This window comes from Priestia sp. ABM2_011 (genome assembly GCF_056158845.1).
This window is the reverse complement of sequence record NZ_JBSWUB010000001.1, coordinates 4,902,501-4,958,961: the sequence shown is the minus strand read 5'-3', so window position 1 is coordinate 4,958,961 and position 56,461 is coordinate 4,902,501. Positions and strand designations below refer to the sequence as shown.

Genomic DNA, 56,461 nt, shown 5'->3' with positions numbered 1-56,461 from the left:
AGCTTCTAAATCAAATAGGTATTGAAAAGCACTTTTTAGTACATCACGAATAGAAAGACCGCGCTCTAATGCTGTGTGCTGATCTAAATAGCCGACGCGCACTTTTTTAGACCATTCTACTTTTCCCGCATCCGGTTCTAGTTTGCCTGTAATGATGTTCATAAATGTTGATTTACCTTCGCCGTTTGCTCCAATTAAGCCGACGTGTTCACCTTTTAACAATCGAAATGATACATCGTTAAAAATCGCACGGTCACCAAAACCGTGGCTTAGATTTTTTACGTTTAATACACTCATGCTGACACACCTTTTCTTTTAAAATATCTATCGTACGTTTCGTTATAAACAAATTGATTCATAACGATTATAGCGAACTTATATACATAAATCCATATGAGTTTTCCAGCCTGGAAAGTCATATAAAATTCACTCGCGTCTTCCTTTCACTTCATTCATACTATATATATCAATATAGAAAATCCTTCATGACGAAGGGCCGGTCATATCGGATCATTCAAATAGAGTATATAGAAGAACAAAAAGCCAGGGGGAAAAGAAATGAAGATTCATACGATACTAGTGGCAGGAAGAATGCATAAAGAGCTGCAGGAGATAATCAATCAAAAGAAGCTCACACAGACGTTTCGGTTTATGGAAGAGCAAGACGTTACAATGGAAGATTTAAACTGGGCTGATGCGCTTTTATCCTTCGGTCCAACGAATTGCTTTGAAGATCATAGCTTTAAATGGATTCATTCTCTCGGCGCAGGAGTCGATCGGTTCTTAGAAAGTGGGAATTGGAAAAAGAGCGTGATGTTAACACGTACGGTTTGTTCATTCGGTCAGCGAATCAGTGAATATTGTCTTAGCTATATGCTAGCTGAACTTCAGCACCACGCACAGTTTCAGCATCAGCAAAAACAAAAGCAGTGGAAAGTGATAGAGCCTCAGCAGCTTTCTACTCAAACGGTCATAATTTATGGAACAGGTGAAATCGGCGGACGTCTTGCCGCTGTTTTAAAATCTTTTGGTGTACGAGTGATAGGCGTATCTAAAAATGGAAATGAAAAGCCCTCATTTGATCAAGTCTTCTCCATTTCAAAAGAAAAAGAATTGTTAAAAGAAGCGGATTGGATTATTAGCGCCATGCCATTAACGAGTGAAACAAAAAGCTACTTTGATCAAAAATGGATGAATTTAGTTGAAAATGCATACTTTATAAACGTTGGACGAGGAGCAACTGTAGATGAAAATGCGTTAGTAGAGGCTATTGAGCAAAAACATATTCGAAAAGCATACATAGACGTGTTTGAACAGGAGCCGTTAACGAAAGAATCCTTTTGGTGGAATCATTCACATATCATCATAACACCTCATATTTCAGCGGTGACTACGCCTGAAGAAGCCGTCGAATGCTTTGTTGAAACGCTGCAAAAAGTTGAGCAGGGCGAATTGACTTCTAACTTGGTTAATATTGAAAGAGGCTATTAAAGCATTATGATGCGCGTTTCCGCTATGAGAATGGTATACTGAAACTTGCTTTTCTTGAACGAAAAGAATGAAATCTGTTCTTCTAGGGGGGAACAAACGTTGAAGCAAGAAGAATTATTTGAACAAGCACGTGTATTTATAGAGACGTGTTACGCTGAACTTGAAAAAAGCGAAGCGGATAAAAATAAGCGGTTAAAAGAAATTCATCAGCAAATTATGTCACTCGGACATTATGATCATACATTTGAAGAGCTAGAGCACGGAGCTCGTATGGCTTGGAGAAACAGCAATAAATGTATCGGACGACTATTTTGGCAATCGCTTAATGTATTTGATAAGCGAGAGGCGATCACAGTTGAAGAGGTAAGAGACGCCCTTTTTCATCATATTGAATATGCAACAAATGACGGGAAAATCCGTCCTACTATTACGGTGTTTAAACCAAAAATGAAGGCAAAAGAACCGGTTAGGATATGGAATCATCAGCTAATCCGCTATGCTGGGTATGAGACGGAATATGGTATGATAGGAGACCCTGATTCTGTTGCGTTCACGGAAGTTTGTCAAAAATTAGGATGGGAAGGTGAGAGAACTCACTTTGATGTTCTTCCTCTTGTCCTGCAAGTGAATGAAGAGTCGCCTCGATATTTTGAGATTCCAAAACATTTAGTGAAGGAAGTAGCTATTACGCATCCAGAACTTCCTGAATTTGAAGACTTACAGTTAAAATGGTACGCTGTCCCAATGATTTCAGATATGAAGCTAGAAATTGGAGGGATTGAGTACGTCGCAGCACCGTTTAATGGATGGTACATGGGGACTGAAATTGGTGCCCGAAATTTAGCGGACACGCATCGCTATAATCAACTTCCAAAAGTAGCTTCTATAATGGGATTGAACATGAATTATAATGCTACGCTTTGGAAGGACAAAGCTCTTGTGGAATTAAACGTTGCAGTGCTTTCTTCTTTTAAACGAGAAGGCGTTAGCATTGTAGACCATCACACGGCTGCTCAGCAATTTCACTTGTTTGAAGAAAGAGAACAAAAAAATGGCCGGGAAGTGACTGGGAACTGGACATGGTTAATCCCACCGGTTTCACCAGCTACCACACATATTTTTCATAAGCCTTATAAAAATAAAGTATTATCACCAAATTATTTTTATCAAGACGCTGCTTATTAAATGAACAAAAAAGAGAGTACAAATTTGTACTCTCTTATTACACGTTAATTAATTTTTGTGTTTATCAAGCAAGTTAGCAAGTACATATGTTTTGTACTTTTCCACTTTGCGGCCTTCATGGTTGCGAACTCCTCGTTTTTTAAGTTCCTCAACATACCAACCTTTGCTTCCTACGTGCATACTCAAACACCCTTTCGTCATTTTTTAGGATGAACAGAATGAGGTTCATTGTCTGCTCGAATGGAGACATCTTGTCTTTCCAATACGTGCCTCATTGTAACATCTTTTATTTTATGATGAAAGGGAAAAAGGTCAAAAAAACGAGAATGATTTCAGGTGAATTTTAGTTTGTTCATTCCTCGTTTTTTTGAGATAGGAGGAGGAGGTTTAATTCGTCTTTATTTTGGATTAGATCTTCTAATGTATACTGATCTAACACTTTAATGAAGGCTTGCATGGCTTCATGCAAAACACTTTTTAACTTGCAGACGGGGCTAATAATGCAGAAGTTTCCTTCACGGTCAAAACATTCAACAATATGAAAATCTTCTTCAGTTTGACGTACCACTTTGCCAATATTAATGTCTTTTGGAAGCTGAGCTAAACGAATACCGCCGTTTCGTCCTCGGATCGTTTCAATTAAGCCAAGTTTTCCAAGTTCGTGAATGATTTTCATAAGATGGTTTTTTGAAATATTATACGCTTCAGCAATTTCTTTTATATTGCTTAGTTTATTATTATCGCGAACGCCTAAATATAATAAAACTCGCAGTGAGTAATCTGTATATTGTGTGAGCCTCATCTTTTTACCTCTTCTCTTATCAGCAGCTGATATATCTATAATAGCATGTCTATATCTAAGAAATACAGAAAGAATGCTCACATTTTTGACAGGGTGAATTTGTGAACATTTCTTTAAATGTGTATATAAAATATATCTTTTTAAGTAGGATATGAGTATTATAAAGATGTATTAAAAATATATCTTTTAAAAATGAATCTTTCGGAGGCGAAAGTTATGAAACAAACAACTATTTCTATTGTAAAAAGTACAGTTCCTGTTTTAGAAAAGCATGGTCAAGCAATCACAACTCGTTTTTATGAAATGCTTTTTGAACAGTATCCTTCTTTAAAAAATGTATTCAACCAAACAAATCAAAAAACAGGACGTCAGCAAATGGCGTTAGCTAATACAGTTTATGCCGCTGCGCAGTACATCGATCGGCTTGAAACGCTGCTTCCAGTTGTGAAGCAAATCGCCCATAAACATCGCAGTATCGGCGTGAAAGCAGAGCACTATCCAATTGTCGGCGAGTTCTTATTAAAGGCAATTAAAGATGTTTTAAAAGAAGCTGCGACCGATGAGATTATGGAAGCTTGGAAAGAAGCTTACGGTGCCATTGCAGACGTATTCATAAGTGTGGAGCAAGAGTTATATAAAGAAGCTGAAGAAAAAGGATGGAAAGATTATAAAAAACTAATGGTTCATAAAAAAGTAAAAGAAGCAGAAGGCGTGTACTCGTTTTATTTAGTATCACCTGATCAAAAAGCACTGCCTGCTTTTCTGCCAGGTCAGTACGTGAGTGTACGAATTCTTGGTCAAGAATATTTATCCATTCGCCAGTACAGCTTATCTGGCTATCCAAACCAACCATACTATAAAATTACGGTGAAAAAAGAAAAACAAATGGAAGACGGGGTCGTGTCAACGTATTTACATGATCAATTGAAAGAAGGAGACTTGCTTGAAGTCAGCGTTCCAGCAGGAGATTTTGTCTTAAAAGAAAATAATAAATCAGTATTTATCAGCGGAGGTGTAGGAATTACTCCAATGATGTCAATGCTTCATCAAGCATTGGAAAACAATCAAGAAGTAACATTTATTCACAGTGCTAAAAATGAGCAGTTTCATGCAATGAAACGAGAGCTTCAATCGTTGTCAGAGACATATACGTTTGAACAGCACGTTTTCTATAGTCAAGCGCAAACAGATCAGCATGATGAAAACATAACGTATGGTCGCTTAACTAAAAAAGAGCTAGCTAAATATGCCGGCGATAAACATGCATATTATTATGTTTGTGGATCTTCTTCATTTACACAAATGGTGTTAGAAGGCCTAGATGAAATGGGCATTTCCCAAGAAAATATCATGTATGAATCGTTTGGCCCGAAAATGAGTATGACTCCTTCCGCATAAATGTATGGAAAAAGGGTAAAAAGCTAACAGTAGACAATACTGTTAGCTTTTTTATGAAAGGGAGTTTAAAGATGACAAATAAGCAGTATGACATGGTGGGAATAGGAATAGGCCCTTTTAATTTAGGCTTAGCGGCCCTTGCTGAGCCTCTTGATGAAATTGATGCAGTCTTCTTTGATAAAGAAGAGAAATTTGAATGGCATCCGGGCATGTTAATTGACGGTACGGACTTGCAGATTCCGTTTCTAGCAGACTTAGTTACATTTGCAGATCCAACAAGCCCCTATTCTTTTCTAAATTATATTCACAAGCAAAAGCGCTTGTATCCGTTCTTTTTCTTTAATCGTTTTGACATTCCGCGTCAAGAATACAACGAGTACGCAAAATGGGTAGCGGAGCAGCTATCTTCCTGCCACTTTTCTTCAAAAGTTGTGGACGTGATACCAAAAAATGAAGAAGAGTATTATGAAGTAAAGGTAGAAACACCTGAGGGAATTCAAACGGTAAATGCTAAACACGTTGTAATGGGAACAGGAAGCATTCCACTTGTGCCTCCGGCTTTTGAAGAAAAGCTAAATGAGCATATTTTACACAGCAGCGGCTATTTACATAAAAAAGAAGAGATTCAAAAAGGAAAGCATGTAACGATCGTTGGTTCAGGGCAAAGTGCTGCCGAGATTTTTCTGGATTTACTAGAAGAACAGACTGAACATCATTACCACCTTACATGGTTTACAAGATCCTCTAATTTTTTTCAGCTTGATCAATCCAAGCTTGCTCAAGAGTTATTTTCGCCAGACTATGTAGATTACTTTCATTCGCTGGCTTTTGAGGAACGTACAAGCACGGTAGAAGATTTAAACCCCCTACGTCACGGAATTGAATCTTCTACCTTAACGAAAATCTATGATTTACTCTATCATCGTTCACTTAAAGGAAGAGTACCCGTTACGATTCAAGCTTCGACTGAAGTAAGTGACATTCATAAAAAAGCAAATGGATATGAGCTGGAGTGTAAACAATTAAAGGCTGATCGCTCTTTTCAATACGAAGCGGATCGTTTGATATTATCCACGGGCTATAAGCCAAAGATTTCGCCGTTCATCGAACGAATAAAAGATGATATCGAATGGGAAGATGACAAGCGTTTCAACGTCACAAAAGATTACCGGCTTGTCTTTAAACAACCCCGTAACCACCACTTTTTTACGTTAACTAACATTGAACATTCACACGGATCTGGCGCAACAAATCTTGGTTTATCCGTTCAGCGTAATCAGCGTATTCTGAACGTAATTGCAGGTAGAGATGTGTATCCAGTTCCAGAAGAGACGACGTTTCAGACATTTAATTTGTTTTGAATGTCTGATTTATAAAAACCTGCACTGTGTTTTTAGATTATTGTAGAAAAGTTTTTTACTCATAAACCATGTTTAAAAGAATAGTGTACGGGTATTTTATTTATAGAACATTAGTACACAAATCAATTAAGGAGTTGCTTAGAATGAGTAAGAAAATTGCAGTATTAGTAACAGATTTATTTGAAGATGTGGAATATACAGATCCAGCCAAAGCCTTTGAAGAAGAAGGCCATACGCTAACAAAAATCGATGTGAAAACAGGCGAAGTAACAGGTAAACAAGGCGAAACAACATTAACAATTGATAAAGCAATTGCCGATGTAAAACCAGAAGATTTTGACGCATTGTTTTTACCCGGAGGCTTCTCACCAGATATCTTGCGTGCGGACGATCAAGTCGTAGCTTTTACAAAATCATTTATGGATGAAGGCAAACCGGTTATGGCTATTTGTCACGGGCCACAGCTGCTAATCAATGCTGAAACATTAAAAGGACGTGACGTAACTGGTTTCAAATCAATTGCTATTGATTTGAAAAATGCAGGCGCAAACTTCCATGATAAAGAAGTTGTGGTATGCGGTAATCAACTAGTTACAAGCCGTACACCAGATGATATGGAAGCATTCGTACGTGAATCAGTAAACGTCTTAAAATAAGTAAATAATATTAGTAAAACTTTCTGTAAAAGGCGATAACAGGGTGGTTTACCACTCTGTTGTCGCCTTTTTTGTATGTAACGTTTTTGACGAGGAATTTACAGTTATATTACCGCATTGGATGAAGCTGTTTTTCAAAGTATATGAAAACCTTTTACTATCAATAGCTGGAAGTCGCGTAATATAATCGAAATATTTTTTACATAAGTGTGAGTATAATTTTGGTAGCTTAAAAGACGTTGCGAGTTTCATAGTTTTCGTGCAACAATGAGGATGCATCACGAGGTTGGCTTGCTACAAGCTTAGATGCGTTGCGGTTTTACAAAAAACTTTATTATCACATAGGAGGATTTCAAACATGAAGAAAAGGTTTCGTATTGCCACTGTCGCAGGTGCCGTATCATTAGGATTACTAACAGCAGGACAAGCAAATGCAGCAGCTCCTGATTGCAACACTCCAAAACAAATTACCATTAAAGATGCTCAAGCAGCACAAAATATAAATGTAGACGAGCTATTAAAGAAATTTAACGCTCAAGGACAATCTGCTCAAGCAGCAGCTCCACAGCAAGAAACACAAGCACCAGATCAAGCTGAAGCAGCTCCACAGGAACAAGCAAAAGCACCAGAGCAAAGTGAAGAGGCAAAAGCTCCTGAGCAAACACAGCAAAACACAAAAGCTCAACAATCAGAAAATACTGATAAAGCAGAACAAACAAAAGATGCTAGTCAATTTGAACAAAAAGTAGTAGATTTAGTAAACCAAGAACGTCAAAAACAAGGTTTAAAGCCTTTAACACTTAACAAAAAATTAAGTGACGTTGCGCGCACTAAATCAAAAGATATGATGGACAAAGGGTACTTTGACCACAATTCACCAACATATGGTTCACCATTTGATATGATGAAACAATTCGGCATTGAATATACAACTGCAGGTGAAAACATTGCAAAAGGTCAGCAATCTCCTGAAGATGTAATGAATGCTTGGATGAATAGTGACGGTCACCGCAAAAATATTCTAAACCCTGATTTCACTGAAATTGGTGTTGGATACGTAAAAGGTGATACTACGTACTGGACTCAACAATTTATCGGTAAGTAATACAAAAAGAGCAGGATATACCTGCTCTTTTTTGCGTTTTTAGCTGTCCAATTTGGGTATAGTAAAGTAAGAACACGTAAAGGAGTGCCTTAAATTGGGACGTATAGTAAAAAAAATTCTAGTCGCTGTTTTTCCTATCCTGTTAAAAGAAGGATATCGTCATTATAAAAATCGTAAAACTCGAACTACCCCCTCTAAAGGGTATAAATAAAAAGGACTCGAAAGAGTCCTTTTTATTTTATGCTTGAACAGGGATATGCTTAAATTCTTTTACGTTAAATAATCCTTTGTCGGTTAATTTTAGACATGGAATAACAGGTAAGCTCAAGAAAGATAAAGTCAGCAACGGATTGAATTTCTGTGAGATATCGAGATCATGAAGAGCCCCGTGAAGCTGCTTAAGTAAGCTATTTACTTCATTGTAAGGGTGAGGTGACATTAACCCTCCGATGGAAAGAGGGAGGGAACCAATCACTTCATTATCTTTTACAATAACAATACCTCCGCCGATTTCTTCAATTGCCGCAATTGCTTTTGCTAAATCCTCATCATTTGTTCCTACGGCTACGATATTATGTGAATCGTGAGCAATCGTAGTAGCGATCGCTCCATCTTTTAACTGAAATCCTTTTACGATCCCAAGACCAATATTTCCTGTTAGATGATGGCGCTCAACAACAGCCATTTTCAGCTGATCGTTTTCTACAGAAGGCTGAAATTCGTTTTGCTTTACTTGAACTTCTTCTACAATATGATTTGTAAGCAGGCTGTTTGGATTAATTTCAATAATATTAGCCCGATTGTGCTGAAGTGGTATCGTAAGTTTGTTAATAGAAAACTCTTTCAAATGAACAGAATTCATTAGTTCTGTCGGAAGATCAATTTGTTCTTCTTGCACAGACAGCATCTCTCCATTTTCAGCAATAAGCTCTCCGTTTTGATAAACATGTGCTGCAGATATATCAGTTAAGTCGTCCAACAGAATAAAATCAGCTTTGTAACCAGGAGCAACCGCCCCTCTATCTTTTAACCCGTAGCATTCAGCGGCATTTAATGAAGCCATTTGAATCGCAATTAACGGATCCAGCCCGAGTTCAATAGCAAAACGAACATTGTAATCAATAGAGCCTTCCGTTAATAAATCATCTAGATGTTTGTCATCGGTACAGAATAAAAATCTGCGCGCGTTGCGTTCATTTACAGCAGGTAACAATTGTTTCAAATCTTTAGCAACAGAACCTTGGCGGATTAGAACATACATCCCGCGCTGAATACGTTCAATTGCTTCTTCTGCTGTTACGCATTCATGATCTGTTGAAATATTAGCGGTACGATAAATGTTAACGCCCGTGGCATCTAGCCCTGAGCCGTGCCCATCAATTACGCCGTTTGCATCGTTAGCTGCTTGTAATTTATCGAGCATATCGTCATCTCCATCTCGAACAGCAGGGAAATCCATCACTTCTGCTAATCCAAGCACGCGAGAGTGAGAGAAAAATGGCGCTAAGTCAGCTGCTTTTAAGACGGCTCCAGAGCTTTCAAAAGGAGTTGCTGGCACGCTTGAAGGTAAGTTCACAAATACGTCTAAAGGAATGGAATCCGAGTTTTGAAGCATAAACTCAATGCCAGATTTCCCTGAAACATTCGCAACTTCATGAGGATCCGTTACGACAGTTGTAACACCTCTAGGTACAAGAAGTTTTGAGAACTCTTTAGGTGTAACCATTGATGATTCAATGTGAACGTGTCCATCAATGAACGTAGGCGAAATGTATTTTCCTTTTGCATCAACGACGTTATTCCCGTCGTATTGACCTATTCCAACAATCACTCCATCAGCAATCGCAATATCGGCTTCAATGATGGAAAGCGTAAAGACATCGATAATTTTCCCGTTTTTCACTACAAGATCTGCAGGTGTTTTTTTATTGGCAACAGCAAGCTGTTTTTTTAAGGTTGTTTTTGTATTTGACATGAATGTGACTCCTCTCATTGTATAACTGAATAACAATGAAGGACTATGTAAGGGAGAACATAAAGAAGAATAAACATGTAGTATGAATGATGTTCAACCCTCGTAGTCCAACTATTTACGGTAGTTCGGTAGAAACTCTTGGACCCTATTTCCAAGACTATACGAGCTTTAGGTATTTCGATACATTCTATAGACAAATAATAAAAACGTCAATTCCTAATAAAAAAGAAAGATTTTTGGGAATATTTCATCTATGTGTATGTAAACGATTTAACTCTTATTTGCTCGCTAAAAGGTGCAGCATTCATGTATAGAAAAAAATGTAGAAAAAACCGTCAATGGCTATTAGTCATTGACGGAGGTGTCATTAAGCTTGTTTACGCAGTGTACCTAATTCTTCCGCGATCGCTTGCATTTCACTTGGGCTAAAAGAATCTTTTCTCATTACCATATCGTATAAGTACTTTAAGTCTTCATACATTTCTTCGTCAAAAGCTTCAGCTTTAATTGCTCCGATATTTAGCATGCGCAATTTTTCACTAATGCTATCGACCATATGTTTAATATTCTCTGGAGATTTTACTGATAAATCCACTTTGTTCATCCTTCCAGTTGCGTTTTTTTTATTGTAACATGTTTTTATCGTGTGAACACTTTTATGTCAGGTTCTTATCCACAGAAGAGTGGAAACGATATAAATAAAAGAAAACTATTTTTTAGTTTAAAAATGATTGTATATAATGTTTGTAATAAGGGAAAGGAGTCGAGACTATGATTAACGTATTATTCGTTTGTTTGGGAAATATTTGTCGTTCACCGATGGCAGAAGCGGTTTTTAAAGATATGGTGAAGAAAAAAGGGCTAGAAGGACAAATTCACGTAGATTCTGCAGGCACAGGAGGCTGGCACAAAGGCAATCCTCCTCATGAAGGGACGCAGTCTATTTTAACGAAAAACAACATTGATTTTAAAGGGCAAACAGCAAGACAAGTGATTCAAGAGGATGTAGCTAAATTCCATTATATTATTGGAATGGATGTCGAAAATGTAGGAAATCTGAGAAGGATGGCTGGACATACTAAAACAGGTTATATTGCAAGGCTTTTGGATTTTGTGCCTGGTTTACATATTGAAGATGTGCCTGACCCTTATTTCACGGGGAATTTTGACGAAGTATATGACTTAGTTCAAGAAGGATGCAAGGCTCTGTTAGACGAAATTATAGAGAAGCATTTCTCGGAATAAGTGATACTTAAAAAATAAAAAACGGAGGAGAAACGACAAATGGGTAAACGAAATAAGCTAGTAGAAGGTATGGTCATTGGAGCAATTATAGGAGGAGCTGTTTCTTTATTTGATAAAGAAACCAGAAGTTCCGTTATTCAAGGAAGTAAAAAACTGAAAGACAAAACAAAAACTCTTATTCAGCATCCTGAACTTGTGACGGATACTGTGAAAGAGAAATATGAAACGATCCGTACGACCATTGAGCAAGTTTCTGAAGATGTATCATTTGTAGCGGGAAAAGTAGAAAAGTTAAAAGAAACAACCCCTCAGGTGATGGAAATTGTAAACGATACAAAAGAAGCATTTGTAGAGAAGTATGGTGATGAACAAAAATAAATAAGGAGGCACATATGGCTGGAATATACATAAATAACATCGTAAAGTTTGGCAAAGAACTCATGGGCCGCATTCATCGAGATGAGCTGCCCAGCTTATCAGCTGAATTGGCTTATTATTTGCTGCTCTCGCTATTTCCTTTTTTAATTTTCTTAATTACGCTGATTGGATTTTTGCCATTGGAATCAACAGATCTGCTTGACTTGGTCGAAAATGTAGCGCCACAGCAAACGCTGCACATGATTGAAAGCAACGTTTCTCATATCATTGGTTCTCATAATGAAAAACTATTGTCCTTTGGTATCATTGCCACGATGTGGTCTGCTTCAAATGGAATTAATGCGATCGTAAGGGCATTTAACCGAGCGTATCACGTACAAGAAAATCGGCCGTTTTTAGTGGCGAGAGGCATGGCAGTTCTCCTTACTTTTGCGATGATATTTGTTATTATTGTAGCGCTTTTACTTCCTGTTTTTGGTCATATGATTGGTCTTTATTTATCGTCTACGTTTGGATTTTCAGAAACTTTTCTCGCTTTATGGTCTGCTTCCCGCTGGATTATCAGCGGTCTCATTTTGTTTACTGTTTTTACGGGGTTGTATTACTTTGCTCCTAATAAAAAGCTGCTGATTCGAAATGTTGTAAAAGGAGCGGCTTTTGCTACGGTCGGATGGACAGTGGTATCGATGCTATTTGCGTACTATGTAAATCATTTCAATAACTATACGGCTACATATGGAAGCTTGGGCGGAATTATTATCTTGCTTATTTGGCTGTACCTATCGGGTATGATTATCGTTATTGGAGGAGAAATTAACGCTATTTTCTACGACCGCCGAGTCAAATCTTCATAGTCACAAATTGGGATGAAATCATTCGCAAGATATGAGCATACTAACAAAGTGAAAGGGAGGTTTTACATCATGACAAAGCATACAAAAAAAGATGGAAGCAATACAAAACAAAATAAAAAGAGCCAGCCAAAGCATAAAACAAGCAACAGCCAAAATGGACAAAACGGTTACCATTAAGGCATTGATTTCCATAATAAAAAGCCTAACAAATACGTTAGGCTTTTTTTCGTTAAGATTTTAGCAAGCGAAGGCCGTTTAAGATAACTAAAATGGTGCTGCCTTCGTGACCAATAACACCAAATGGCATATCAAGCACTTGGAAAAAATTCGAACAAATTAATAAAAAGATGACGGCAATAGAAAAAATAACATTTTGCTTCACAATTGAGTTCATTCGTCTGGAAAGAGCTACTGCATCCGAAATTTTTGATAAATCATTTTTCATTAAAACAATATCTGCCGTTTCCAGTGCCACATCGGTTCCTTCTCCCATGGCTACTCCAACGTTAGCAGTAGCGAGAGCAGGTGCATCGTTAATGCCATCTCCCACCATTGAAACGGTAGGGAATTTTTCTTTTAACGCTTTAATTTTATCTACTTTCGCTTCAGGCAAACATTCTGCAATGTATTCATCGACGGCACATTCTTTTGAAATGGCCTCGGCTGTTTTTTCGCTGTCTCCTGTAATCATGACGGTATGAATACCCTGCTCTTTCAGAGATTTAACAGCTTCTACAGCTTCTGTTCGTACAACGTCTTTTAGCGCAAGCAATCCCACAATACCATGCTGGTCTTTTGCGTACACAATCGTTTTTCCTTCACTGGCAAGCGTAGATGAAATCCCATTTTCAAATTCAGCTGCTTCTTCTTTACCTACAAAATCTGCTTTTCCTATCTTCCACGTATCTTCTTGAAGAGACCCAATCACACCGTATCCGGGAACGTCTTCAAGTGAATCTGGCTGAACGAGCGTCAATTCCTGCTTGTTTTTCACAAAGTCAACAATGGATTGAGCAAGCGGATGATTAGACTGACGTTCAATGGATGCTATTTTAATAAGAAATTCCTGTTCGTTTATATCAGAACGTACAATAACATTTGTCACTTCTGGCTTTCCTTTTGTTAACGTGCCTGTTTTGTCAAAAGCAATTGCGCTTAAATGGCTTAACCTTTCCAAATGCACGCCGCCTTTGAACAAAATTCCTTTTTTTGCTCCGTTTGAAATAGCAGACAGCGAAGCAGGGGTGATAGATGCAACTAGGGCGCAAGGAGACGCTACAACTAAGAGAATCATTGCTCGGTAAAATGTCTCGGTCCAGCTCCATCCAAGCACATAGTGGGGGAGAAACAGCATAACTGCCACAACCGATAGAACAATTTTTACGTATGTGCCTTCAAATCGTTCGATAAACAATTGAGAAGGAGACTTTTCACTTTGAGCCGTTTGAACAAGTTGAATGATCTTTTGAAACAGCGTCTCAGCACTTGGCTTTGTCATTTTAATGGTAATGGCGCCTTTCACATTCACCGTGCCCGCGAATACTTCATCGTCGAGCTGTTTTAGTACAGGGACAGATTCACCCGTAATAGCCGCCTGATCAATCGTTGTTTGACCTGAGACAACAATACCATCGGATGGCACTCGTTCACCCGGCTTAACTAACAGCAAGTCTCCGATTTGTAAATCTGAAATGGAGACAATTTCTTCTTGGTCTCCAATCAGCCGCGTTGCTTCTTGCGGCTGCAAATTCATTAAGGCGCTAATTTCTCGGTTGCTTTTATTCATGGTGTACGTTTCTAATGCACCGCTTAGTGCAAAAATGAAAATAAGCATAGCACCTTCTGTCCAGTAGCCAATTACAGCCGCTCCAATGGCCGCAATAATCATTAGCATTTCGACGTTTAATTCTTTATTTTCAATCGTTTCTTCAATGCCTTCTTTTGCTTTAGCAAATCCACCTATCACATAAGCTAATACAAAGAGCGTAATAGATACAGCTGTATCCTGCTGTTTTGAAATCAGCCAGCCGGCTAAAATAAGCACTCCGCTCAACAGTGCAGCAATGAGTTCACCATGTGTTTTTAATACGTTGACAGCAGAAGATGTTTGCGGCGTTTGTTCTTGTTTTTTAGGTAACGCATTTTCCATACAAATCCTCCTTGAACGATAATTGAGAAAAATAATCACAATCATTACCCCTAAAAAAGCACGAAAGCTGCCATCTCAGCGATAGCAGCACACTTTTTCCATTTATTATCTTTTGAATTGGGATATTTAGTATAGTATAGCACGGAACAAGCAAGGAGGTAACAACTAATGCTTAAAAAATAAAAACAGAATGCAGCTGGACGTCTGCATTCTGTAAAAAACGTACTACATATCTAAATGCTCTTCATAATATTTATAAGCGGAAGTGTAAATGTGCTCGATATCGGCATCCGTCATGTACATTAAGGTTTCACGGTCGATCCCCTTCATTGTTTCAATAAATGTAATCATGTTTTTACGTTCTTGTCTGCTCATTTATTATTCTCCTCTCCATCTGTTTTAATACAGTTTATTATATTTAATTGTATTATATAACAGAAAAAGTATTTTGTGTGGATTTTTTTTTAAAATAGGCAAAAAAATTTTGAAAGACGTAAATAATTGACTATAGAGAAAAAGGTATTTTATAATTTATATATGAACATATGCTCATATACTTGCATATAATGAACGGAGAGATGTTATGAAAAAAGATGAACATTCGTTTTTATCACCTCAAACAGTAGAAGAAGCATCAAGAATACTAAAAGCTATTTCAGATCCTACGAGAATGAAGATTCTCTATTTGCTATTTCAAGAAGAGTGTTCAGTCGGTCATATGGTTGAAGTGCTTGGTGTTTCACAATCAGCTATTTCACATCAGTTAACTCACTTGCGTCATTTACGTTTAGTAAAATATCGCCGTGAAGGGAATACGTATTTCTATACGTACGATGATGAACACGTGGTTGGAATATTGCATCAAGTGATTCAGCACGTAGAATGCGCACATAACAATTAGAAGGAGGGGCTTTGCATGAGTCATGATCATCACCACCATCATCATGGTCATCATCACCATTTTGATACACAGCGTGAAGGCAACAAAAAAGGTCTGTTAATTGCACTAATTATCACCGCGGGTATTATGGTTCTTGAGTTTGTTGGAGGGCTTTTTACAAATAGTTTAGCGCTATTATCCGATAGCGGACACATGCTGTCTGATACAAGCTCACTTGCTCTTAGCCTCGTAGCCATATGGTTTGCTAACCGAGATGCGTCGGCTAAAAAAACGTACGGTTATTATCGTTTTGAAATATTAGCGGCTCTTTTTAACGGAGTGGCACTGTTTGTAATAGCAGGGTTTATCATTTATGAAGCCTATCAGCGCGTACTGGAGCCGCAGTCTGTAGCAAGCGGCAGCATGATGCTGATTGCTGCTGTTGGTTTACTCGCTAATTTAATCAGCGCATGGTCACTTATGAGACAAGGCGATGTAAAAGGAAATGTAAATTTGCGCAGCGCTTACTTACACGTATTGGGAGATGCTTTAGGGTCTATTGGAGCTATTGTAGCGGGACTTCTTATGATGCTGTTTGGATGGTATATTGCTGATCCGATTATTTCTGTAGTTGTGTCTGTATTAATTTTAAAAAGCGCTTGGGGCGTGCTTGCTCATAGCGTTCATATTTTGATGGAAGGCTCTCCTGAAGGAGTGGATCACAGTGAAATAAAAAACCTTCTTGAAAACATTGAAGGAGTCAAAGATGTGCATGATTTACACATCTGGACGATTACTTCAGGACTGGACTCATTGAGCTGTCATATGCGCGTAGAAGATGAAAAAGATTGTCAGCAGATTTTGCAAAAAGCCATTGATTTAGTACACGATCACTGTGGTATTGAGCATACGACGATACAAATTGAAAAATCAGCTCTTCAGCACCGGACGCTAAAAGTTTAAAAACAAGCGAGAACTTATAAGTTCTCGCTTGTTTTTTGCTGCATAGGCATTTTTTGTCCGAATACAAAAAGAAGGATAAAAATAAAGCCAAGCATCCCGCTAATAATATTAAAAAAGCTGACATGATGAAAGAACTGAATAAAAGTACCGCCTATGTAAGGACCGGCAAGGCTTCCGATACTAAAAGCAATGCCGCATAGTAAATTACCTGTAGGAAGCAGACGAGTAGGAATCAAATCCGTCATATAGCTGATTCCTAAACTAAACGTAGAACCTACAACCATGCCTGCTATAAATAAACACGCTACTAATGGAATAGCGGTGTCTTCCAAGAGACTTGCTGTAAAAAAAGTCACGGCTCCAATTGATAAAATCCATCCTAATACCAATTTCCGTCCGAATTTATCGCTCAGTATGCCAAGAGGAAGCTGAAACACAATAGCTCCAACTGCAAAGGAAGTCAGCAGCAGTGAAATAAACTCTACTTGCAATCCAATTCGTAAACCGTATACAGGAAAGCTGCCGTTCAGTGATGACTCTAAAAAACCATATCCAAAAGGCGGTAAAAAAGCAATCCAAGCATATTTAGCCGCTTTAGAAAATCGCTTAGCCGTTTCTTTTAATGAATTAACCTCAACTCCCTGAAGGGGAAATTCATTTTTTATCAAAAATAAAAATACCCACGTTAGAAGACATAGAGCAGAAGAAATCATAAAAGGCAGCGCTTGATTAATTTCAATTAACGGCGTCATTAAAGGACCAACAGCAAAACCAATACCAAAAAAGAGCCCATACAGTGAAATGTTTCTACCTCTTTTATCAGCAGGGGAAGACGATGTAATCCACGTTTGAGTTCCAAAGTGCAGCGCGTGATCTCCTATTCCAATAAATAAACGGAGCACAAACCAAAATACAACAGATTTCCACAGGGGAAACAAAGCTAAAGATACAATAACTAAAAGTCCTCCTGCTGCGATAATTGGCTTGTATCCGTATCTGCGAAGCGGCGCTTCCATGAAAGGAGAAATAAATAAGATGCCCAGGTACAATCCAGTTGCGTTTAATCCGTTTATAGTAGAGGAAAGACCATCTTTCTCAAAAATAATAGCAATTAAAGGCAGCAGCATGCCTTGGCTGAATCCAGAAATGGCGACAAGGCTAACTAAAATCCAGAAACGTTGTTGATGAGTAGCACCCATAGCATTTAACCTCTTTTTATCTATATTTTGTCAATCCAACTGTTTAATCGTACAAGGAAAACGCTTTATTGACAAGGATATAAACAGGCCGTGCTGTCCATTTGACATCTTTATGTAAGGGGAGTAGAATAAAACGTGTAAATATTTACATGTTTTTATTTACAATTAAGAGGTGATTGCTATGATAGAACCAGGGTTGAAGAAAATAGCAACATTCACAATTAATGTTGGTACACCCGTCGTTATTGGTCATACAGGATTAGGAAAAAAACAGTTTATTCCCATTAAGTCAGGTACTGCAGACGGGGAAATAAAAGGCTTAATTCTTCCAAGTGGAGCGGATTCTCAAATTATTCGTTGGGATGGCCGCGTCGATTTATCTGCACGATATGTCATTCAAACAGAAGATGATGAACTTATTTATATTGAAAACAATGGAATACGTCAGGTTAGTGAAGAGTTTAGAGAACAGGCTGCTGAAGGTGAAATTATACCTCCAGAGCACGTTTACTTTCGTACGATTCCTGTCTTTGAAACTGGAAGTGCAAAGTATAAGTGGTTACAGGACCGCATGTTTATAGGCGCTGCTGTAAGAAACCCAGAAAGCGTTGTGCTAGACATATACGAAGTTTTATAAATCAAATCAAAGGAGAGGTATAGACATGGAAAAATTTATTGGAAATCATATGATTTACACATACGAAAATGGATGGGAATATGAAATTTATATTAAAAACGAAAATACAATTGATTACCGTATTCATAGCGGAATGGTGGCAGGAAGATGGGTTCGCGACCAAAAAGTAGATATTGTGAAATTAACAGAAGGTGTATATAAAGTATCGTGGACTGAACCAACGGGAACAGATGTGTCTTTGAACTTTATGCCTGATGAAAAACGCATGCACGGCATTATCTTCTTCCCAAAATGGGTACATGAACATCCTGAAATCACAGTATGCTATCAAAATGATCATCTCGATTTAATGCATGAGTCTCGTGAGAAATATGAGACATATCCAAAATACGTGGTTCCGGAATTTGCTGACATTACATTTATCAAAAATGTCGGAGTGAATAATGGGGAAGTTATCGCTCAAGCGCCTTACGAAGGAATGACGGATGATATTCGCGCTGGAAAATTAGTTTAATACGGAGTCATAAAAAAGGCTAGTACAAAAGTATGTTAGTTGAAGGAAATCCGAACGAATTTGATTCTTGATCAAGAATCAAATTCGTTCGGATTTTTTTATTGTGATGGTTCCCGGAAATAAACCGCGGTGTAACAAGTGATCTATAGTGAGAGTAGTTGGTTATATAAAAAACGGTTTATAATGAAGGAAAGGAGTGAAGAAAATGGAATTTAACATGAAAAAAGAAGCGGGATTTACGACAGATCTTCCTTATGGAGAGCTACATATCGCAGGAGATGAAGAGTATGGCTTTCGTCCTTATCAGCTAATGACATCGTCCATTGCCGTTTGCAGCGGAGGCGTGTTAAGAAAAATTCTAGAGAAAAAAAGAATCGCTTTTTCTGATTTACGCATCCAAGCTGATGTAACGCGCAATGATGAAAAAGCGGGGCGAATCGAAAAAATTCATTTGCACTATATCATCACGGGAAAAGACCTGCCATTAGACAAAATTGAAAAATCGATTGAGCTAGCCCGAAAAAATTGTTCAATGCTACAGTCGGTTATTGACAGTATAGAAGTGACAGAAACCTTCGAAATAAAATAAAAGTGGACATTGTCCACTTTTATATTTCTTTTGGTTTGCTTCCGGCTTTATCAAAATAGCGCATGCGTTCAGGAGTCAGCTGAAGAAGCAAAAAATTTGGGTCATCTGGACTTTTAATCCACTCTTTTAACTTTTCATTCCAAAATTTCTTTTTTAACTCTTCGTTTGTTTCTACATTTACTTTGGCTTCTACCTCTACATACGGATCACTCCAACCTTGCCCATCATAGCCTAATAAAATATGAACGTAAGGGTTTTTTTCTAGTTCTTCGACTTTGTGGGTATCTTTATTGGTGGCGGTGTAAAGCACAAGATCTTCATGAAAAAACATCATAAAGCGTGAATAAGGTTTTCCATCTTGAATCGTAGCTAACGTTCCGATTGTATAGTCATCCAGTACCGATAAAATTTGATTTTTTACATCATTACTCATTTTTTCACTCCTCATTCTATCTCATTATCCTTGGTAGTTTGGCTGATTTTTAAATATCTTAATCAAAAATCAATTAGAGGTTTATCATTTATAAAAATAGGTTAAAAATACTAACATTGACGGTGAGTCTATACAAATTCCATTAATTTGATATGATTGATTTTGTTGTCAAAAAATGAATAAGGTAGGTGTACATATCGATGATCAATCGGATTTTTCTGATAGCGGTTATTCTTGGGGTGCCGTTATCTGTTATTGGGCACATGATGCACTGGTCAGATGTTCTTATGTTTATTATTTACTGTTTAACAATCATTGCCCTCGCAGCTTTTATGGGAAGAGCTACAGAGAGCTTAGCTGTTGTAGCTGGTCCTCGAATAGGCGGTCTATTGAATGCTACCTTTGGTAACGCTGTAGAATTAATTATTTCGATTTTTGCTTTAAAAGAAGGCCTTACAGCCGTGGTGCTTGCATCGTTAACCGGTTCTGTATTAGGAAATCTCCTTCTTGTAGGCGGTCTTTCATTCTTTATCGGGGGACTTAAATTTAAGCGTCAAGAATTTAATGTCTATGATGCAAGACATAATTCTGGATTATTGATCTTTGCTGTTATCGTTGCGTTTGTTATTCCTGAAGTGTTTGCTAGCGAAATGGACGAAGCGAAGACCATGTCTCTAAGTGTCGGAATTTCCATTATTCTCATCATCTTATACTTAGCGGCGTTATTCTTTAAGCTGGTCACGCATCGAGGCGTGTATCAGCATAAAAGTGAAGAAGTGGAAGAACATGAGGAGCCAGAGTGGTCAATGTGGAAAGCGATTGCGGTTCTCTTTTTGTCTACGTTAGCGGTGGCTTACGTATCCGAAAGCTTGGTAAGCACAATCGAAATTGTCTCGGAAAGCTTTGGCTGGAGTGAGCTGTTTATCGGGGTCATCATTGTAGCGATTGTTGGGAACGCGGCAGAGCATGCTTCCGCTATTATTATGGCCGTTAAAAATCGCATGGGTGTAGCTGTTGAAATTGCTGTTGGATCAACTTTACAAGTAGCGATGTTTGTAGCACCAATATTAGTACTTGTTTCGCTAATGTTCGAAAGCCAAATGTCTCTTGTTTTTACTTGGCCTGAGTTGATTGCGATGGTAACAGCCGTATTTTTAACGATTGCGATTTCTAATGACGGAGATACAAACTGGTTTGAAGGCGCAACTCTTTTAGGTGCTTATATTATTATGGGAATTGGTTTTTATCTTATTTAAAAAAGAAACGTTCACTTTATGTGGACGTTTCTTTTTTGTAAGTAAATAGAAGAATTTCCCTTTTGGTATTCAGGATAAAACAGGGGATGTTTGAAAAAACTATGGTTGCATTCATTAACGATGTTGAAAGGAGTTTCTAGATGTTACGTAAATTGCTTTTATTTGTGTTTACCATCATTATTTCATTTTCATGTTCAACGAAGATCGCCATTGCAAAAACAGCTCAGCCTACCATCAACGTGCCTTCTTCAGCTTTAAATATTTCAAAAGAAAATACGTATCCAAATGCTAGTCAAGACACGCCTTATTTGCAGCCGAGTGAGTTCACAAAAGAGCTCATTGAAACGTCAAATGTAAAAATTGAAAACCCTGATTTAATTCGTATATTAAATGAATCAAACATTTCTAAAACTCCATGGGCAATTGGATTCAGAGCAACCATTTTTTTAGGACAGTGGCCGTTAAATTATGAATCAACAGAAACAAACGTTAACTGGCAGCACCAGCGAATCAATACGAATCATTATGATAACAGAGCGGGAAAAACTCAGTACAAAATGATGTACAGTCAGGAAAATCAAAGCCATGTAAAAGGCGGATTAACGGCAAAAGTGCCTCAGCCTGATCATGTTAAACAAATGATGCTAATTGAAGCAGCTAAAAAAACAAAGCTCACTTTATCATTTCAAACGTTTGTAGGTGCCGGAACGAAAAAAGACCAGGTGTATAACGTAGCTCCTAAAAAAGTAGGTTATCTCTATGCGTACACGCCTGCTGTAAGTGAAAAGGGAAAAGTAACGTATGGGGAAGTATATGTAACGGTAAAAGGCAGCAAGCGTTCAATTGTGGTGAGAAATGTAACGTCTCAAGGAATTGGAGCATGGATTCCAGTACAAGATTATGTCTCCTTAAGTTTCGGGGCTTACGATCAGCCGAGATAACAAAAAAAGAGATTCCAGTGGTGGAATCTCTTTTTGTTATTTTGTAATCTTCGCTTGGAGTTTGCTAAAATCAGTATCTTGATAATAGCTGTTTTTTACCAAAATATTAGGTCCCAAACAAGAGACCGCTGAACAATGGCAGCTAAGTTCTTTAGAAATTGTGCTTTGCTGCCACGTATCAAAAGCGTCTGTAAGCTTTGTATCTTGAATGTTGCCAAGAGGAGGCGTATCACCAAAATCAGTTACGATAATATCTCCGTCGAAAATATTTACATTTAGGCGAGAACGTCCGTCTGGATCGTTTCGAACGGTTACATTTTTACTGCTATACAAGCGCTGTAAAAGCGTTAAGTCTTCCTCGTTATTACTGCATGCATAAAACGGCAGCGTGCCGAATAGCATCCACACATTTTCATCTCGAATATCAAGAAGGTGATGAATCGCTTGACGCATTTCAGGAAGAGATAATGTCTCTAAGGTGCTGGCAAAGTCACTTGGATACATAGGGTGTACTTCGTGACGCTGACAAAGCATTTCATCCACAATTTGACGATGAATTTTTTCCATATGAGGAAGCGTACGTTTATTTAACATCGTTTCAGCTGATACCGTTACACCTGCTTTTACAAGCGCGCGGCTGTTTTCAATCATACGGTCGAAATATTTGGCGCGCTGCTCATAAGTAGGCTTTCGCTCCATCATTGCAAAGCCAGCTTCAACAAAGTCGTCCATCGTTCCCCAATTGTGAGAAATATGTAAAACATCTAAATAAGGAATGATTTGTTCGTAACGAGCAAGATCTAATGTTAAATTTGAATTAATCTGTGTACGGACACCTCGTTCGTGTGCATACTTTAATAAAGGCACCACATAATTTTTCACAGAAGATAGAGACATCATAGGCTCTCCGCCCGTGATGCTTAACGCTCGAAGTGTTGGAATTTCATCGAGACGTTTTAAAATTAAATCAAGAGGCAGTGCGTTTGGGTCTTTTGGCTGCAGCGTATATCCAACTGCGCAGTGCTCACATCGCATATTACAAAGCGTCGTTGTTGTAAATTCAACGTTTGTGAGCGTCGGTTTGCCATATTGTTTCATATCTAAATACGCTTCCCACGGATCGAATTCCGGGGTAATTCGTTGTAAAGTGGCCATAAAAAAACTCCTTTTATTTTTCCGTAAAGTGAAATGATGATGAAAACATCTCACGGTCCGTCCTGCTAGACTAAATTATACGTCCCATTCAAAACGGACACCAGTGACTATTATGGATTTTATTGCTTTTAGTTGTCAAATATGAAAGTATTCGTTAGGATATAAGGAAATACGAATGAAAAGCTACATCAGGAGGGTTTAAAATGGGAAACGCCGTTCGAGATAAAGATTCACAAGTACGTTATTTAAAAGATCGTTTAAATATGTTTGTACATGTATTAGACTCTATGGAGCCTGAAAACACAGATCTAGAAGATATTGACCGTTTGATTACAATGATTGATGACTTAGAAGCAAAATGTGAGCAGTTTAAAAAAGATAAAGAATGAAGAAGAAAAAAGCGCTAGAAAAACTAGCGCTTTTTTGCTTGAAGTAGAAATCCTCCTATAAAGGTCTTTCGAAACAATTTTTGAAGGAGTATAATAAATTTTGAAAGTTGTACGACAGATAGATAAATACATACATTAGCGGGATATGGGAGGAATTAAGTGATGATTGAAGCTTTAAAACAAAGCATGTACGATTTAATTGTTGAAACATCTACAAAATTGCCAAAAGACGTTCGACGTGCTATCGCAAAGGCAAAAGCGCGTGAAAATGCAGGAACGCGTGCAGCAATGTCTTTAGCGACCATTACCAATAATATTAAGATGGCGGATGATAATTTATCGCCAATTTGTCAAGATACAGGTATGCCAACATTTAAAATTAAAACCCCTGTAGGAGTGAATCAGCTTCAAATTAAAGAAGCGATTTATTGGGCAATTGAAGAAGCAACAAAGCACGGAAAGCTTCGCCCTAATTCTGTAGATTCGTTAACGGGAGAAAACAGCGGTAATAATTTAGGCGGAGGCACGCCGGTTATTAAGTTTGAACAGTGGGAAAATGACTATATTGATGCGCGTCTTATTTTAAAAGGCGGCGGCTGTGAAAATAAAAACATTCAGTATAGCCTGCCTTGTGAAGTAGAAGGGTTAGGCCGAGCTGGTCGTGATTTAGACGGTATTCGTAAATGTGTGATGCACTCAGTATACCAAGCGCAAGGCCAAGGCTGTAGCGCCGGCGTCATTGGTGTTGGAATCGGTGGCGACCGTACAACAGGCTATGAATTAGCAAAAGAGCAGCTGTTCCGAAACTTAGATGACGAAAATCCAAACGCTCAGCTGAAAGAATTAGAAGAGTATGTAATGGAAAATGCTAATAAGTTAGGAATCGGTACAATGGGCTTTGGCGGAGAAACGACATTACTTGGCTGTAAAGTCGGCGTAATCAATCGTATTCCTGCTAGCTTCTATGTGTCAGTTGCGTATAACTGCTGGGCTTACCGTCGCTTAGGTATTAAAATCAACGCTGATACAGGAAGCGTTCAAGAGTGGCTGTATCAAGAAGGCGAAGAAGTAGATTTTAATAAAAATGCAGGTGCAGAAGAGAAACAAAATGCGGATGAAACAAAAGAAGTTGTATTACAAGCACCTATTACAGAAGAGCAAATTCGTGAATTAAAAGTTGGTGACGTAGTGCGCATCAACGGTATGATCTACACAGGACGCGACGCTATTCATAAACATTTAACAGACCACGATGCGCCAATTGATTTAAATGGACAAATCATTTATCACTGTGGCCCGGTTATGTTAAAAGATGAAGATGAAAAATGGCACGTAACCGCTGCAGGACCAACAACAAGTATCCGTGAAGAACCTTACCAAGGAGATATTATGAAGAAATTTGGTATCCGCGCGGTTATCGGTAAAGGCGGTATGGGTCCTAAAACGCTTGCTGCTCTTCAAGAGCACGGCGGTGTGTACTTAAATGCTATCGGAGGAGCTGCGCAGTACTATGCTGATTGTATCAAGAGCGTAGAAGGCGTTGATTTGATGCAGTTCGGTATTCCTGAAGCAATGTGGCATTTAAAAGTAGAAGGTTTTACAGCTGTAGTGACGATGGATTCACACGGAAACAGCTTGCATGCAGATGTAGACAAGTCTTCATTTGAAAAGCTTGAGCAATTTAAAGAACCGGTATTTAAATAAACATACGTCCGGAGCGTATGGTAAAAAGTAACGTTCATGAACGAGAAAATTGAGTGGATACTAAGCGTAAAATGACTTCCGAAAGGAGCTTCTTATGCGCCGGTTCACCTTTTTTCTCGTTTTTTTATTCGTGATGTCAACAGGCCTAGCATCTGTTGAAGCACAAATGTATCCAAACACTCCGATCAGCTGGGGATTTCAAAAAAGTAAAAATCATAAGCCCGCATCCGCAGGTACAGCTTATGAACACATTCTTGCTAAGTATGATGCGTTTTACCTCGGCGATACAACTAAAAAAAATATTTATTTAACGTTTGATAACGGTTATGAAAATGGTTATACCCCGCAGGTATTAGACGTGCTCAAAAAAAGAAAGGTTCCTGCGACGTTTTTTGTAACAGGACACTATTTAAAAGAAGAGCCTAAGCTAATTAAGCGAATGGTAAAAGAAGGGCATATTGTCGGCAATCATTCATGGCATCACCCTGACTTAACTCAAGTGGATGATGCACGTTTTAAAGAAGAGCTGCAAAAAGTAAAAGATGAATACAAGAATATTACCGGTCGTGATGAAATGAAGTATCTCCGCTCACCTAGAGGTGTATTTAGCGAACGAACGCTAGCTCTTTCAAAGCAAGAAGGCTATACGAATGTATTTTGGTCACTAGCATTTGTTGACTGGAAAGTGAATGAACAAAAAGGCTGGCGCTACTCATACGACAATATGATGACTCAAATACATCCAGGTGCGATCATGCTTCTGCATACCGTTTCAAAGGATAACGCAGATGCGTTAGATCAAGCGATTGTGGATTTAAAAAAGCAGGGCTATACGTTTAAAAGTATTGATGATTTAATGAACGAACGTAAACAATTGAAAAAAAGTCCTTCTAAAACGAAATAAAGATAAAAACCGACGGGAATGTTTCTCCTGTCGGTTTTTTGCTGTTGAAGTGTTATAATATGCGTTGATGTCTTTTTTAAAGCGATACGGTCCAATAGGTTTTAAGCAGTTAAAGACCGTTAATAACTATATAAAGAATTTAAACTAATCGGAGTTGGTCTCATGAATAAACCAAAAACTGAAATGAAAGTTCAAAAAGGACAAACGTTTCCGTTGACGATAAAAAGACTCGGTATTAATGGAGAAGGCGTAGGCTATTTTAAGCGCCAAGTCGTCTTTGTACCGGGAGCATTACCGAATGAAGAAGTGGTTGTAGAAGCAACAAATGTTCAGCATAAGTTTGCCGAAGGGAAAATCAAGCGAATTCGCAAAAAATCTCCTCATCGCGTAGAAGCACCCTGTCCGATTTACGACCAGTGCGGAGGCTGCCAGCTTCAGCACTTATCTTATGAAGGTCAGCTAGAATCCAAGCGGGATATTGTTCTGCAAGCGTTCGAACGTCACAGTTCATTAAAAAAAGTAGAGGAAAAAACTCGCCAAACGATTGGTATGGAAGATCCGTGGCGCTACCGTAATAAATCTCAGTTTCAAGTCGGCGTGGACAAACAAAAAGTCATTGCTGGTTTGTATGGACTGAATTCTCACCGCTTGATTGATATTGAAAACTGTCCCATTCAGCATAAAGCTACAAATCACGTGACAAAAGAAATAAAACGAATTTTACAAGACCTTCAAATCCCTATCTACAACGAGCGCAAACGCCGTGGAATTGTGCGTACTATCGTATCTCGAGTAGGATTTGAAACGGGTGAAGTGCAAATTGTTTTAATCACGGCTAAAAAAGAAATTCCGAAAAAAGAGCTGCTGATGAAAGAAATTCAGCGCCGCCTGCCGGAAGTGAAATCGCTCGTACAAAACGTAAACGACCAAAAAACATCGCTTATCTTTGGAGACGAAACGTTTACGCTCGCTGGAAAATCGGTGATTCAAGAAACGTTAGGTGATATCTCATTCGAACTTTCAGCGCGTGCATTTTTCCAGCTGAATCCTCTTCAAACGGTGAAGCTATACGACGAAGTAAAAAAAGCAGCTGCGCTAACAGGCAGTGAAAAAATCGTAGATGCTTACTGCGGAGTAGGGACAATTGGCTTATGGCTTGCTAAAGATGCCAAAGAAATTCGCGGAATGGACACGATTGAAGAATCCATTGTAGACGCGCGAAAAAATGCCAAAGATCATGGATTTGAACATGCCACGTATGTGACGGGTCCAGCTGAAAAGTGGATGCCGCAGTGGGTGAAAGAAGGATGGAAGCCAGACGTAGTCGTCGTTGACCCGCCGCGAACAGGCTGTGATGACAAGCTTCTAAAAACGATTTTACAAGTAAAGCCAAAGAAAGTGGTTTACGTATCTTGTAATCCATCCACATTAGCGAAAGATGTGCAGCAGCTGTCGAAGGCTTATCATGTGGATTACATTCAGCCTGTGGATATGTTCCCTCATACGGCGCATGTGGAGAATGTAGTGAGTTTGACGTTAAAGAAGTAAATAGATGAAGAGTAAAGGGCAGATTTGGTTCTGCTCTTTTTTTATTTGAATTGGACTCTTGTTGGAAGAAAAAATATTCTAATATATCTAATTTGAATTATTGGAAAGTTATGTTTTAGAAAGCATCGGAGCACCGAAAAGAAGTTTTATTAGTACTTATATTTCAGTAAATGAACTGAAATTTCATTTTTTATAGAGATGATAAACGCCAATCTAGTCTTGAAAACCCACACCCTCAACCACCCCAAGAATACTATAGTAATAAAACTACTAAAAAGTATATACAGAGGGGCAGAGGTCAAATGGACTCAATGTTTTTGAAAGGGCTTACGGGTGAAGTGGTAACGCCGAAAGACCCCATTTATGAGGAAACTCGTCAGGAGTGGAATCGTGCTATTGATAAATTTCCGCTTGTGATTGTGTACTGTGAAAAAAAGCAGGATGTTGTAAATGCAATTCAATGGGCGCGCAAGCATCGTGTAGACATTCGCATTCGATCTGGCGGTCATCATTATGAAGGGTATTCTACGGGTGACTGTGTATTGGTCATTGATATCAGTCGGTTAAACGGGTTGAAATTGGATAGGAAACGGAACATCTTAAAGATGGAGGGAGGAGCAAAGAATACGGAAGTGTATGATTTTATCGGTTCGAATGGATATGTGTTTCCAGGAGGAACGTGTCCGACTGTTGGGGTGTCTGGCTTTACGCTCGGAGGAGGCTGGGGGCTTTCGAGCAGACTTTACGGATTAGGCTGTGACAGCTTGATAGAGCTAGAGTTGGTCAATTATGAAGGAAAGATTATTAAAGCAAACAAATCGTGTAACGCGGATCTTTTTTGGGCATGCCGAGGTGCTGGTGGCGGTAATTTTGGCGTTGTGGCAAGCATGACGTTTCAGCTTCCAAAACCGACGAACAGCTCTGTGACGCTTGTTCGCTTCTTTTATGTAGGTACTACAAGAGAAAAACAGGTACAAGTGATGAATATATGGCAAAGCTGGCTGCCTGAATTGGACAAACGTATGACGCTAGTTGCCAGTTTTTATAATGCAGAAGGAGAAGGATTGGGCATATTTGCGAACGGCTTCTTTTACGGATCTCCAGAAAGAGCTCGAAAGATCTTGCAGCCTTTTGCAGAGGTGGAGGGGTTCCGAGTCGAGCTACAGTCATTATCTTTTCTTGAAGCGGTACAAAAGATAGAAGCAACCTATCCTCCTTCTGAAAAATTTAAGTCAACGGGAAGATTTGTGCAAAGAAGTTATTCAGTTGGCCAGCTTGAAAATCTTGCAGATCTCATACAGCGTCCAGCAGAAGGGTCCGTTTACGCCGCGATTTCTTTTTATGCACTAGGAGGAGAAATTCGCAGTGTTGGTAACAGAGAAACGGCCTTCTTTTACAGAAACGCTAGATATATTCTGGGCTTTCAATCTATATGGACAGACGATGCGTTTGCACGAGCAAACAGAGAGTGGCTGTATAAGCGATTTCAATATATTAAACGTATTACGAAAGGCTCCTATGTGAATTTCCCTATCAGCAACCTTAGAAACTACGAGTATGAGTATTTTGGAGACAACGCAGAGCGGTTAGAAAGAGTAAATAAAAAGTACGATCCATTTAACGTATTTAGGTTTCCGCAGGGACTCAGGTAGCATGTAGAAAAGGATACTAAGTTGACGATTGAACCTGTTTCATTACCTTCTTTCGAAGAAGGTAAATAAATGAAAGTCATCTTTCTTGTTGACAAAGCATCCAACTGGTATTAGAATAAACAACTATTCGACAGTCATTATCTTGATCGAAAAATTTAATACGTAGAAAGCTATGATTGCTATGGATCACACTATAGCAGGAGCAGCTTCTGGAGAGATCGCGATAGTTTCGCGACGCCGAAGGGTTCACAATCTCAGGCAAAAGGACAGAAGAGTACCGGATATTTATTTGGCATGTTACTAATTGGTAGCATGTACCATAATATTTGTTATTCTTATGACCATGAGATTGGAGCGCATCCAATCTCTTTTTTTATTGGACTTTATTTTGTAGTCCGCACGATCGCATCAAAGGTTTTATTGTTAGGAGGAGTTAGAGTTGGAACAACGAGAATTAAAGAGGGATTTATCCAATCGTCATGTTCAGCTAATCGCGATTGGAGGAACCATTGGGACGGGATTATTTTTAGGTTCTGGTAAAGCCATACAGCTTGCAGGTCCCTCTATCATCTTTGCTTATTTAATTGTGGGTATTGCGCTTTTCTTTGTGATGAGAGCGCTAGGAGAACTACTGCTGTCTAAAGCAGGTTATCAATCGTTAACAGATATTGCTGAAGAGTATCTTGGACCATGGGCTTCATTTGTCACAGGGTGGACGTACTGGTTTTGCTGGATCATGACAGCTATGGCTGATGTGATTGCCGTTGGCGTATATGTGAAATATTGGTTCAATATTCCTCAGTGGATTCCTGCACTTATTTGTGTAATCATTTTATTAGGACTTAACTTATTAACCGTAAAATTATTTGGAGAATTAGAGTTTTGGTTTGCTTTAATAAAGGTTATTACGATTCTTGCGTTAATTGTTATTGGCGTTATTTTACTGGTAATCGGATTTAAAACAGATGCAGGATCCGTTACGGTTCAAAATCTTTGGAATCATGGAGGACTGTTTCCAAACGGTGTTTCAGGTTTCTTACTTTCATTCCAAATGGTTATTTTCGCATACGTCGGGGTTGAATTGGTAGGGGTATCGGCAGCGGAAACATCAAATCCCCAAAAAAATATTCCATCGGCCATTAATAAAATTCCGCTGCGAATCTTATTTTTCTATGTTGGAGCGCTTATCGTCCTTTTATTTATTAACCCGTGGATGGAATTGAATGCAGCAGAAAGCCCATTTGTTAAAACCTTTAGTTTAGTCGGAATTCCGCTTGCTGCTGGAATTATTAATTTTGTTGTATTAACTTCAGCCGCTTCTGCTTGTAATAGCGGAATGTTTTCAACAAGCCGTATCTTATATAACTTAAGTAAAAATGACCAAGGGCCATCTACGTTTGCAAAACTGAACAAAAACCACGTACCAAGCAACGGATTGTTTGTATCTACGCTGGTTATCTCGGCGGGAGCTTTGTTAAGCAAACTGATACCAGATCAAGCTTTTGGCATCGTAACAACCATCAGCGCTATTTGTTTCATTTGGGTGTGGAGTATCATTTTGATTTGCCATCTAAGATATAAAAAAACGCGTCCGCAGCTGCATGCAGCATCAACATTCAAAGCACCGTTAACACCATTTATAAACTATGTTGTGCTAGCGTTGTTTGCAGTGATTCTTATTATTATGCTGTTTTCTGATGCGACGCGCCCAGCCTTATTGTTGACACCCGTTTGGTTTATTCTCTTATTTGGTTTTTACGGGGCTAGAAGGAAGAAGAAATAGTAAATGGGTGACCTCATCATTTCGTGATGGGGTCTTTTTATTGGAAGATAAATAATTGATTTCTACTGTATGAAGAAAATGCAGTAAGCAAAGTTTATATAAGAACCCTAAAAAAGTTTTAGCAGAAAATACAGTGAAAAAGCTCATAGTTTTCTGATAGTAATGTAGAACCAAATGCTTTTCTTCTATGTCTAAAGGTGGAATTCTATCATTTACATGGAAAAGTTTTCATTTTGCAGTACAATGGAGGTAGACTTCATTGAATTAAGGTGAACAAACATGAAATGGTTTAAATCTCATACGTTTTGGAAAATCTTCACGATTAATGTGCTTCTTATTTGTACCGTACTGACGCTAATGTTTATAGTTTCAAGAGTGATGCTGCCTAATATTTCTCAAGATCAATATCGACAGGTAACTGATAAAACCGTCAAGAGAATGAAAGAGCAAATTAACATCGTTATTAAAGATATTTGGAGCTTGGGCGACGAGGTACAGCAAGATCCTATTTTTTTATCAGATGATGAACAAGAGATAGACAAAGAACTGCAGAAAATAGTTAATATTTCACCGTATATCGATAGCGGAACCATTTTTAATACAAAAGGGTATGTGGAGCATTATTACCCAGATGATTTAAAGAGTATGAAGCACGTGAACTTAAGTAAAAGAAAATATTTTCAAGAAGCGCTGCGAACTAAAAAAATATATTTAAGCGATGTCGTTTCAGCAGACACAAAGCATTACATTGTGGTGATGGCAATTCCTATTTTGGATGAGCAGCAAAATGTAAAAAAAGTTATAAATTTAGCGCTGCGCATTGAAGAAAATAAAAGCTTTCAATCCATTTTTCAAACGTTCGATATAGGAGAGAACGGCTATACGTTTATTGTAGACCGCAATGGTAGAATTATTTCACACCCTGAGAAACAGAGAATCGGTGAAAATGCCAGGGAAAATGAAATCGTTCAGGAAACGATGAATCATAAATCAGGATATCAGCGCGTTGTGAACACCGAAGGTAAGTACTTCTTTGCGTCATTTGAATATATTCCTGTTTTGGATTGGGGAATTGTCGCTGAATTACCCGTTGAAGAAATTTACAGGCCTTATGAAACGTTTGAAAAAACGCTTTGGACCGTTTCAGGTATTACAATTTTACTGCTTTCTTTTTTTACTGCGTTATATGCAAGGCAAATTGTGAATCCTATTCGTAAACTATATGAATTGGCGGGACAAGTAGCGCGCGGGAATTTTAATCAAAAAATTCCGGAACGAGAAATTGAGCGGGGGGAAATCGGTACTTTATCTAAACAGTTTAATGAAATGATTAGCTATATACGCCATTCTAAAGCAAATTTACAGCAAAAAGAAAATCAGCTGCAGGAACAAAAAACGTTTTTAAGACAAGTCATTGACATTAATCCAAGCTATATTTATGCCATTAATCAAAAAAGGGAGTTCATTCTTGTTAATGAATCTTTTGCGATGCTGCTAGGTGAAAAATCTGATGACTTGATTGGACAACCAATTGATAAATATCAATTCAACCTTCAATCAGATCTTTTATATAAAGGGACGTTTTCAAACTGTACGCAAAAAGGGATGGTATTAGAAGAACAGTTTAAAGATTCGAAAGGAAACCGGCGCTGGGTCGAAACAGCAAAACTTCCTATTATGAATGAAAAACAGGAAGTGATTCAAATGCTGTGCGTATCGACAGATATTACGGAGCGTAAAAAAGCAGAAGAGAAGCTTAGAACTTCTGAGAAGCTTGCCGTTGTAGGAGAACTTGCAGCTGGAGTTGCTCACGAGATCAAAAATCCTTTGACTTCTTTAAAAGGTTTTGTTCACTTATTAAAAGAACAAAATCCCAAAGATGCTTTGTATATAGATATCATGGAAACTGAATTAGAACGAATGAATGGAATCGTAGAAGAATTTTTGATGTTAGGAAAACCTCAGGTTATGAATGTTGAACCCTTGAATATGCAAGCGCTTGTTCAAGAAGTGTGCTCGCTTCTTGAACCTGAAGCAGTAGAAAAAAAGGTAGCTTTCATATTTGAAAGGGATGAGCAATTACCGCAGGTATATGGAGATAAAAATCAGTTAAAACAAGTATTTATTAATATTATTAAAAACTCTATCGAAGCAATGCCTGAAGGAGGGGGTATTCATATTACGATTAAAGCAAAAGAAAACCACCTTTGGCTGCAGCTTGCTGATGAAGGGCAAGGTATTCCTCCTGAACGGTTAGCGAAGATAGGTGAGCCTTTTTATAGTACAAAAGAAAAAGGTACAGGTTTAGGGCTGATGGTCAGCTATCGGATTATTAAAGCTCATCATGCGCAGATGACATTTTCTAGTCAGTTAAATCAAGGAACAAGTGTGGATATATTGTTTCCAATCATAAAAAAGTAGGGGAAGTTCCCCTACTTTTTATTATTATACTTATAATATATCAAAAGCTTTCATGTTACTAAAACAAACGAAAGTGCTAAAGAAGATATCCACAGGTTAACAAGGAGTTAACTGCTGAATTGTATAGGATATTCACAACTTTATCCACATTATTCACATTTTTTCAGAAAATTCACATAAAAATTACCCACTGTCATTTCAAGTTATGAGAGCGGTAATATACATATCTGATAAAGTTATGCACATTATCCACATAATTGTGGGTAAACTTTGTGGATATAGTAAAGTATTAAAAAATCGTAAATCATACGTATGAAATCTTCGCGTTATTATCTTTACATAATATAAAACGTCCTTCCGATACACAGTGTACAGAAAGGACGTTGGGATGATCAAGCGTTGGATAGAGATATTTTGCCTCACTTATTTTTTCGTGTAGCCGCCTGCACGGTCTGCTTTTTTAAACTCGCGGCCGTAATAGATTTCTTGAGCGCTACTTAACGTATTTTTTGCGTTTTCTTTTCGTTTTTTTTCAGACATAAAAAAACCTCCAATTAACGTTTTTCGATCATGCTACTTATTTTTTCCAGAATCTCTCGTTTTTAATCATAAAAAAAGCTCTCCGTGTAACGGAGAGACTCTTACGCTTCTTTAAGCTGGTGATCTTCTTGAACGTCTTGTTCGTGACGCAGGTAGTATAATGTATACAAGTCTTTTGGAATTTCGTATAAATCATATACGTCTTCATGTTGATTAATTTCATCGTATAAAGCTTTGTGTGTTTCATTCGCAAGTACTGCATAAGGCAGTTTTTCGGCAGCCTTAATAGACCTGATGTTGATTTTGCGGATTCGCATAAAAATTCGCTCTATATTTAACTCAAAGAACAGTTCATTAAAGAACGCTTCTTTTGCAATTTGATTATATCCTTTTCCATGAAACGGTTTGCCAAGCCAAGTGCCTAAAAAACCAGCTTGATCCTGTACATCAAATAAATTAATGGTGCCGATAGGGTTACCCCATTCATCTAAAATCGTGCGAGAAATAATTTCTCCATGATCTTCTGCTTCCATCGTTTGTTTAGTCACAAATAAAAATTCTTCATAGGAATGGGCTTTATGACGAACAAAAGGGAAGACATCAGGATGTACCATGAGTTCGTATAGAGATTGACAGTCATTTAGGTCACGTTTTTTTAACATAACTTTTCCCTCCTGATCGAGGGTATATACAGACTCCAATCAAGTCCCCACCCTCGAAATTTTTTAATAATTAAAAAAATTTCGGGGTGGGAATCGAACCCACTAGAACCAGTTACCTGGTGGCGCACCATTTGCCTTCCCATTACAAGTCAACAAACATAAAAAGTCAACGTGTGATGTTTATGCTTTTGTGAAATTCACATGCTTCTAAACGTATCATACTAAAAAAAATAAAAAAAGAAAATAGGTAAAATGTTAATTTTTTTTAAATAATATTTTACCATCTATCATGGTGAAAATAGGCTTTGCTAAGTAGTGAAAGGGATGATGGCTCCATAGCACTAAATCAGCGTCTTTTCCTGCTTCGATACTGCCGATTCGATGATCAATACGGAGATTCCGAGCAGCAGTAATCGTGATGCCTTCTAATGCTTTTTGCTCTTCGAGTCCTTCACGTACGGCAATGGATGCGCAAATATTTAAATACTGAATAGGCGTATAAGGATGGTCCGTTGTAATGGAAACTTCTACTCCTTCATTGCAAAGAGCTTGATAGGTTTTCCACGTTTTATTCTTAAGTTCAACCTTTGAGCGGCGTGTTAAAGTTGGACCTACGCTTACTTTTAAATTTCTTCCACCCAGCTCTTTAGCAATTAAATGGCCTTCTGTACAGTGCTCAATACGGACGTCTAAATGAAATTCATCTGCTAAGCGAAGAGCTGATAGAATATCATCGGCTCTATGAGCATGAATCCGAACTGGAATTTCTCTATTCAGTGCTTGAGTGAGAGGTTTGATGCGCAAATCATCTTTGTTGTCACTGCTTGCTGCGTGATAAAATGCTTCTCGCAGCATCCCCATAATACCCATTCGCGTAATCGATTCTTTATTGCCGTGGCTGTGAATTCGTTTTGGATTTTCTCCTAGCGCAATCTTAAGTCCAGCTGTCTCTTGAATTAACATTTGAGAAATGCTTGTTCCAGCTGTTTTAATAACGGAAGTTGTGCCTCCAATCACATTTGCACTTCCTGGCATAATGTGTACAGACGTAATACCCGCTTCAATGGCATCTTTAAACCCAGGATTTAAAGGATGTACACTGTCAAAAGCTCGGATATGTGGAGTCATAGGTTCAATGGTTTCGTTAGCATCATTCCCGGCCCAGCCGGTTCCTTCATCATATAATCCTAGATGTGTATGAACATCAATAAATCCAGGGAATAAATAACGCTGTTTGCAGTCAATGACTTCTACTCGAAGAGGTGGCTGCAATTTTGGCCCAATTAAAACAATTTTTCCATCTTGAATGAGCACATCACTATTATAAATAGGTTTTGACGTAATAGGATAGAGCGTTGCATTTTTTAAGAGAATGGTTTTCATAAAGTTACTCCTATCTATCGGCAGCTTAGTCACCTGTTTTAGGGAAATAACAGAAAATAACTAGAGTAAATCTCGCAATGCATCTTCTAATACAGTATATGTAAAAATGTAATTCTGTTGAATCAATTTTTCAGGTAAAACGCGCTGTCCCTTTAAAATAATCATACTCATTTCTCCCATCAGCAGCTGAAGGCCAAAGCTAGGTACGGGCATCCAATGAGGACGATTCAACACTTTTCCAATCGTCTTTCCAAACTCTTTCATTTGAACGGGATTTGGGGCAGTGACGTTAACAGCTCCCTCTATTTGTTCGGTATGAATACAATAATCAATGATCTTCACGACGTCTTGAAGATGCACCCAAGACATCCACTGTTCTCCGGAACCGACTGTTCCTCCTGCAAATAATTTATAAGGAAGGGCCGTAGAAGGAAGTGCTCCGCCATCTTTTCCTAATATAACGCCGAATCTTGTTAAGACAGTACGAATATTGAGTTCCATGGCTTTTAGCGCTTCATTTTCCCACTTTTTTACCGTTTCAGCCAAAAAGTCTGTCCCGATCGATGGAGAAGCTTCTGTGAACGTTTCTTTCGTTGATGTCCCGTAATAACCAACGGCGCTTGCATTTACATAAAGTGACGGTTTTTCGGGTAAAGAAGCCATAATGCGAAGAATTTCTTGAGTAGAAGAAAGGCGACTTTCCACGATGGCTTTTTTGCGTTCGTCCGTCCAGCGGCCGCTGTTAAGTGAAACGCCAGCTAAATTGATAAAAACGTCTGCTCCTTCTACATGCTCTTCAGGTTGGCTGTTTTCTTGCATCCACTCTACATATTTAAGTTTCGGATCTCTTGCAGCTTTATCTGCATTGCGTGTTAAAATATATACATAATGTTTTTGTGTTAAAAAATGTTTTGTTAAAGCTTTACCTACGAATCCAGTTCCTCCAGCAATAACAATTTTCATACGAACTTCCTCCTTTATTGAGATAAATAAAAACGTGTATGATACGTTTGGCGGTTCTTCAGCCATCAATTTAAATAAGAAATATGAGGTGAAGGTTAATGCCTGTTGTCACAAAGATCACGACGCAAAAGAATAGCGGTGAACGTTATAATGTGTATTTAGATTACGGTAAAGGTGAAGAGTTTGGCTTTGGTGTTGACGAAAATGTCCTCATCAAATATGACTTAAAAAAAGGTCGTGAGCTTGATGAATTTGAATTAACGGAAATTCAGTACGCAGATGATGAGAAAAAAGCTTATAATTTAGCGATCACTTACTTATCTTATCGAATGCGCTCTGAAAAAGAGGTACATGATTATTTAAAGAAAAAAGAAATTAACTCTACTATTATTCAACAAGTTATTCAGAAACTAGTCAGCCATCGTTATTTAAATGATGAAGAGTTTGCAAAAGCATTTGTGTTAACTCAGATGAACACAACACCAAAAGGACCAAATGTGATTCAAAGAGAATTAAAAGAAAAGGGGATTTCTGATTCCATTATTACCCTTAGTTTATGTGAATACCCTGAAGAACAGCAAATTCAAACTGCTGTAAAATTAATTGAAAAGTTAAAAGGGAAATATAAAAAATTATCTCAAGTAATGATGAAACAAAAAATGGAACAAGCATTGGCAGTGAAGGGCTATTCGTTTTCTGTTATTCAAGAAGCATTTCAGCGAACGGATACAGAAAAAGAAAGCGATGAGGTTTGGGAAGCTCTGCAATATCAAGGAATGAAAGCTCATCGTCGTTTTTCAAAGTATGAAGGCTGGGAATATCAGCAAAAAATGAAGCAGGCTCTTTATAGAAAAGGATTCTCCATTGAACAAATTCAATCATTTCTAGATTCTATTGAAGAGGAATAGAGCGGGGAAAAAAGTATGTTAGTTGAAGGAAATCCGAACGATGAATCGAGATTCTTGATAGAGAATCCAACTCGTTCGGATTTTTTTATTGTGATGCTTCAATCTTTTTAAAACAAAATATCTTCTGAGTCATTCTGCTGTTTATAAATAATCTCAGCGATTTCTGAAGCTGAGCGCAAGCGGCTTTTATCTTTAATGTGGTTGTTGTGATCCCAAAAAGGAGTATTCATGCCTCCCATATAAGCTGCCGTCACATGAAGGTTGGTATCTTGGTACTCCACTTTTAAACTTTCTGTAAATCCCCTTACGCCAAATTTACTTGCCACATAGACGCTTTCATTGGCTTTCCCTCGAAGTCCTGCAGTTGAAATGATATTCATAACTTTAGGTTCAGGTCTCGTCAAGAGATGAGGCATAAGCGCTTGCGTTAAAAAAATAGTTCCTTTTACATTTGTATCGATGACTTCATCGATTGCTTGTTTTGTATAATCTGTCAAAGGACCAAAATGTCCAATGCCTGCGTTGTTGATAAGGATATCTACTGAATGCTGCATCAGCAGTTTTTCTACAGATTTTCCTACTTCTTCATACTGTGTAATATCTACAGACATCGTATATACGTTTTCTCCTAGCTCATGCTGCGCCTCAGTTAATTTCTGTTGATTGCGTCCAGCTAGAATGACGTTGCAGTCTTTTGCGTAAAGTTTTGCGAGTTCTTTTCCAAGACCCGTCGCACCGCCTGTGATTAGCACTGTTTTCATTCCCAAAACTCCCTTTTCATAGTCTCCCTTTAGTTATACCTTTTGTTATAATAAAATGAAAGCAAACAAGGGGGAAAACAGCATGTCTGAAAAACGTTACAGTGATATGACGACGTATGAACTTCAACAAGAAATTGGGTCTCTTCAAGAAAAAGCACGAAAAGCTGAACAGCTTGGCATGGTCAATGAGTATGCAGTATTAGAAAGAAAAGTAACAATGGCTAGATCGTACTTATTGGATCCTGAAACGTTTCAAGCAGGGGAAGTATATGAAATTCAAGGAGATCCGGGTTCATATTTTAAAATTGATTATATGAACGGAGTTTTTGCATGGGGGTTTAGACTTGGCTCACCGCAAAACGAAGAGGCATTGCCTATTTCCATGTTGAAAAAATAAAGGGACGAACAAGCAGCACGAAGTGTGCTGCTTGTTTGATATCTATATTCGCTTTACTTTTAAACAAATAAGCAAAGCAAGCGGTTATTCTTCGCGCTCATTAGAAGCATGCATACGTTCTTGCGGATGCGTATTGATCGTTCCATTTGCACGTTTTGAAGCGTATTCTGCTTTTGCTCGAGGTTCGCCTTCAAACTTAGTATGATGTTGGTTTGTAAAATCTTTTGCTTTATTGCGCATCGATACCTCTCCTTTTACAACAGAAAGCGTTGCGGTTATGATATAGTACATGAGGGAGTGAATAACTCCGCATTTATAGTGTAAGTTAAAAGTGCAAACATACTCATAAAGAATTTTGGTAATCGAGGTGTTCTTATGAACGATATATTCGAAAGATTAACGAATCAGCTATTAAGCAAAAATAGTTCGCTTTCATACGCTCAAGCCCGTACATGGGTCGAACTTTTCTGGGAAGATTTTGAGTCATCTTACGCAAAAGCAGGATATGATTATAAAGGGAAAGAAGCGACGGAAAAGGTTGTTACGATGTACATCAACAGCTACGGTGACAAACTTCATGAAATCGCGGTTAAAAACCCTAAATATCAGCATTTATTAAATAACGATGACTATTTAAAACATTAAATAAAAACGAACCGTCTTCTCAAGACGGTTCGTTTTTGGGTTTCATATTTGTTCTTGTTATGATTAGTGCGGGAGGTAATCAAGCTTTTTACGCAATTTTTTCTCACTGAAAATCCAACCAGTGTACGAACAAATAATATTTAAATCGTAATCAAGCTGGACCACGGCTACAAATGGATAGTAGTCTTTGCTGCGGTAGCGTAAATCAATAAAGCGCACTTCAATGTGGTCGTTATATTCGTCCAGTTCCCATCTATAAATAGGTGAAAAGGAAAGAAAAGCAGATAAATTTTCATCTTTTTTCGCTACTTCAATTACGGCCGATTCAGGAATTGGAACTTTATCAAACGTATCATAAATAAAAATTTCTTCTCCGATTGCTCTTCCTACATGAAAGTACTTTTCGGTCGTCACGGCTAAGTGCCAGTGAGTGAAACGCAGCGTAGGAGAGATATTGAGCTTGATAACATCAGGAAACTGTTTTCGAAGCTTCTTGGCGATTTGGTGGCGCATATAAAAGCGCAGTCCATAGTAAAACGCCAATAACACATATAGCGTAATGAATGTTGGTCCTGGCTCTGCTCCAATAAACCAGATTAAAATTGCGAGCACGTGGGCTGAGAAAATCACGTAATCAAACGTGTTGATTACGCCAAGAGCAATCCATTTATTTGTGAAAGGCCGTAAAGCCTGCGTGCCATAAGCGTTAAAGATATCAACAAAAACGTGAATAATGACGCCTGCAAAGGTCCACATCCATAGGTGCAGCAAGTTAGCTCCTGGCAGCAGAAGCGAAAGAATGAACACGATAAGCAAAGGCCATAAAATAACAGCCGGGATAGAATGTGTAATTCCACGGTGATTGCGGATATACTGTGCATTATTTCGCAGCTTTAAAACAGTGTCTAAATCAGGTGCTAATGACCCGGCCATTACGCCAATCATCACAGCATCCATTGTGGCTGTATTCGCAGATACAGTGGGGTCTAATGTTGCAAGGCCGCCCAGAGCGATTCCCATTGCAATGTGTGTACCAGTATCCAGAGCGAACTCCTCCTTTGTAAGATGATGACGATCTTAGATTATTCTAATTCAGCATGAAAGCTTGATTTAACGCAAAAAATCTCATTTTATTATTAACGCAGCAAATCGGCTGTTTTTATTCATTATTTGAACAATTCATTTTACTATTCATATTTGTAGTTGTTATAAGGTTATCATAAAGTTACTAAGATTCAAAAAGCAACACATTGTATATGTATAGTTAATACCTCGGAGGCTATGACGTGAAACAAAGTAAAGATATTGTACAAAATTTTGATATTCAAGCATTTCAAAATGACTTAATCTCTTGGTTTGAGCAGGAACAGCGCATTTTACCTTGGCGTCAAGATCAGGACCCTTATAAGGTGTGGGTATCTGAAATTATGCTTCAACAAACGAGAGTAGATACGGTCATTCCTTATTTTAATAATTTTATTAGCAAATTTCCCACTATCAAAGACTTAGCTTATGCGAATGAAGATGATGTGTTAAAAGCGTGGGAAGGATTAGGCTATTATTCTCGTGCCCGTAATTTGCAAACTGCGGTTCGAGAAGTTCACGAACAATACGGGGGAGAAGTTCCAAATACGCCAGCAGAAATCTCCAAACTAAAAGGAGTGGGTCCTTATACAACAGGGGCCATTTTAAGTATTGCATACGGAGTGCCGCAGCCTGCTGTAGATGGAAATGTCATGCGTGTGCTATCGCGCATTTTATCCGTTTGGGATGATATTGCAAAACCGAAAACAAGAAAGTTGTTTGAAGAAATCGTGCATGAAATTATTTCAACAGATAATCCTTCCTATTTCAATCAAGGTATGATGGAACTTGGTGCCATTGTCTGTACACCAACTTCTCCTTCCTGTTTGTTATGTCCAGTTCGCGAACACTGCCGCGCTTTTGAAGAAGGAGTGCAGAATGAGCTTCCCGTTAAATCAAAGAAAAAAGCGCCGCGTGCTCTTCAGCTTGCTGCAGCGGTGATTAAAGACGGTGAAGGAAATTATCTAATTCATAAGCGTCCAAGCAAAGGACTTTTAGCTAATCTATGGGAATTTCCAAATATAGAAGTAGATCTTAGTATAGCGCCAGATCATCAGCAGCTTCAGGCATTTATTCAAAACGAGTACGGAGCTGATATTAAAATTCATGCGCCGTTTACCACAATTCAGCACGTGTTTTCTCATATCGTCTGGAACATCACAGTATATGAAGCAGAGCTTGCAAGTGATATCAGTGCATTAAAAAATTTGAAAGTAGTTTCTGAAAAAGACTTAGAACAATATGCATTTCCGGTTTCCCATCAAAAAATCTTAAAAGAATATTTGCTTGTTAAATAAAAGAAGCGTGGATAAACTCCGCGCTTCTTTTTATTTAATCATATGATACGTGCGTGCCGTGTGTATAATCTGCTTCGTGGCGCTGTAACCCGCCTCGTGCTTCAATTTCTTTAATAATTTGCTGATGAATACTTTGTCCTTCAGCATTTAAATACGGCGTCATTTGCTGTAAAGAGTGATGGAAAAACGCAAGCTCGCTGTCTTTCCACTCGCTTTTAGAAATCATTGAAAGAGCCGTCATGTCTCGACCTACATACATTCTATTCACCTCGTTCATTTTATCAAGTTTTATCTATTTTCCCTATATTACTTGTTTCTTATGCGATAAAATCAGTACAATGTAAAGATAATATGATACATAAGGGAGATGACATCATGTCACAAAAGGTAGCACTAGTTACGGGAAGCAGCAGAGGTATTGGTAAAGAGATTGCCTTACGTCTTGCTAAAGAAGGATACGATATTGTATTAAACTATGCACGAAGCAAAAGTGCAGCGCAGGAAGTAGCCGAAGAAATCAAAGCATTAGGCAGAGAAGCATTAGTTGTTAAAGCAAACGTAGGAAAAGTAGAGAAAATTAAAGAAATGTTTGAGCAAATTGATGACGCATTCGGTCGCTTAGACGTATTTGTAAGTAATGCAGCTTCAGGAGTTTTACGTCCTATTATGGAATTAGAAGAAACTCACTGGAATTGGACAATGGACATCAATAGCAAAGGATATTTATTCTGTGCACAAGAAGCGGCTAAACGTATGGAAAAAGTAGGCGGAGGAAAGATTGTTACCATCAGTTCGCTCGGTTCTATTCGCTATTTGGAAAATTATACAACAGTAGGCGTGTCAAAAGCTGCTGTAGAAGCATTGACCCGCTATTTAGCAGTGGAGCTTGCTCCAAAAAATATTGTGGTAAATGCTGTATCTGGAGGTGCTGTGGATACAGAAGCATTAAAGCACTTCCCAAATCGTGATGAACTGTTAGATGATGCGCGCAAACATACTCCAGCTGGTCGTATGGTGGAGCCAAAAGACATGGTAGATGCAGTGATGTTCTTAGTCTCCGATCAAGCAAATATGATTTGCGGTCAAACGCTTATTATTGACGGAGGGCGTTCACTTTTAATGTAAGGTAAATGTATTTTGTGCTTGCGCTTTAAAATACTGAAAAAAGTTTGCATACCCTATTTACCTCCCGGGCATATTAATTTTCGTGGAGGTGATTACAATGGCAAAACAAACTAACAAAACAGCATCTGGTACAAGCACACAACACGTGAAAAACCAAAATGCTCAAGCATCTAAAAACAACTTCGGTACTGAATTTGGTAGCGAAACAAATGTACAAGAAGTGAAGCAACAAAATGCACAAGCAGCGGCAAACAAAAGCCAAAATGCTCAAGCATCTAAAAACAACTTCGGTACTGAATTTGCTAGCGAAACAAGTGCTCAAGAAGTGAGACAACAAAACGCACAAGCAGCGGCAAACAAAAGCCAAAATGCTCAAGCATCTAAAAACAACTTCGGTACTGAATTTGCTAGCGAAACAAGTGCTCAAGAAGTGAGACAACAAAACGCACAAGCTGAAGCAAAGAAAAACCAAAACGCTGGTAAATACCAAGGTTAATATCAAAAGCGAACTTAACGTCTTTCAAACGGCGATGTTAAGTTCGCTTTTTCTTATATAAAAAGCAACAAAGTATGACAAAACTTCTTGAAACTTTACACAACTCGTCAAAGGAATCTGTCTCACCTAAACAGAATGTTAACAGAAGTGCCGCGTGTATGGTTAAAGCAAATAGGGAGGAGCTATCGTATGAAAAAATTTGATCAGCTAGTGACTCAACAATTGGAGACCATGGATCAACTTCTGTTTTTGCAGTCTGAGATTGAGCGCTGTCAGGAAATCGAAGGTGAACTAGTAAAACTTCATGAAGAAGCAAAACTTCATTCTGTGCAAGATGAAATTAGTGAAATGAAGCTAAAATTAAAAGAGATTCAATTGACGTTTGAAGCACAAACCGAAGACATTATTCGTACATATAAAAGTGAAGGGGCTTGCTCTACACTTGCTTAATGAACATTGATGTGTCACTTCCTCTCTTTTTTAAGGCTGCTAAGCAAAGGAAAAGTAGGGGGAGTGACTTTTTTGAACTCAAGAAGGTTAGCACATTTGTGTTAAAATGAGAGAGAAACCGTTATAATAAACATAAGACAAATGGAGACGTTATATGAATTTTTTTAAGTGCTAAAATGAAAGTAGGTATTGGAGATGGGAATTCCGGTGGAAGGAGAAACAATTCAAATACACAGCTACAAGCATAATGGACATATTCATCGCGTGTGGGATCGGACAACCGTATTAAAAGCAACCAATAACTTAGTGATTGGAGGAAATGATCGTACAGTCGTTACAGAATCAGATGGACGAACATGGGTCACAAGAGAGCCGGCAATTTGTTATTTTCATGCTCAGCAGTGGTTTAACGTCATTGGGATGATCCGTGAAGATGGAATTTATTATTACTGCAATATCAGTTCGCCGTTCATTTATGATGACAATGAAGCGCTCAAATATATTGATTATGATTTAGATATTAAAGTCTATCCAGATATGACATACACCCTTCTTGATGAAGATGAATATGAGAAGCATCGAAAAGAAATGAATTATCCAGAAGTGATTGACCGTATTTTACATAATCACGTCGAGGAGTTAAAAGGTTGGATTCGACAGCGAAAAGGCCCGTTTGCTCCAGATTTCATTGACATTTGGTATGAACGTTTTTTAACATATCGGCATTCTTGATGAATGAGCTAGAGAACATTATGTTAGGCCGTCTAAAGCTGACTGTTTGATATAATGTTCTTTTTGGCGTTATGGTCGCCATCTTTTAGAAGAGATAAAAGCACTAAAAAATCGACGCGTGTACATATACTAAGAAAGCTTGCCCTCATAGATAGAAAGGGGAGATTTTATGGGAAGTATAAGACGCTACATGAAGTTTGTACAGCCATACAAATGGCAAATTGTCGGCACTGTCTTAATTGGTATTATTAAATTTGCTATTCCTTTATTAATTCCGCTGCTTTTGAAATATGTTTTGGACGATATCGTAAATGGACATGGCATGTCTTCCTCTGAAAAAGTTCATAAAATGGTGACGATTATGGGGATTTCGTTTGTTATATTTTTAGTGTTAAGACCTCCCATTGAATATTACAGGCAGTATTATGCTCAGTGGGTATCGAGCAAAGTATTATATGATATTCGGGATCAGCTGTTTAGCCATATTCAAAAGCTTAGCTTGCGTTACTATGCAAACACGCGAGCGGGTGAAGTGATTTCACGAGTCATTAATGATGTAGAGCAAACAAAAAACTTTGTTATCACAGGCTTAATGAACGTATGGCTTGATATGATGACGATTGTAATAGCCATTGTGATTATGTTTACGATGAATGTACCTTTAACACTGGTATCGATTATTTTGCTGCCGGTTTATGCGTTCTCTGTAAAATATTTTTACAGTCGTCTGCGCCATTTAACGCGAGTCCGTTCGCAGGCTTTAGCGGAAGTACAGGGTCACTTGCATGAAAGGGTTCAAGGAATCTCTGTTATTCGCAGCTTTGCTATTGAGCCTCATGAGCAGAAACAATTTGATAAGCAAAATTCAAATTTTCTACAAAAAGCAATCAATCATACGAATTGGAATGCCAAAACATTTGCAGTAGTGAACACCATTACCGATTTGGCACCTTTAATCGTGATTACATTTGCTGGATATCAAGTCATCACAGAAAGTCTTAGCGTAGGAACGATGGTAGCATTTGTGGCCTATATTGACCGCTTGTATAATCCGCTTCGCCGCTTGGTCAATTCATCGACTACGCTCACGCAGTCTGTTGCATCTATGGACCGGGTGTTTGAGTTCATTGATGAAGAATACGATATTACAGACAAGAAAGATGCAAAAGAATGTACTGAGCTTCATGGAAAGGTGCAGTTTGAGCACGTTTCATTTGCTTATGAAGAAGAAGAAAAACCTGTGATTCATGATATTAATTTAGATGTAGAAAAAGGAAAATCCGTTGCGTTTGTTGGAATGAGCGGAGGAGGGAAATCCACGCTTATCAGCTTAATTCCGCGCTTTTATGATGTGACAGAGGGGAAAATTCTCATTGATGACATTGATATCAAAACCTATAAAGTACGCAGCCTGCGAGATAAGATTGGAATCGTCCTGCAGGATACGGTGTTGTTTAGTGACACGGTTAAAAACAATATACTGCTTGGAAAGCCAGGAGCGACAGATGAAGAAGTAATTGCTGCGGCAAAAGCCGCAAATGCCCACGATTTTATTATGAATTTGCCCGAAGGATATGATACAAAAGTGGGAGAGCGGGGAATGAAGCTATCAGGGGGACAAAAGCAGCGTATTTCCATTTCGCGCGTATTTTTAAAAAATCCAGCTATTCTTATTTTTGATGAAGCCACTTCAGCTCTAGATTTGGAAAGTGAGCACTATATTCAAGAAGCATTAGCTGAACTAGCAAAAGACCGTACGACTTTCATTGTAGCCCACCGTTTATCTACAATTACTCATGTTGATGAAATTGTACTTTTAGAAAATGGAAGAGTAGTCGAACGAGGTTCTCATGAGGAGTTAATTAAGAAAAAAGGTCATTACTATCAGCTCTTTAACGTTCAGCAGCTTGATACAATTTAAAAACACCACCTATTGTCTAACAATAGGTGGTGTTTTTAATCTTCTTGTCGCTGATGATTAATATCAAATGAGTTATCATCTTTGTGATAGTTTTGGAACGTATCAATCAGCTTATCAAGATGCTCTAACTCTTCACTATACTCAATGATGACGGAAATTAAAGGGAAGATATGATAAATAATCTTATTCTCTTCATCATTATCGTATATTTTGTACTGCATAAATTTATCGATTAAAGCTCGTTTTCCAACGCAGGCTTCGTTTGGTACAGTAGTGGTTGGCTGTACGCGTAATTTCCCAATGAATTTTAATAATACTTGCTCATGATACATTAACAGGCACTCAACTTCAGATTTGATTAAATCTTGAAATTGCTGCGGCATGACTTGAAGGTCATTTTCCACTCGATGAAGTAGTTTCAGGGTTGTAAGAGCGCGTGTTGTAACGGTAATCATTTGACGAAATAAAACGAGCTTGCGTGACTTAACAAAACGTTTTTTGGTTGAATAAGTGCGTTCTTCTTTGTAAAAATCGAAAAGTTGATTCATTTTAGCCACATTGTCTTTCATTTTTTCAATGTCTTCTTTTAACAATGTGTGCTCAGATGCGTGATAAAGATTCATGCGAATCCATTTAATAATTTCTTCCGTTGTGCTTACAATTTTATAATACAGCTTTGTTTCATACTTTGGCGGAATAAAAATAAGATTGACAATAAATGCTGAGAATACCCCAAGTAACACTGTACCAAAGCGTATAAGCGCATATTCAACGAAATTATCTCCTGGATTTTCCATGATTGCAATTACTGTCACAAGCGCAAGCCCAATTGTATTATTAATACGTAATTTTAAGTTGACTGCGATGACAACAACAGCGGTAAAACCAATAATGATGGGGTGGGTACCAAAAATAAGTCCAAAACAAACTGCAGAAGCAGCTCCAATCACATTCGCCTGTATTTGCTCCAATATTGTTAAATAAGATCTGTAAATAGACGGTTGAATTGCAAAAACTGCCGCAATTGCCGCAAATATTGGAGATGGTAAACTTAGAAATTCACCTAATAACAATGAAAGTGTAATGGCAATTCCCGTTTTTAAGATGCGGGCACCAAGTTTCATGTGCGTTCGTAGTTCCTTTCTGTAAAAAAGTTTTTTCGTTATGAAGAATGTTCCCCAAAACAAATGATAAATTGCAAAAATCAATCCTTCTTTATTACATAACCTGTTGGAAATAATATAAACAATAACATACTATACAAGGTTTAAGAATGGATATCAAGAGAAAACAAGCAGAAAAATAAGGGTATTTCTCGGGATTTTTCGACAGGATGACAAAAAGGAGATGACGCGTAAGAAATGGTTATGAAAGGTGGGAATGTTCTATAAGGAAACCCAAAGGCAAGATAAAAAAGCACTCATTTTCAAACGAGTGCTTTAGAGTAAAAATTAGCGTTCTTCACTTAACTGTTTAAATGCTTTTTCTACAGCTTCTAAAGTGTCGGTAATATCTTTTTCTGTATGAGCTGTAGTAAGGAACCATGCTTCATATTTCGAAGGAGCTAAGTTGACGCCTTGGTGGAGCATTAGTTTAAAGAAGCGTGCGAATAATTCGCCGTCTGTATTTTCTGCTTGTTCATAGTTTTTAACCGTTTCTGTTGTAAAGTAGAGAGTAAGAGCGCCTTTTAATCGATTGATCGTAATAGGCATGTTATATGTACGAGCATGTTTTAAAATACCTTCTTCGAGCATCGCCCCTAGCTTATCTAGCTGTTCATAAACACCTTCTTGCTTTAGTACTTCCAGGCAAGCAATCCCAGAAAGAATAGACGCTGGGTTTCCTGCCATTGTACCTGCTTGATAAGCCGGTCCAAGCGGCGCCACTTTTTCCATGATTTCTTTTTTACCGCCGTAGGCTCCGATTGGAAGACCTCCGCCGATGATTTTTCCAAATGCAGTCAGATCAGGTTTTACACCAAGTAAATCTTGAGCTCCGCCGTACATAAAGCGAAATGCTGTAATCACTTCATCATAAATAACAAGTGCTCCAGCTTCGTGAGTTAATTCGTTAACTTGTTCTAAAAAGCCAGGTTCTGGCTCAACAATTCCGAAGTTTCCAACGATTGGTTCTACTAAAACAGCTGCAATTTGATCGCCCCATTTTTCTAATGCTTCCTTGTAAGGCTCAATATCGTTAAAAGGAACTGTGATGACTTCATTAGCGATACTTTTTGGTACACCTGCAGAGTCAGGAGTTCCGAGCGTAGAAGGGCCAGATCCAGCTGCTACCAATACAAGGTCGGAATGGCCGTGATAGCAACCTGCAAATTTAATGATTTTATCGCGTCCAGTATAAGCGCGTGCTACACGGATTGTTGTCATAACTGCTTCTGTTCCAGAGTTGACGAAGCGCACTTTATCTAATGCGGGCATCGCTTCTTTGAGCATTTTAGCAAATGTGACTTCATGAGCAGTTGGCGTACCGTAAAGAACACCAGTTTCAGCTGCTTTTGTAATAGCTTTCGTGATATGAGGATGAGCGTGTCCTGTAATAATAGGGCCGTAAGCTGCTAAATAGTCAATATATTTATTTCCATCGACGTCCCAGAAATAAGCTCCGCTTGCCTTTTCCATTGCAACAGGCGCTCCGCCTCCTACGGCTTTATATGAACGTGAAGGGCTGTTAACGCCGCCTACAATATGTTCGAGCGCTTCAGCGTGTAATTGTTCTGATTTTGTAAATTGCATGTTATGCCTCCTAATGAAAAGTTCAACTTCTTTATTCTATCAAACTTATTTGTTTCTTGAAAAACATTCGAGAACGTGTATGATAGAAATTTGTGAGCTAACTGCTAGAAAATAGTTCCTCATCTCGCAGAGGAGTTGCTAGCAAGGGCGCCGGAAACAATAAAAGAAACCACTAATACGTCGACGTAACGGAGGGAATACAATGAAAAATGCTATTGAGGTGAATCAACTTCGGAAAGAATTTAAAGCCTATTCTAGCCGCTCTGGCCTTAAAGGGGCATTCCGGGACTTATTTACCCGTAATTATAGAGTTATGAAAGCTGTGAACGATATTTCGTTTACCGTAAAACAAGGGGAAATGGTAGGTTATATAGGAGAAAACGGAGCGGGGAAATCGACCACAATCAAAATGCTGACAGGAATCTTAACTCCTACTTCAGGGGAGATTACCGTAAATGGAATGAATCCTCATAAAGAAAGGGAGAAGTTTGCCCAAACGATTGGAGTTGTTTTTGGTCAACGCTCTCAGCTGTGGTGGGATATTGCCGTACAAGAATCTTTTCGCTTGTTAAAAAAAGTATACAAAGTGTCAGATGAAGATTATAACGCTCATATGGAACATGTTATTCAAACGTTAGATATTGGACCGCTGCTAGATAAGCCGGTGCGAAAGCTTTCTCTAGGTCAAAGAATGCGCTGTGAGCTGGCTGCTGCTCTTATTCATAATCCGCCGCTTCTATTTTTAGATGAACCGACGATCGGTTTAGATGTGCTGGTTAAATTAAAAATCCGCCAATTTTTAAAAGAAATTAATGAAAAATATAATACGACGATTTTGCTTACGACACATGATTTAGCAGATATTGAAGCTTTATGTGAACGCGTTGTAATGCTCGATGAAGGCAGTATTATTTATGACGGATCACTGCAAAAGCTGCGTTCGAATTGGGGAGACCTTAAACAAGTCACGTTTGAATTTGGAACCGCGCCAAATAAAGAGCAGTTGAAGCTATTGACGCAAGGGATGCCTGTTAACTGGATTGAAGGTGATCAAAAATATTTGTGGACAGCGCAGCTTCAAAATAAAGGAGACTTACTGTCACAGCTGATTGCTAAAGTGGTGGCAAAGCACGAAATCAGTGATATTAACATTGAAGAAATTTCAACGGAAGAAATCATCCGCAACATTTATGAAGAAGGTGTTGTGAATGGATAAATATATAGAGATGATACGCATTCGCTTTTTAATGATGCTGGCGTATCGGACGAATTATTACAGCGGAATATTGATTTATGCGATTAATATTGGTGCTTACTACTTTTTATGGTCCGCTATTTATGGAGGAAAAGAGAATATTCAAGGGTTATCCATTACCCAAATGACAACGTATGTAGCCGTTTCATGGATGGCAAGAGCCTTTTATTTTAATAACATTGACCGTGAAATGGCAATGGAAATTAAAGATGGCAAGGTGGCAGTAGAGTTAATTAAGCCTTATAGCTACCTTGGTATGAAAACAATGCAAGGACTGGGAGAAGGGATTTTTCGGCTGCTGTTTTTCTCAGTGCCCGGTATGATTATTGTCGCGTTTTTATTTCCAGTACAGTTCTCAGCCAATGCCGCAACATGGCTTTATTTTGGACTGTCTTTAATTTTTAGTTTCATTATTAATACACAAATTAATTTATTAACGGGTATTACTACTTTCTTTCTCTTTAACAATGACGGACTCATTCGAGCGAAGCGCGTTGTTATTGATTTGTTTTCAGGACTTCTTCTGCCCATCAGTTTCTATCCTTTATGGGCGCAACATATTATGAGCTATTTCCCTTTTCAGGCCATTAGTTATATTCCGAGCATGATTTTCACAAATGGATTTAAAGGGCAGGAAGTAATAAATGCTCTTATTACACAAGCAGTTTGGTCAGGGCTTCTATTTATTCCTATTGCGTGTTTGTGGAACATAGCGAAGAAAAAAATGGTTATTCAAGGAGGGTAGTCTATGAAAATGTTTTATTTTTCGATTTTCTTTCAGTACATTAGTCAATATATGAAAACAAGGCTTCAGTATCGCACCGATATGGTAGTTGAAATCATTTCAGACTTATTGTTTCAAACAGTTAATTTGATTTTTATTTTAGTTGTATTTGGACATACTCAGTCGCTGCACGGATGGTCACGAGAGGAAATTATCTTTATTTATGGTTTCTTTTTGGTCCCTTTTGCTATTTTTTCGTCTTTCTTTAACATTTGGGATTTCAACGAGCGCTACATTGTTAAAGGTGAAATGGACCGAATTTTAACGCGGCCGATTCACAGTTTGTTTCAAGTTATTTTAGAGCGGATGGAACTGGAATCATTGTTTGGTGGTATCACAGGGATTGCCGTAATGGCTTATGCTGCGTCTTCTTTACATCTTCATTTCCAGTGGTATGATGTTTTTATTTTTCTATTGTTTATTTTAGGAGGAGCGCTTGTATACGCAGGAATTTTCATCGCCTTAGCAAGCATAGGCTTCTGGTCGGATGCCAGGACCTCTATTATGCCTACTATTTATAATATTGGAAACTACGGAAGGTATCCTGTAGATATTTATAACAATGTCATCCGATATGTTTTAACGTGGATTCTTCCTTTTGCATTTGTAGGCGTATATCCAGCTGCTTATTTCTTAGGAAGGTCAGAATGGTACGGATATGCATTTTTAACCCCGGTGATGGGAATCGTCTTTTTTGTAATCTCTATTTTCTTATGGAATACAGGTGTCAAAAAATACAGAGGAGCAGGCAATTAAATGCCTGCTCTTTTTCGTGGCTTCTGAGTAGTAATGAATGGACAAGGATGCGCGTATAGTGGTAGTAGAGTATAAATTAAAGGAGTAGAATGATGGTTATTTTTCTAATCCTCGTTATCATTGTTTTTGTAATTGGTAGTATGAAGTTTCTTTTTGAAAAAGAACTTGGAGAATTTCATTTTTTCTCAATTGGTCATTTCTTTGTCTTGTTTTATTCATATATCACAGTTTTATTGGGGTTTAGCCTTATTTATACAGTGTGTGAGATGGGAAGTATTCCAGTGTTAAGCGGAGGGTTTGAACATGAAGGTCATTACTTTTATACGCTGTTTAACAGCATGTATTTCAGCGCAGCGACGTTATTTTCAGTAGGATACGGAGATATGTATCCGGTTGGAATTGGGAAATTATTTGCAACTTTTGAAGCGTTTATCGGCTACATTATGCCTGCAATCTTTGTGATGCGAACTGTTACCCGCACTTAAACTTGTCATCTTATCTAATATTGGGTACGCTATTCAAAGAAAATGAAAAGCGTAAAGGAGCAGATAAATATGACAGCTGTAGTTGGAGAAAAAGCACCCGATTTTGTATTAATGTCTACAAATGGAGAGCAAGTATCACTCGCTTCGATGAAAGGAAAAAACGTTGTGCTGTATTTTTATCCGAAAGATATGACGCCAGGCTGTACAACGGAAGCTTGTGATTTCAGAGATCAGCATGAAAATTTTGAAGAGCTAGATGCGGTGATTTTAGGAGTGAGCCCGGATCCAATCGACAAACACCATAAGTTTATTGATAAGCACGGTCTCCCATTCTTGCTTTTAGCTGACGAAGATCACAGCGTAGCTGAAGAATATGGAGTATGGAAACTGAAAAAAAACTTTGGAAAAGAATATATGGGCATTGAACGCTCCACTTTTATCATTGATAAAGAAGGAACGCTCGTAAAAGAGTATCGCAAGGTTCGAGTAAAAGGGCATGTGGAAGAAGCTTTATCATTTATTAAAGAAAAAATGGCATAAAAACAGGCAGATAACTAGAGCAGTTTTAGTCTTTGAACATACAATATCAGTGTAGGGCATACCTCCTCAGATGTTAATATATTTAAAAGTGTGGATTGATTTCCACACTTCTTTTTTTGCATAACATATATGAATAATTTCTACTTATTACATAAAATAGGAATAGGCATCAAGTTGACAAAACGTGGGTAAAACATGTAGACTAATTATAAGAATTATAAAGTAATAATACTTATAGAAGAGGGGTGCATGACGTGTCAAATCATTTACAAGAAGCCCTTGAAACGTTAAAAGGTACTGGCGTTCGTATTACACCACAACGTCATGCTATTTTAGAGTATTTAATCAATTCTATGACACACCCAACAGCAGATGATATTTATAAAGCGCTGGAAGGTAAGTTTCCAAATATGAGTGTAGCAACCGTTTACAATAATTTAAGAGTATTTCGCGAAGTAGGTATTGTAAAGGAACTAACATACGGTGATGCATCAAGCCGGTTTGATTATGTTACAACAGAGCATTACCATGTGATTTGCGAAAGCTGCGGAAAAATTGTGGATTTTCATTATCCTGGTTTAGACGAAGTAGAAAAGCTGGCTGCTCATATTACTGACTTTGATATTAGTCACCACCGAATGGAAATTTACGGAACGTGTCCTGATTGTACGGCTAAAAAAGCGCATTAATAAGCTGATAGTAGTGATACTATCAGCTTTCTTTTTGTTTTTTTCTATTATACTTTTCATCGAATTGTTTTCCTTCAAGAGACCGGTCAAGCGTAAGCGGCTCGTTGCAATACATACACATATCTACGCGCCCTAGCATTTTGGTTTGCTTTTGACATGTAGGGCAGGTTACTTGAACTGCTTTTGTAGAAAGCATGCCAATCCAGAAATAAACGCCGGTACTAGCTACGATGCACAGTAAACCTAAAAGCATAAAAATAGTCATTAGCCAGACTGAAGACCGAAAGAAAATTCCCCCATACATAACAATGAAACCAACAAAGATCAGGCTGAGTGCAAACGTGCGAATCTTGTTAATTTTATTTGAATACTTTATCCCCATCAGTATCCCCCCTGTTACCAATATATCATAGAGTGAGACAGTGAATGGTAATAAAAATTGAATCTTCGGAAAATTATCCGTAGTTTTTGAGCTTTCTGAATGATTTCCATAATTCTGAGTGGGATATCCGTTATACATCGTATATAATAAAAAAAGAAATCTTAGTCCATAGCCTTTAAAATTTTGAAAAATATTTGTCTATTACAGTTAGGAGAGCTCAAAATGGAAGATGTTTTACGGCCAATATATCAAGAAAGAGCTAGCAATAAAGACACACTCGGTATTTTACTGATTGAAAAAAAGAAATCAGAATCTCCAGTGACGGATAATTTGGATGCTATCTTATTTATTGTGACCAAAACCACAGAAACTTCTCTTTTTATTAAACAATACGAATATGAAAATGAGCGTGCTGCACTTTATATGGCTTCTGAACAGCAAATGAGTGAATGGATTATGAATGGGACGAACCGCCGTATTATTGATTGGATCTTAAATGGTAAAGTGCTATTTGATCGAAACGAATATATGGAAAACTTAAAGAAACGCTTAATTGATTTCCCTAGAGAGATCGGACAAAGAGAATAGGTGTCGAGTTTGCTAAGTTGATTCGCCGATTTAAAGAAGGAAAAGACTTTTATGCGTCTAATCATTATTTAGATGCATTCAATCATGTCATTCATGCTCTTCATCATTTAGCACGACTGTCTGTGTTGGAAAATGGATTTCACCCAGAAGTGACAGTGTGGAACCAAGTGAAAAAAATAGAACCTGAAATTCATCGTCTTTACGAAGAGCTAATTATTAGCCAAGAAGAGGTTAGCAAGCGTTTGGAGCTGCTTTTCTTAGCAAGTGAATTTCTAGTCAATAAAAAAACTGAATTGGGTGCGAAGCATCTTGTTCATATTATGAAAAGTGAAAAGCAGGAATGGACGTTTAATGAACTTGTTCACCATCCCGAAATACGCCCTTATGCTATTGACTTAGGAATACTCCTTGAGTTTTTAATTGAAAAAGATATCATTATGGTAAAAAAAGTAGAAACCAAAGGAAAGAGTTTGTACCATAGACACTATGTGGCGAAATGATAGAGAGAGAAAGGGTATCTGATACGGTATGGTTATGACGTATAGATGCCCTGACACATGATTTTATAGTCTGGATAAAAGGTTTTTCTAAAAAAACACGATTTATTTTAAAAAATCTATTGACGCTTTAAAATATCCGTGGTAAATTTATATACGTCGCTGATGAGCGATACTAAATTTATCAAAAACTTGAAAAAACTTCTTAAAAAAGTTGTTGACAAGAAAGAGATAAACTGGTAAGATTAAAAAGTCGCTTAAGAGCGGCGCTTGAACTTTGAAAACTGAACAAAGCGACAAACGTCAACGTTAATTTTTATTTTTTAAAATGAGCAAGTCAAACATTTCTTCGGAGAGTTTGATCCTGGCTCAGGATGAACGCTGGCGGCGTGCCTAATACATGCAAGTCGAGCGAACTGATTAGAAGCTTGCTTCTATGACGTTAGCGGCGGACGGGTGAGTAACACGTGGGCAACCTGCCTGTAAGACTGGGATAACTTCGGGAAACCGAAGCTAATACCGGATAGGATCTTCTCCTTCATGGGAGATGATTGAAAGATGGTTTCGGCTATCACTTACAGATGGGCCCGCGGTGCATTAGCTAGTTGGTGAGGTAACGGCTCACCAAGGCAACGATGCATAGCCGACCTGAGAGGGTGATCGGCCACACTGGGACTGAGACACGGCCCAGACTCCTACGGGAGGCAGCAGTAGGGAATCTTCCGCAATGGACGAAAGTCTGACGGAGCAACGCCGCGTGAGTGATGAAGGCTTTCGGGTCGTAAAACTCTGTTGTTAGGGAAG

59 protein-coding genes, 1 rRNA gene, 1 pseudogene and 2 riboswitches (2 of these 63 only partly in view) are annotated in these 56,461 nt (G+C 38.2%); of the genes and pseudogenes, 40 read left to right on the top strand and 21 right to left on the bottom strand.

The window, feature by feature from the left end; translation table 11 throughout:
• Positions 1-297, bottom strand: the beginning of a protein-coding gene (locus tag ACXAE4_RS26115) for an ABC-F family ATP-binding cassette domain-containing protein (RefSeq protein WP_028412463.1). Its footprint begins 1,260 nt before the window's first position; 297 of the gene's 1,557 nt are visible here — the first part of the coding sequence; it begins with the start codon at positions 295-297; the stop codon falls past the left edge of the window.
• A 261-nt stretch (positions 298-558) separates the two neighbouring features.
• On the opposite strand from ACXAE4_RS26115, the gene ACXAE4_RS26110 reads away from it, so the two are divergent.
• Positions 559-1,491, top strand: a complete 933-nt coding sequence (locus tag ACXAE4_RS26110) for a D-2-hydroxyacid dehydrogenase (protein ID WP_228307471.1) — start codon at positions 559-561, stop codon at positions 1,489-1,491.
• A gap of 99 nt (positions 1,492-1,590) precedes the next feature.
• Entirely contained in the window at positions 1,591-2,676 is a 1,086-nt protein-coding gene (locus tag ACXAE4_RS26105) for a nitric oxide synthase oxygenase (RefSeq protein WP_098999462.1), read from the top strand.
• A 48-nt stretch (positions 2,677-2,724) separates the two neighbouring features.
• On the opposite strand, the gene ACXAE4_RS26100 is transcribed toward ACXAE4_RS26105, so the two are convergent.
• Together ACXAE4_RS26100 and ACXAE4_RS26095 are read right to left on the bottom strand one after the other, a co-directional pair.
• Positions 2,725-2,856 carry a YflJ family protein gene (locus ACXAE4_RS26100; protein WP_016762840.1) on the bottom strand — a complete coding sequence of 44 codons (132 nt, stop codon included), beginning with the start codon at positions 2,854-2,856 and terminating at the stop codon, positions 2,725-2,727.
• Between the two features lie 172 nt (positions 2,857-3,028).
• Positions 3,029-3,478 carry an Rrf2 family transcriptional regulator gene (locus tag ACXAE4_RS26095; protein WP_028410145.1) on the bottom strand — a complete coding sequence of 150 codons (450 nt, stop codon included), beginning with the start codon at positions 3,476-3,478 and terminating at the stop codon, positions 3,029-3,031.
• Between the two features lie 216 nt (positions 3,479-3,694).
• On the opposite strand from ACXAE4_RS26095, the gene hmpA reads away from it, so the two are divergent.
• The 4 genes from hmpA (at position 3,695) to ACXAE4_RS26075 (ending at position 7,998) form a co-directional block, all read left to right on the top strand.
• Positions 3,695-4,876, top strand: coding sequence for an NO-inducible flavohemoprotein (gene hmpA / locus ACXAE4_RS26090; RefSeq protein ID WP_155010632.1), 1,182 nt, complete (start codon positions 3,695-3,697; stop codon positions 4,874-4,876).
• Positions 4,877-4,947: 71 nt separating this feature from the next.
• A complete protein-coding gene (locus ACXAE4_RS26085) occupies positions 4,948-6,237 on the top strand; it encodes a lysine N(6)-hydroxylase/L-ornithine N(5)-oxygenase family protein (RefSeq protein WP_028412459.1) in 1,290 nt (429 codons plus the stop codon).
• Positions 6,238-6,380: 143 nt separating this feature from the next.
• On the top strand, positions 6,381-6,893 hold the full coding sequence (locus ACXAE4_RS26080; protein WP_013081517.1) for a type 1 glutamine amidotransferase domain-containing protein: 513 nt from the start codon (positions 6,381-6,383) through the stop codon (positions 6,891-6,893).
• Positions 6,894-7,251: 358 nt separating this feature from the next.
• On the top strand, positions 7,252-7,998 hold the full coding sequence (locus ACXAE4_RS26075; RefSeq protein ID WP_028412458.1) for a CAP domain-containing protein: 747 nt from the start codon (positions 7,252-7,254) through the stop codon (positions 7,996-7,998).
• 238 nt (positions 7,999-8,236) lie between these two features.
• Here ACXAE4_RS26075 and ade read toward each other — a convergent pair whose 3' ends face one another.
• On the bottom strand, positions 8,237-9,973 hold the full coding sequence (gene ade / locus ACXAE4_RS26070; protein ID WP_028412457.1) for an adenine deaminase: 1,737 nt from the start codon (positions 9,971-9,973) through the stop codon (positions 8,237-8,239).
• Positions 9,974-10,056: 83 nt separating this feature from the next.
• Positions 10,057-10,158, bottom strand: a riboswitch (purine riboswitch).
• A gap of 182 nt (positions 10,159-10,340) precedes the next feature.
• Positions 10,341-10,568: a DUF1128 domain-containing protein gene (locus tag ACXAE4_RS26065; RefSeq protein ID WP_013055127.1), complete on the bottom strand. Its 228-nt coding sequence runs from the start codon at positions 10,566-10,568 to the stop codon at positions 10,341-10,343.
• Positions 10,569-10,744: 176 nt separating this feature from the next.
• Between ACXAE4_RS26065 and ACXAE4_RS26060 the strand changes: the two genes are divergently transcribed.
• The 3 genes from ACXAE4_RS26060 to ACXAE4_RS26050 are packed head-to-tail and all read left to right on the top strand — an operon-like array spanning position 10,745 to position 12,450.
• A complete protein-coding gene (locus ACXAE4_RS26060) occupies positions 10,745-11,218 on the top strand; it encodes a low molecular weight protein-tyrosine-phosphatase (protein ID WP_154974104.1) in 474 nt (157 codons plus the stop codon).
• A gap of 39 nt (positions 11,219-11,257) precedes the next feature.
• Complete coding sequence (locus ACXAE4_RS26055) at positions 11,258-11,596, top strand: hypothetical protein (protein ID WP_047751736.1); 339 nt, start codon at positions 11,258-11,260, stop codon at positions 11,594-11,596.
• 14 nt (positions 11,597-11,610) lie between these two features.
• Entirely contained in the window at positions 11,611-12,450 is an 840-nt protein-coding gene (locus tag ACXAE4_RS26050) for a YihY/virulence factor BrkB family protein (RefSeq protein ID WP_034267022.1), read from the top strand.
• A gap of 229 nt (positions 12,451-12,679) precedes the next feature.
• On the opposite strand, the gene ACXAE4_RS26045 is transcribed toward ACXAE4_RS26050, so the two are convergent.
• Both ACXAE4_RS26045 and ACXAE4_RS26040 read right to left on the bottom strand, forming a co-directional pair.
• A complete protein-coding gene (locus ACXAE4_RS26045; protein ID WP_028412454.1) occupies positions 12,680-14,599 on the bottom strand; it encodes a heavy metal translocating P-type ATPase in 1,920 nt (639 codons plus the stop codon).
• A 225-nt stretch (positions 14,600-14,824) separates the two neighbouring features.
• The gene (locus tag ACXAE4_RS26040) at positions 14,825-14,974 is read right to left on the bottom strand and encodes a BH0509 family protein (protein WP_013055132.1); all 150 of its coding nucleotides are present in this window, start codon (positions 14,972-14,974) and stop codon (positions 14,825-14,827) included.
• 208 nt (positions 14,975-15,182) lie between these two features.
• On the opposite strand from ACXAE4_RS26040, the gene ACXAE4_RS26035 reads away from it, so the two are divergent.
• On the top strand, positions 15,183-15,500 hold the full coding sequence (locus tag ACXAE4_RS26035; protein ID WP_098999464.1) for an ArsR/SmtB family transcription factor: 318 nt from the start codon (positions 15,183-15,185) through the stop codon (positions 15,498-15,500).
• A 15-nt stretch (positions 15,501-15,515) separates the two neighbouring features.
• Positions 15,516-16,442: a cation diffusion facilitator family transporter gene (locus ACXAE4_RS26030; RefSeq protein WP_098999465.1), complete on the top strand. Its 927-nt coding sequence runs from the start codon at positions 15,516-15,518 to the stop codon at positions 16,440-16,442.
• Between the two features lie 14 nt (positions 16,443-16,456).
• Here ACXAE4_RS26030 and ACXAE4_RS26025 read toward each other — a convergent pair whose 3' ends face one another.
• Complete coding sequence (locus ACXAE4_RS26025; protein WP_098999466.1) at positions 16,457-17,641, bottom strand: MFS transporter; 1,185 nt, start codon at positions 17,639-17,641, stop codon at positions 16,457-16,459.
• A gap of 181 nt (positions 17,642-17,822) precedes the next feature.
• Between ACXAE4_RS26025 and ACXAE4_RS26020 the strand changes: the two genes are divergently transcribed.
• The 3 genes from ACXAE4_RS26020 (at position 17,823) to ACXAE4_RS26010 (ending at position 19,381) form a co-directional block, all read left to right on the top strand.
• Positions 17,823-18,278 carry a DUF3237 domain-containing protein gene (locus ACXAE4_RS26020; RefSeq protein WP_028412450.1) on the top strand — a complete coding sequence of 152 codons (456 nt, stop codon included), beginning with the start codon at positions 17,823-17,825 and terminating at the stop codon, positions 18,276-18,278.
• A gap of 25 nt (positions 18,279-18,303) precedes the next feature.
• Entirely contained in the window at positions 18,304-18,792 is a 489-nt protein-coding gene (locus tag ACXAE4_RS26015) for a phenolic acid decarboxylase (protein ID WP_154974102.1), read from the top strand.
• A gap of 205 nt (positions 18,793-18,997) precedes the next feature.
• Positions 18,998-19,381 carry an OsmC family protein gene (locus tag ACXAE4_RS26010; protein ID WP_154974100.1) on the top strand — a complete coding sequence of 128 codons (384 nt, stop codon included), beginning with the start codon at positions 18,998-19,000 and terminating at the stop codon, positions 19,379-19,381.
• A gap of 19 nt (positions 19,382-19,400) precedes the next feature.
• On the opposite strand, the gene ACXAE4_RS26005 is transcribed toward ACXAE4_RS26010, so the two are convergent.
• Positions 19,401-19,814, bottom strand: coding sequence for a pyridoxamine 5'-phosphate oxidase family protein (locus ACXAE4_RS26005; protein ID WP_034263743.1), 414 nt, complete (start codon positions 19,812-19,814; stop codon positions 19,401-19,403).
• A gap of 200 nt (positions 19,815-20,014) precedes the next feature.
• Here ACXAE4_RS26005 and cax point away from each other — a divergent pair, with 200 nt between their 5' ends.
• Both cax and ACXAE4_RS25995 read left to right on the top strand, forming a co-directional pair.
• A complete protein-coding gene (cax, locus tag ACXAE4_RS26000; RefSeq protein ID WP_034263745.1) occupies positions 20,015-21,070 on the top strand; it encodes a calcium/proton exchanger in 1,056 nt (351 codons plus the stop codon).
• A 140-nt stretch (positions 21,071-21,210) separates the two neighbouring features.
• Positions 21,211-22,011 carry a YfkD famly protein gene (locus ACXAE4_RS25995; protein WP_028412446.1) on the top strand — a complete coding sequence of 267 codons (801 nt, stop codon included), beginning with the start codon at positions 21,211-21,213 and terminating at the stop codon, positions 22,009-22,011.
• Between the two features lie 36 nt (positions 22,012-22,047).
• Here ACXAE4_RS25995 and yfkAB read toward each other — a convergent pair whose 3' ends face one another.
• Positions 22,048-23,166, bottom strand: coding sequence for a radical SAM/CxCxxxxC motif protein YfkAB (gene yfkAB / locus ACXAE4_RS25990; RefSeq protein ID WP_028412445.1), 1,119 nt, complete (start codon positions 23,164-23,166; stop codon positions 22,048-22,050).
• 203 nt (positions 23,167-23,369) lie between these two features.
• Here yfkAB and ACXAE4_RS25985 point away from each other — a divergent pair, with 203 nt between their 5' ends.
• From ACXAE4_RS25985 to ACXAE4_RS25955, 7 genes are all read left to right on the top strand, one after another.
• Entirely contained in the window at positions 23,370-23,555 is a 186-nt protein-coding gene (locus ACXAE4_RS25985; RefSeq protein WP_013081532.1) for an SE1561 family protein, read from the top strand.
• A 162-nt stretch (positions 23,556-23,717) separates the two neighbouring features.
• Positions 23,718-25,259: a fumarate hydratase gene (locus ACXAE4_RS25980; protein WP_098627107.1), complete on the top strand. Its 1,542-nt coding sequence runs from the start codon at positions 23,718-23,720 to the stop codon at positions 25,257-25,259.
• Between the two features lie 94 nt (positions 25,260-25,353).
• Entirely contained in the window at positions 25,354-26,163 is an 810-nt protein-coding gene (pdaA, locus tag ACXAE4_RS25975; protein WP_028412443.1) for a delta-lactam-biosynthetic de-N-acetylase, read from the top strand.
• Between the two features lie 162 nt (positions 26,164-26,325).
• Complete coding sequence (rlmD, locus tag ACXAE4_RS25970) at positions 26,326-27,711, top strand: 23S rRNA (uracil(1939)-C(5))-methyltransferase RlmD (RefSeq protein WP_289578688.1); 1,386 nt, start codon at positions 26,326-26,328, stop codon at positions 27,709-27,711.
• A gap of 302 nt (positions 27,712-28,013) precedes the next feature.
• The gene (locus tag ACXAE4_RS25965) at positions 28,014-29,363 is read left to right on the top strand and encodes an FAD-binding oxidoreductase (RefSeq protein ID WP_289578689.1); all 1,350 of its coding nucleotides are present in this window, start codon (positions 28,014-28,016) and stop codon (positions 29,361-29,363) included.
• Between the two features lie 199 nt (positions 29,364-29,562).
• Positions 29,563-29,643, top strand: a riboswitch (glycine riboswitch).
• 159 nt (positions 29,644-29,802) lie between these two features.
• Positions 29,803-31,146: an amino acid permease gene (locus ACXAE4_RS25960; RefSeq protein WP_028412440.1), complete on the top strand. Its 1,344-nt coding sequence runs from the start codon at positions 29,803-29,805 to the stop codon at positions 31,144-31,146.
• A gap of 279 nt (positions 31,147-31,425) precedes the next feature.
• Positions 31,426-33,567: a PAS domain-containing sensor histidine kinase gene (locus tag ACXAE4_RS25955; RefSeq protein WP_028412439.1), complete on the top strand. Its 2,142-nt coding sequence runs from the start codon at positions 31,426-31,428 to the stop codon at positions 33,565-33,567.
• 423 nt (positions 33,568-33,990) lie between these two features.
• Here ACXAE4_RS25955 and ACXAE4_RS25950 read toward each other — a convergent pair whose 3' ends face one another.
• From ACXAE4_RS25950 to ACXAE4_RS25935, 4 genes are all read right to left on the bottom strand, one after another.
• The gene (locus ACXAE4_RS25950) at positions 33,991-34,107 is read right to left on the bottom strand and encodes a YfhE family protein (protein WP_013055148.1); all 117 of its coding nucleotides are present in this window, start codon (positions 34,105-34,107) and stop codon (positions 33,991-33,993) included.
• Positions 34,108-34,208: 101 nt separating this feature from the next.
• On the bottom strand, positions 34,209-34,769 hold the full coding sequence (locus tag ACXAE4_RS25945) for a GNAT family N-acetyltransferase (RefSeq protein ID WP_013055149.1): 561 nt from the start codon (positions 34,767-34,769) through the stop codon (positions 34,209-34,211).
• A gap of 255 nt (positions 34,770-35,024) precedes the next feature.
• Positions 35,025-36,152: an amidohydrolase gene (locus ACXAE4_RS25940; protein ID WP_475237256.1), complete on the bottom strand. Its 1,128-nt coding sequence runs from the start codon at positions 36,150-36,152 to the stop codon at positions 35,025-35,027.
• A 60-nt stretch (positions 36,153-36,212) separates the two neighbouring features.
• Positions 36,213-37,115 carry a TIGR01777 family oxidoreductase gene (locus tag ACXAE4_RS25935; protein ID WP_028412437.1) on the bottom strand — a complete coding sequence of 301 codons (903 nt, stop codon included), beginning with the start codon at positions 37,113-37,115 and terminating at the stop codon, positions 36,213-36,215.
• Between the two features lie 98 nt (positions 37,116-37,213).
• Between ACXAE4_RS25935 and recX the strand changes: the two genes are divergently transcribed.
• Positions 37,214-38,023, top strand: a complete 810-nt coding sequence (recX, locus tag ACXAE4_RS25930; protein WP_028412436.1) for a recombination regulator RecX — start codon at positions 37,214-37,216, stop codon at positions 38,021-38,023.
• A gap of 107 nt (positions 38,024-38,130) precedes the next feature.
• Here the strand turns inward: recX and ACXAE4_RS25925 are convergent, their stop codons facing one another.
• Positions 38,131-38,784 (bottom strand): SDR family NAD(P)-dependent oxidoreductase, encoded by a 654-nt coding sequence (locus tag ACXAE4_RS25925; RefSeq protein WP_028412435.1) that lies wholly within the window; start codon positions 38,782-38,784, stop codon positions 38,131-38,133.
• Positions 38,785-38,866: 82 nt separating this feature from the next.
• Here ACXAE4_RS25925 and ACXAE4_RS25920 point away from each other — a divergent pair, with 82 nt between their 5' ends.
• On the top strand, positions 38,867-39,181 hold the full coding sequence (locus tag ACXAE4_RS25920; protein ID WP_028412434.1) for a YfhH family protein: 315 nt from the start codon (positions 38,867-38,869) through the stop codon (positions 39,179-39,181).
• 84 nt (positions 39,182-39,265) lie between these two features.
• On the opposite strand, the gene ACXAE4_RS25915 is transcribed toward ACXAE4_RS25920, so the two are convergent.
• Positions 39,266-39,421, bottom strand: a complete 156-nt coding sequence (locus ACXAE4_RS25915) for a small, acid-soluble spore protein K (protein WP_028412433.1) — start codon at positions 39,419-39,421, stop codon at positions 39,266-39,268.
• Between the two features lie 135 nt (positions 39,422-39,556).
• Here ACXAE4_RS25915 and ACXAE4_RS25910 point away from each other — a divergent pair, with 135 nt between their 5' ends.
• The gene (locus ACXAE4_RS25910) at positions 39,557-39,826 is read left to right on the top strand and encodes a YfhJ family protein (RefSeq protein ID WP_028412432.1); all 270 of its coding nucleotides are present in this window, start codon (positions 39,557-39,559) and stop codon (positions 39,824-39,826) included.
• Between the two features lie 63 nt (positions 39,827-39,889).
• On the opposite strand, the gene ACXAE4_RS25905 is transcribed toward ACXAE4_RS25910, so the two are convergent.
• Positions 39,890-40,870 carry a metal-dependent hydrolase gene (locus ACXAE4_RS25905; RefSeq protein WP_028412431.1) on the bottom strand — a complete coding sequence of 327 codons (981 nt, stop codon included), beginning with the start codon at positions 40,868-40,870 and terminating at the stop codon, positions 39,890-39,892.
• Between the two features lie 242 nt (positions 40,871-41,112).
• Between ACXAE4_RS25905 and mutY the strand changes: the two genes are divergently transcribed.
• On the top strand, positions 41,113-42,207 hold the full coding sequence (gene mutY, locus ACXAE4_RS25900) for an A/G-specific adenine glycosylase (RefSeq protein ID WP_028412430.1): 1,095 nt from the start codon (positions 41,113-41,115) through the stop codon (positions 42,205-42,207).
• A 34-nt stretch (positions 42,208-42,241) separates the two neighbouring features.
• Here mutY and ACXAE4_RS25895 read toward each other — a convergent pair whose 3' ends face one another.
• Complete coding sequence (locus ACXAE4_RS25895; RefSeq protein WP_014461827.1) at positions 42,242-42,466, bottom strand: hypothetical protein; 225 nt, start codon at positions 42,464-42,466, stop codon at positions 42,242-42,244.
• A 116-nt stretch (positions 42,467-42,582) separates the two neighbouring features.
• Here ACXAE4_RS25895 and fabL point away from each other — a divergent pair, with 116 nt between their 5' ends.
• The 5 genes from fabL (at position 42,583) to ACXAE4_RS25870 (ending at position 46,931) form a co-directional block, all read left to right on the top strand.
• Entirely contained in the window at positions 42,583-43,332 is a 750-nt protein-coding gene (fabL, locus tag ACXAE4_RS25890; RefSeq protein ID WP_028412429.1) for an enoyl-[acyl-carrier-protein] reductase FabL, read from the top strand.
• A gap of 97 nt (positions 43,333-43,429) precedes the next feature.
• Positions 43,430-43,828 (top strand): gamma-type small acid-soluble spore protein, encoded by a 399-nt coding sequence (locus ACXAE4_RS25885; protein ID WP_475237251.1) that lies wholly within the window; start codon positions 43,430-43,432, stop codon positions 43,826-43,828.
• A gap of 189 nt (positions 43,829-44,017) precedes the next feature.
• A complete protein-coding gene (locus tag ACXAE4_RS25880; RefSeq protein WP_014461824.1) occupies positions 44,018-44,278 on the top strand; it encodes a YgaB family protein in 261 nt (86 codons plus the stop codon).
• Between the two features lie 195 nt (positions 44,279-44,473).
• A complete protein-coding gene (ntdP, locus tag ACXAE4_RS25875) occupies positions 44,474-45,010 on the top strand; it encodes a nucleoside tri-diphosphate phosphatase (protein WP_013055163.1) in 537 nt (178 codons plus the stop codon).
• A 169-nt stretch (positions 45,011-45,179) separates the two neighbouring features.
• Complete coding sequence (locus ACXAE4_RS25870; protein WP_013081549.1) at positions 45,180-46,931, top strand: ABC transporter ATP-binding protein; 1,752 nt, start codon at positions 45,180-45,182, stop codon at positions 46,929-46,931.
• A gap of 35 nt (positions 46,932-46,966) precedes the next feature.
• Here ACXAE4_RS25870 and ACXAE4_RS25865 read toward each other — a convergent pair whose 3' ends face one another.
• On the bottom strand, positions 46,967-48,055 hold the full coding sequence (locus ACXAE4_RS25865; protein ID WP_028412427.1) for an FUSC family protein: 1,089 nt from the start codon (positions 48,053-48,055) through the stop codon (positions 46,967-46,969).
• A 327-nt stretch (positions 48,056-48,382) separates the two neighbouring features.
• The gene (locus ACXAE4_RS25860) at positions 48,383-49,681 is read right to left on the bottom strand and encodes a glutamate-1-semialdehyde 2,1-aminomutase (RefSeq protein WP_028412426.1); all 1,299 of its coding nucleotides are present in this window, start codon (positions 49,679-49,681) and stop codon (positions 48,383-48,385) included.
• Between the two features lie 202 nt (positions 49,682-49,883).
• Between ACXAE4_RS25860 and ACXAE4_RS25855 the strand changes: the two genes are divergently transcribed.
• The 6 genes from ACXAE4_RS25855 (at position 49,884) to perR (ending at position 54,190) form a co-directional block, all read left to right on the top strand.
• Positions 49,884-50,897, top strand: a complete 1,014-nt coding sequence (locus tag ACXAE4_RS25855; RefSeq protein ID WP_028412425.1) for an ABC transporter ATP-binding protein — start codon at positions 49,884-49,886, stop codon at positions 50,895-50,897.
• Positions 50,890-51,681: an ABC transporter permease gene (locus ACXAE4_RS25850; RefSeq protein WP_013055168.1), complete on the top strand. Its 792-nt coding sequence runs from the start codon at positions 50,890-50,892 to the stop codon at positions 51,679-51,681. Before ACXAE4_RS25855 ends, ACXAE4_RS25850 begins: the two co-directional genes overlap by 8 nt.
• 9 nt (positions 51,682-51,690) lie before the next feature.
• On the top strand, positions 51,691-52,476 hold the full coding sequence (locus ACXAE4_RS25845) for an ABC transporter permease (RefSeq protein ID WP_013055169.1): 786 nt from the start codon (positions 51,691-51,693) through the stop codon (positions 52,474-52,476).
• Between the two features lie 92 nt (positions 52,477-52,568).
• Positions 52,569-52,961, top strand: a complete 393-nt coding sequence (locus tag ACXAE4_RS25840; RefSeq protein WP_013081554.1) for an ion channel — start codon at positions 52,569-52,571, stop codon at positions 52,959-52,961.
• A 69-nt stretch (positions 52,962-53,030) separates the two neighbouring features.
• A complete protein-coding gene (bcp, locus tag ACXAE4_RS25835; protein WP_028412424.1) occupies positions 53,031-53,501 on the top strand; it encodes a thioredoxin-dependent thiol peroxidase in 471 nt (156 codons plus the stop codon).
• A 254-nt stretch (positions 53,502-53,755) separates the two neighbouring features.
• Positions 53,756-54,190, top strand: a complete 435-nt coding sequence (perR, locus tag ACXAE4_RS25830; protein ID WP_013055172.1) for a peroxide-responsive transcriptional repressor PerR — start codon at positions 53,756-53,758, stop codon at positions 54,188-54,190.
• A gap of 22 nt (positions 54,191-54,212) precedes the next feature.
• On the opposite strand, the gene ACXAE4_RS25825 is transcribed toward perR, so the two are convergent.
• A complete protein-coding gene (locus tag ACXAE4_RS25825) occupies positions 54,213-54,572 on the bottom strand; it encodes a YgzB family protein (protein ID WP_014461817.1) in 360 nt (119 codons plus the stop codon).
• Between the two features lie 222 nt (positions 54,573-54,794).
• On the opposite strand from ACXAE4_RS25825, the pseudogene ACXAE4_RS25820 reads away from it, so the two are divergent.
• Together ACXAE4_RS25820 and ACXAE4_RS25815 are read left to right on the top strand one after the other, a co-directional pair.
• Positions 54,795-55,660, top strand: a pseudogene (locus tag ACXAE4_RS25820) (nucleotidyltransferase-like protein).
• Between the two features lie 343 nt (positions 55,661-56,003).
• Positions 56,004-56,461, top strand: a 16S ribosomal RNA gene (locus tag ACXAE4_RS25815); it runs 1,094 nt beyond the window's last position.

Bases quoted from the DNA above. Each gene is read 5' to 3' on its own strand.
- ACXAE4_RS26110 (WP_228307471.1), top strand. From the start codon at position 559: ATGAAGATTCATACGATACTAGTGGCAGGAAGAATGCATAAAGAGCTG.
- ACXAE4_RS26100 (WP_016762840.1), bottom strand. From the start codon at position 2,856: ATGCACGTAGGAAGCAAAGGTTGGTATGTTGAGGAACTTAAAAAACGA.
- ACXAE4_RS26095 (WP_028410145.1), bottom strand. From the start codon at position 3,478: ATGAGGCTCACACAATATACAGATTACTCACTGCGAGTTTTATTATAT.
- hmpA (WP_155010632.1), top strand. From the start codon at position 3,695: ATGAAACAAACAACTATTTCTATTGTAAAAAGTACAGTTCCTGTTTTA.
- ACXAE4_RS26085 (WP_028412459.1), top strand. From the start codon at position 4,948: ATGACAAATAAGCAGTATGACATGGTGGGAATAGGAATAGGCCCTTTT.
- ACXAE4_RS26080 (WP_013081517.1), top strand. From the start codon at position 6,381: ATGAGTAAGAAAATTGCAGTATTAGTAACAGATTTATTTGAAGATGTG.
- ACXAE4_RS26075 (WP_028412458.1), top strand. From the start codon at position 7,252: ATGAAGAAAAGGTTTCGTATTGCCACTGTCGCAGGTGCCGTATCATTA.
- ade (WP_028412457.1), bottom strand. From the start codon at position 9,973: ATGTCAAATACAAAAACAACCTTAAAAAAACAGCTTGCTGTTGCCAAT.
- ACXAE4_RS26060 (WP_154974104.1), top strand. From the start codon at position 10,745: ATGATTAACGTATTATTCGTTTGTTTGGGAAATATTTGTCGTTCACCG.
- ACXAE4_RS26055 (WP_047751736.1), top strand. From the start codon at position 11,258: ATGGGTAAACGAAATAAGCTAGTAGAAGGTATGGTCATTGGAGCAATT.
- ACXAE4_RS26050 (WP_034267022.1), top strand. From the start codon at position 11,611: ATGGCTGGAATATACATAAATAACATCGTAAAGTTTGGCAAAGAACTC.
- ACXAE4_RS26045 (WP_028412454.1), bottom strand. From the start codon at position 14,599: ATGGAAAATGCGTTACCTAAAAAACAAGAACAAACGCCGCAAACATCT.
- ACXAE4_RS26040 (WP_013055132.1), bottom strand. From the start codon at position 14,974: ATGAGCAGACAAGAACGTAAAAACATGATTACATTTATTGAAACAATG.
- ACXAE4_RS26035 (WP_098999464.1), top strand. From the start codon at position 15,183: ATGAAAAAAGATGAACATTCGTTTTTATCACCTCAAACAGTAGAAGAA.
- ACXAE4_RS26030 (WP_098999465.1), top strand. From the start codon at position 15,516: ATGAGTCATGATCATCACCACCATCATCATGGTCATCATCACCATTTT.
- ACXAE4_RS26025 (WP_098999466.1), bottom strand. From the start codon at position 17,641: ATGGGTGCTACTCATCAACAACGTTTCTGGATTTTAGTTAGCCTTGTC.
- ACXAE4_RS26020 (WP_028412450.1), top strand. From the start codon at position 17,823: ATGATAGAACCAGGGTTGAAGAAAATAGCAACATTCACAATTAATGTT.
- ACXAE4_RS26015 (WP_154974102.1), top strand. From the start codon at position 18,304: ATGGAAAAATTTATTGGAAATCATATGATTTACACATACGAAAATGGA.
- ACXAE4_RS26010 (WP_154974100.1), top strand. From the start codon at position 18,998: ATGGAATTTAACATGAAAAAAGAAGCGGGATTTACGACAGATCTTCCT.
- ACXAE4_RS26005 (WP_034263743.1), bottom strand. From the start codon at position 19,814: ATGAGTAATGATGTAAAAAATCAAATTTTATCGGTACTGGATGACTAT.
- cax (WP_034263745.1), top strand. From the start codon at position 20,015: ATGATCAATCGGATTTTTCTGATAGCGGTTATTCTTGGGGTGCCGTTA.
- ACXAE4_RS25995 (WP_028412446.1), top strand. From the start codon at position 21,211: ATGTTACGTAAATTGCTTTTATTTGTGTTTACCATCATTATTTCATTT.
- yfkAB (WP_028412445.1), bottom strand. From the start codon at position 23,166: ATGGCCACTTTACAACGAATTACCCCGGAATTCGATCCGTGGGAAGCG.
- ACXAE4_RS25985 (WP_013081532.1), top strand. From the start codon at position 23,370: ATGGGAAACGCCGTTCGAGATAAAGATTCACAAGTACGTTATTTAAAA.
- ACXAE4_RS25980 (WP_098627107.1), top strand. From the start codon at position 23,718: ATGATTGAAGCTTTAAAACAAAGCATGTACGATTTAATTGTTGAAACA.
- pdaA (WP_028412443.1), top strand. From the start codon at position 25,354: ATGCGCCGGTTCACCTTTTTTCTCGTTTTTTTATTCGTGATGTCAACA.
- rlmD (WP_289578688.1), top strand. From the start codon at position 26,326: ATGAATAAACCAAAAACTGAAATGAAAGTTCAAAAAGGACAAACGTTT.
- ACXAE4_RS25965 (WP_289578689.1), top strand. From the start codon at position 28,014: ATGGACTCAATGTTTTTGAAAGGGCTTACGGGTGAAGTGGTAACGCCG.
- ACXAE4_RS25955 (WP_028412439.1), top strand. From the start codon at position 31,426: ATGAAATGGTTTAAATCTCATACGTTTTGGAAAATCTTCACGATTAAT.
- ACXAE4_RS25950 (WP_013055148.1), bottom strand. From the start codon at position 34,107: ATGTCTGAAAAAAAACGAAAAGAAAACGCAAAAAATACGTTAAGTAGC.
- ACXAE4_RS25945 (WP_013055149.1), bottom strand. From the start codon at position 34,769: ATGTTAAAAAAACGTGACCTAAATGACTGTCAATCTCTATACGAACTC.
- ACXAE4_RS25940 (WP_475237256.1), bottom strand. From the start codon at position 36,152: ATGAAAACCATTCTCTTAAAAAATGCAACGCTCTATCCTATTACGTCA.
- ACXAE4_RS25935 (WP_028412437.1), bottom strand. From the start codon at position 37,115: ATGAAAATTGTTATTGCTGGAGGAACTGGATTCGTAGGTAAAGCTTTA.
- recX (WP_028412436.1), top strand. From the start codon at position 37,214: ATGCCTGTTGTCACAAAGATCACGACGCAAAAGAATAGCGGTGAACGT.
- ACXAE4_RS25925 (WP_028412435.1), bottom strand. From the start codon at position 38,784: ATGAAAACAGTGCTAATCACAGGCGGTGCGACGGGTCTTGGAAAAGAA.
- ACXAE4_RS25920 (WP_028412434.1), top strand. From the start codon at position 38,867: ATGTCTGAAAAACGTTACAGTGATATGACGACGTATGAACTTCAACAA.
- ACXAE4_RS25915 (WP_028412433.1), bottom strand. From the start codon at position 39,421: ATGCGCAATAAAGCAAAAGATTTTACAAACCAACATCATACTAAGTTT.
- ACXAE4_RS25910 (WP_028412432.1), top strand. From the start codon at position 39,557: ATGAACGATATATTCGAAAGATTAACGAATCAGCTATTAAGCAAAAAT.
- ACXAE4_RS25895 (WP_014461827.1), bottom strand. From the start codon at position 42,466: ATGTATGTAGGTCGAGACATGACGGCTCTTTCAATGATTTCTAAAAGC.
- fabL (WP_028412429.1), top strand. From the start codon at position 42,583: ATGTCACAAAAGGTAGCACTAGTTACGGGAAGCAGCAGAGGTATTGGT.
- ACXAE4_RS25885 (WP_475237251.1), top strand. From the start codon at position 43,430: ATGGCAAAACAAACTAACAAAACAGCATCTGGTACAAGCACACAACAC.
- ACXAE4_RS25880 (WP_014461824.1), top strand. From the start codon at position 44,018: ATGAAAAAATTTGATCAGCTAGTGACTCAACAATTGGAGACCATGGAT.
- ntdP (WP_013055163.1), top strand. From the start codon at position 44,474: ATGGGAATTCCGGTGGAAGGAGAAACAATTCAAATACACAGCTACAAG.
- ACXAE4_RS25870 (WP_013081549.1), top strand. From the start codon at position 45,180: ATGGGAAGTATAAGACGCTACATGAAGTTTGTACAGCCATACAAATGG.
- ACXAE4_RS25865 (WP_028412427.1), bottom strand. From the start codon at position 48,055: ATGAAACTTGGTGCCCGCATCTTAAAAACGGGAATTGCCATTACACTT.
- ACXAE4_RS25860 (WP_028412426.1), bottom strand. From the start codon at position 49,681: ATGCAATTTACAAAATCAGAACAATTACACGCTGAAGCGCTCGAACAT.
- ACXAE4_RS25855 (WP_028412425.1), top strand. From the start codon at position 49,884: ATGAAAAATGCTATTGAGGTGAATCAACTTCGGAAAGAATTTAAAGCC.
- ACXAE4_RS25850 (WP_013055168.1), top strand. From the start codon at position 50,890: ATGGATAAATATATAGAGATGATACGCATTCGCTTTTTAATGATGCTG.
- ACXAE4_RS25845 (WP_013055169.1), top strand. From the start codon at position 51,691: ATGTTTTATTTTTCGATTTTCTTTCAGTACATTAGTCAATATATGAAA.
- ACXAE4_RS25840 (WP_013081554.1), top strand. From the start codon at position 52,569: ATGGTTATTTTTCTAATCCTCGTTATCATTGTTTTTGTAATTGGTAGT.
- bcp (WP_028412424.1), top strand. From the start codon at position 53,031: ATGACAGCTGTAGTTGGAGAAAAAGCACCCGATTTTGTATTAATGTCT.
- ACXAE4_RS25825 (WP_014461817.1), bottom strand. From the start codon at position 54,572: ATGGGGATAAAGTATTCAAATAAAATTAACAAGATTCGCACGTTTGCA.